Source organism: Moraxella nonliquefaciens (genome assembly GCF_001679005.1).
Taxonomy (GTDB): domain Bacteria; phylum Pseudomonadota; class Gammaproteobacteria; order Pseudomonadales; family Moraxellaceae; genus Moraxella; species Moraxella nonliquefaciens.
This window is the reverse complement of sequence record NZ_LXTW01000032.1, coordinates 461,372-519,042: the sequence shown is the minus strand read 5'-3', so window position 1 is coordinate 519,042 and position 57,671 is coordinate 461,372. Positions and strand designations below refer to the sequence as shown.

Annotated in this window: 50 protein-coding genes and 1 tRNA gene (2 of these 51 running past the window's edge); 26 read left to right on the top strand and 25 right to left on the bottom strand. The window is 43.0% G+C overall.

The annotated features are described in order from the left end of the window. A protein-coding gene (locus tag A7456_RS09345; RefSeq protein WP_067009828.1) for a hypothetical protein crosses the window boundary here: on the bottom strand, positions 1-104 show its start. It extends 853 nt beyond the left edge of the window; 104 of the gene's 957 nt are visible here — the first part of the coding sequence; it begins with the start codon at positions 102-104; the stop codon falls past the left edge of the window. A 171-nt stretch (positions 105-275) separates the two neighbouring features. On the opposite strand from A7456_RS09345, the gene A7456_RS09340 reads away from it, so the two are divergent. Both A7456_RS09340 and lolD read left to right on the top strand, forming a co-directional pair. Continuing rightward, the gene (locus A7456_RS09340) at positions 276-1,514 is read left to right on the top strand and encodes a lipoprotein-releasing ABC transporter permease subunit (RefSeq protein WP_067009825.1); all 1,239 of its coding nucleotides are present in this window, start codon (positions 276-278) and stop codon (positions 1,512-1,514) included. Positions 1,515-1,523: 9 nt separating this feature from the next. Then, positions 1,524-2,204, top strand: a complete 681-nt coding sequence (gene lolD, locus A7456_RS09335) for a lipoprotein-releasing ABC transporter ATP-binding protein LolD (protein ID WP_066888059.1) — start codon at positions 1,524-1,526, stop codon at positions 2,202-2,204. An 88-nt stretch (positions 2,205-2,292) separates the two neighbouring features. Here lolD and A7456_RS09330 read toward each other — a convergent pair whose 3' ends face one another. The 3 genes from A7456_RS09330 to A7456_RS09320 form a co-directional block, all read right to left on the bottom strand. After that, complete coding sequence (locus A7456_RS09330) at positions 2,293-3,501, bottom strand: alpha-hydroxy acid oxidase (protein WP_067009823.1); 1,209 nt, start codon at positions 3,499-3,501, stop codon at positions 2,293-2,295. A 103-nt stretch (positions 3,502-3,604) separates the two neighbouring features. After that, positions 3,605-5,365 carry an L-lactate permease gene (locus tag A7456_RS09325; protein WP_067009820.1) on the bottom strand — a complete coding sequence of 587 codons (1,761 nt, stop codon included), beginning with the start codon at positions 5,363-5,365 and terminating at the stop codon, positions 3,605-3,607. A gap of 324 nt (positions 5,366-5,689) precedes the next feature. After that, positions 5,690-6,109, bottom strand: coding sequence for a thioredoxin domain-containing protein (locus A7456_RS09320; RefSeq protein ID WP_067009816.1), 420 nt, complete (start codon positions 6,107-6,109; stop codon positions 5,690-5,692). A gap of 196 nt (positions 6,110-6,305) precedes the next feature. Between A7456_RS09320 and mtgA the strand changes: the two genes are divergently transcribed. Then, positions 6,306-6,953, top strand: a complete 648-nt coding sequence (gene mtgA, locus A7456_RS09315; RefSeq protein ID WP_067010046.1) for a monofunctional biosynthetic peptidoglycan transglycosylase — start codon at positions 6,306-6,308, stop codon at positions 6,951-6,953. 1 nt (position 6,954) lies between these two features. On the opposite strand, the gene trmB is transcribed toward mtgA, so the two are convergent. Next, positions 6,955-7,797: a tRNA (guanosine(46)-N7)-methyltransferase TrmB gene (trmB, locus tag A7456_RS09310; RefSeq protein ID WP_067009813.1), complete on the bottom strand. Its 843-nt coding sequence runs from the start codon at positions 7,795-7,797 to the stop codon at positions 6,955-6,957. A gap of 69 nt (positions 7,798-7,866) precedes the next feature. On the opposite strand from trmB, the gene A7456_RS09305 reads away from it, so the two are divergent. Continuing rightward, positions 7,867-8,805 carry a pilin gene (locus A7456_RS09305; RefSeq protein ID WP_066891356.1) on the top strand — a complete coding sequence of 313 codons (939 nt, stop codon included), beginning with the start codon at positions 7,867-7,869 and terminating at the stop codon, positions 8,803-8,805. A 134-nt stretch (positions 8,806-8,939) separates the two neighbouring features. Here the strand turns inward: A7456_RS09305 and pdxH are convergent, their stop codons facing one another. From pdxH to A7456_RS09275, 6 genes are all read right to left on the bottom strand, one after another. Then, a complete protein-coding gene (pdxH, locus tag A7456_RS09300; RefSeq protein ID WP_067009810.1) occupies positions 8,940-9,596 on the bottom strand; it encodes a pyridoxamine 5'-phosphate oxidase in 657 nt (218 codons plus the stop codon). A gap of 209 nt (positions 9,597-9,805) precedes the next feature. Then, complete coding sequence (gene uvrB, locus A7456_RS09295) at positions 9,806-11,821, bottom strand: excinuclease ABC subunit UvrB (protein ID WP_227713315.1); 2,016 nt, start codon at positions 11,819-11,821, stop codon at positions 9,806-9,808. A 134-nt stretch (positions 11,822-11,955) separates the two neighbouring features. Continuing rightward, complete coding sequence (locus A7456_RS09290; protein ID WP_067009807.1) at positions 11,956-12,471, bottom strand: DUF2059 domain-containing protein; 516 nt, start codon at positions 12,469-12,471, stop codon at positions 11,956-11,958. A gap of 170 nt (positions 12,472-12,641) precedes the next feature. Then, positions 12,642-14,009, bottom strand: coding sequence for a lytic murein transglycosylase (locus A7456_RS09285; RefSeq protein ID WP_227713244.1), 1,368 nt, complete (start codon positions 14,007-14,009; stop codon positions 12,642-12,644). A gap of 206 nt (positions 14,010-14,215) precedes the next feature. Continuing rightward, the gene (locus A7456_RS09280) at positions 14,216-15,655 is read right to left on the bottom strand and encodes an L-serine ammonia-lyase (protein ID WP_067009802.1); all 1,440 of its coding nucleotides are present in this window, start codon (positions 15,653-15,655) and stop codon (positions 14,216-14,218) included. Positions 15,656-15,817: 162 nt separating this feature from the next. Beyond that, positions 15,818-16,729, bottom strand: a complete 912-nt coding sequence (locus A7456_RS09275) for a WG repeat-containing protein (protein ID WP_067009800.1) — start codon at positions 16,727-16,729, stop codon at positions 15,818-15,820. A gap of 178 nt (positions 16,730-16,907) precedes the next feature. On the opposite strand from A7456_RS09275, the gene leuC reads away from it, so the two are divergent. From leuC to A7456_RS09240, 7 genes are all read left to right on the top strand, one after another. Further along, positions 16,908-18,329, top strand: a complete 1,422-nt coding sequence (leuC, locus tag A7456_RS09270) for a 3-isopropylmalate dehydratase large subunit (RefSeq protein ID WP_067009798.1) — start codon at positions 16,908-16,910, stop codon at positions 18,327-18,329. Between the two features lie 253 nt (positions 18,330-18,582). Beyond that, positions 18,583-19,116: a YbhB/YbcL family Raf kinase inhibitor-like protein gene (locus tag A7456_RS09265; protein WP_082995536.1), complete on the top strand. Its 534-nt coding sequence runs from the start codon at positions 18,583-18,585 to the stop codon at positions 19,114-19,116. Positions 19,117-19,152: 36 nt separating this feature from the next. After that, the gene (gene leuD / locus A7456_RS09260) at positions 19,153-19,803 is read left to right on the top strand and encodes a 3-isopropylmalate dehydratase small subunit (RefSeq protein ID WP_067009796.1); all 651 of its coding nucleotides are present in this window, start codon (positions 19,153-19,155) and stop codon (positions 19,801-19,803) included. A 21-nt stretch (positions 19,804-19,824) separates the two neighbouring features. Next, positions 19,825-20,322, top strand: a complete 498-nt coding sequence (locus A7456_RS09255) for a hypothetical protein (protein ID WP_062499277.1) — start codon at positions 19,825-19,827, stop codon at positions 20,320-20,322. Positions 20,323-20,372: 50 nt separating this feature from the next. Beyond that, complete coding sequence (gene leuB / locus A7456_RS09250; RefSeq protein WP_067009794.1) at positions 20,373-21,440, top strand: 3-isopropylmalate dehydrogenase; 1,068 nt, start codon at positions 20,373-20,375, stop codon at positions 21,438-21,440. 113 nt (positions 21,441-21,553) lie between these two features. Continuing rightward, entirely contained in the window at positions 21,554-22,537 is a 984-nt protein-coding gene (locus A7456_RS09245) for an RsiV family protein (protein ID WP_067009792.1), read from the top strand. Positions 22,538-22,653: 116 nt separating this feature from the next. Continuing rightward, positions 22,654-23,226: a YceI family protein gene (locus A7456_RS09240; protein WP_067009789.1), complete on the top strand. Its 573-nt coding sequence runs from the start codon at positions 22,654-22,656 to the stop codon at positions 23,224-23,226. Positions 23,227-23,381: 155 nt separating this feature from the next. Here A7456_RS09240 and sthA read toward each other — a convergent pair whose 3' ends face one another. From sthA to ppsR, 3 genes are all read right to left on the bottom strand, one after another. Then, complete coding sequence (gene sthA, locus A7456_RS09235; protein WP_082995553.1) at positions 23,382-24,863, bottom strand: Si-specific NAD(P)(+) transhydrogenase; 1,482 nt, start codon at positions 24,861-24,863, stop codon at positions 23,382-23,384. Between the two features lie 177 nt (positions 24,864-25,040). After that, positions 25,041-25,406 carry a DUF4377 domain-containing protein gene (locus A7456_RS09230; protein ID WP_066891322.1) on the bottom strand — a complete coding sequence of 122 codons (366 nt, stop codon included), beginning with the start codon at positions 25,404-25,406 and terminating at the stop codon, positions 25,041-25,043. Between the two features lie 39 nt (positions 25,407-25,445). Further along, positions 25,446-26,339 (bottom strand): posphoenolpyruvate synthetase regulatory kinase/phosphorylase PpsR, encoded by an 894-nt coding sequence (ppsR, locus tag A7456_RS09225; RefSeq protein WP_082995534.1) that lies wholly within the window; start codon positions 26,337-26,339, stop codon positions 25,446-25,448. Positions 26,340-26,658: 319 nt separating this feature from the next. Between ppsR and A7456_RS09220 the strand changes: the two genes are divergently transcribed. The 4 genes from A7456_RS09220 (at position 26,659) to ppsA (ending at position 33,189) form a co-directional block, all read left to right on the top strand. After that, positions 26,659-28,185 carry an MBOAT family O-acyltransferase gene (locus tag A7456_RS09220; protein ID WP_082995533.1) on the top strand — a complete coding sequence of 509 codons (1,527 nt, stop codon included), beginning with the start codon at positions 26,659-26,661 and terminating at the stop codon, positions 28,183-28,185. 42 nt (positions 28,186-28,227) lie between these two features. Beyond that, positions 28,228-29,346, top strand: a complete 1,119-nt coding sequence (locus tag A7456_RS09215) for an SGNH/GDSL hydrolase family protein (RefSeq protein WP_082995532.1) — start codon at positions 28,228-28,230, stop codon at positions 29,344-29,346. A gap of 48 nt (positions 29,347-29,394) precedes the next feature. After that, positions 29,395-30,693, top strand: a complete 1,299-nt coding sequence (locus A7456_RS09210) for a GDSL-type esterase/lipase family protein (RefSeq protein ID WP_067009786.1) — start codon at positions 29,395-29,397, stop codon at positions 30,691-30,693. Between the two features lie 135 nt (positions 30,694-30,828). After that, the gene (ppsA, locus tag A7456_RS09205; protein WP_067009784.1) at positions 30,829-33,189 is read left to right on the top strand and encodes a phosphoenolpyruvate synthase; all 2,361 of its coding nucleotides are present in this window, start codon (positions 30,829-30,831) and stop codon (positions 33,187-33,189) included. Positions 33,190-33,311: 122 nt separating this feature from the next. Here the strand turns inward: ppsA and A7456_RS11490 are convergent, their stop codons facing one another. Then, on the bottom strand, positions 33,312-33,473 hold the full coding sequence (locus tag A7456_RS11490) for a hypothetical protein (protein ID WP_158512517.1): 162 nt from the start codon (positions 33,471-33,473) through the stop codon (positions 33,312-33,314). A gap of 450 nt (positions 33,474-33,923) precedes the next feature. On the opposite strand from A7456_RS11490, the gene A7456_RS09200 reads away from it, so the two are divergent. Together A7456_RS09200 and A7456_RS09195 are read left to right on the top strand one after the other, a co-directional pair. Beyond that, positions 33,924-35,399, top strand: coding sequence for a M16 family metallopeptidase (locus A7456_RS09200; RefSeq protein ID WP_067009781.1), 1,476 nt, complete (start codon positions 33,924-33,926; stop codon positions 35,397-35,399). 82 nt (positions 35,400-35,481) lie between these two features. Beyond that, entirely contained in the window at positions 35,482-36,198 is a 717-nt protein-coding gene (locus A7456_RS09195) for a 16S rRNA (uracil(1498)-N(3))-methyltransferase (protein ID WP_067009778.1), read from the top strand. A 207-nt stretch (positions 36,199-36,405) separates the two neighbouring features. Here A7456_RS09195 and A7456_RS09190 read toward each other — a convergent pair whose 3' ends face one another. The 5 genes from A7456_RS09190 to A7456_RS09170 form a co-directional block, all read right to left on the bottom strand. Then, positions 36,406-37,266 (bottom strand): CPBP family intramembrane glutamic endopeptidase, encoded by an 861-nt coding sequence (locus tag A7456_RS09190; protein WP_067009775.1) that lies wholly within the window; start codon positions 37,264-37,266, stop codon positions 36,406-36,408. Between the two features lies 1 nt (position 37,267). Next, the gene (locus tag A7456_RS09185) at positions 37,268-38,155 is read right to left on the bottom strand and encodes an alpha/beta fold hydrolase (RefSeq protein WP_067009772.1); all 888 of its coding nucleotides are present in this window, start codon (positions 38,153-38,155) and stop codon (positions 37,268-37,270) included. 108 nt (positions 38,156-38,263) lie between these two features. Further along, a tRNA-Leu gene (locus tag A7456_RS09180) sits at positions 38,264-38,348 on the bottom strand. A 215-nt stretch (positions 38,349-38,563) separates the two neighbouring features. After that, positions 38,564-41,026 (bottom strand): TonB-dependent receptor, encoded by a 2,463-nt coding sequence (locus A7456_RS09175; protein ID WP_227713243.1) that lies wholly within the window; start codon positions 41,024-41,026, stop codon positions 38,564-38,566. Positions 41,027-41,229: 203 nt separating this feature from the next. Continuing rightward, entirely contained in the window at positions 41,230-43,917 is a 2,688-nt protein-coding gene (locus A7456_RS09170; RefSeq protein WP_067009769.1) for a TonB-dependent hemoglobin/transferrin/lactoferrin family receptor, read from the bottom strand. 318 nt (positions 43,918-44,235) lie between these two features. On the opposite strand from A7456_RS09170, the gene A7456_RS11220 reads away from it, so the two are divergent. Together A7456_RS11220 and orn are read left to right on the top strand one after the other, a co-directional pair. After that, on the top strand, positions 44,236-44,910 hold the full coding sequence (locus tag A7456_RS11220) for a hypothetical protein (RefSeq protein ID WP_145916109.1): 675 nt from the start codon (positions 44,236-44,238) through the stop codon (positions 44,908-44,910). 130 nt (positions 44,911-45,040) lie between these two features. Further along, the gene (gene orn, locus A7456_RS09160) at positions 45,041-45,625 is read left to right on the top strand and encodes an oligoribonuclease (RefSeq protein WP_066888007.1); all 585 of its coding nucleotides are present in this window, start codon (positions 45,041-45,043) and stop codon (positions 45,623-45,625) included. 5 nt (positions 45,626-45,630) lie between these two features. On the opposite strand, the gene hslO is transcribed toward orn, so the two are convergent. Next, positions 45,631-46,533: an Hsp33 family molecular chaperone HslO gene (hslO, locus tag A7456_RS09155; RefSeq protein ID WP_067009766.1), complete on the bottom strand. Its 903-nt coding sequence runs from the start codon at positions 46,531-46,533 to the stop codon at positions 45,631-45,633. Between the two features lie 181 nt (positions 46,534-46,714). On the opposite strand from hslO, the gene aat reads away from it, so the two are divergent. Next, the gene (aat, locus tag A7456_RS09150; protein ID WP_067009763.1) at positions 46,715-47,452 is read left to right on the top strand and encodes a leucyl/phenylalanyl-tRNA--protein transferase; all 738 of its coding nucleotides are present in this window, start codon (positions 46,715-46,717) and stop codon (positions 47,450-47,452) included. 25 nt (positions 47,453-47,477) lie between these two features. After that, the gene (locus A7456_RS09145) at positions 47,478-48,200 is read left to right on the top strand and encodes a rhomboid family intramembrane serine protease (protein ID WP_067009760.1); all 723 of its coding nucleotides are present in this window, start codon (positions 47,478-47,480) and stop codon (positions 48,198-48,200) included. 49 nt (positions 48,201-48,249) lie between these two features. Here the strand turns inward: A7456_RS09145 and A7456_RS09140 are convergent, their stop codons facing one another. Together A7456_RS09140 and A7456_RS09135 are read right to left on the bottom strand one after the other, a co-directional pair. Next, positions 48,250-49,416 carry an Mrp/NBP35 family ATP-binding protein gene (locus tag A7456_RS09140; protein WP_067010023.1) on the bottom strand — a complete coding sequence of 389 codons (1,167 nt, stop codon included), beginning with the start codon at positions 49,414-49,416 and terminating at the stop codon, positions 48,250-48,252. A gap of 57 nt (positions 49,417-49,473) precedes the next feature. Next, positions 49,474-50,721, bottom strand: a complete 1,248-nt coding sequence (locus tag A7456_RS09135; RefSeq protein ID WP_067010021.1) for an NnrS family protein — start codon at positions 50,719-50,721, stop codon at positions 49,474-49,476. A gap of 172 nt (positions 50,722-50,893) precedes the next feature. Here A7456_RS09135 and queA point away from each other — a divergent pair, with 172 nt between their 5' ends. Together queA and A7456_RS09125 are read left to right on the top strand one after the other, a co-directional pair. Next, the gene (queA, locus tag A7456_RS09130) at positions 50,894-51,943 is read left to right on the top strand and encodes a tRNA preQ1(34) S-adenosylmethionine ribosyltransferase-isomerase QueA (protein WP_067009758.1); all 1,050 of its coding nucleotides are present in this window, start codon (positions 50,894-50,896) and stop codon (positions 51,941-51,943) included. Between the two features lie 136 nt (positions 51,944-52,079). Then, the gene (locus tag A7456_RS09125) at positions 52,080-53,624 is read left to right on the top strand and encodes a DUF389 domain-containing protein (RefSeq protein WP_227713242.1); all 1,545 of its coding nucleotides are present in this window, start codon (positions 52,080-52,082) and stop codon (positions 53,622-53,624) included. A gap of 72 nt (positions 53,625-53,696) precedes the next feature. Here A7456_RS09125 and A7456_RS09120 read toward each other — a convergent pair whose 3' ends face one another. Beyond that, a complete protein-coding gene (locus A7456_RS09120) occupies positions 53,697-54,047 on the bottom strand; it encodes a protein tyrosine phosphatase family protein (RefSeq protein WP_067009754.1) in 351 nt (116 codons plus the stop codon). Between the two features lie 112 nt (positions 54,048-54,159). Here A7456_RS09120 and A7456_RS09115 point away from each other — a divergent pair, with 112 nt between their 5' ends. From A7456_RS09115 to tgt, 3 genes are all read left to right on the top strand, one after another. Continuing rightward, positions 54,160-54,936 carry a nucleotidyltransferase domain-containing protein gene (locus A7456_RS09115; RefSeq protein WP_082995529.1) on the top strand — a complete coding sequence of 259 codons (777 nt, stop codon included), beginning with the start codon at positions 54,160-54,162 and terminating at the stop codon, positions 54,934-54,936. Positions 54,937-55,046: 110 nt separating this feature from the next. Next, positions 55,047-56,096 (top strand): DNA polymerase beta superfamily protein, encoded by a 1,050-nt coding sequence (locus A7456_RS09110; protein WP_067009751.1) that lies wholly within the window; start codon positions 55,047-55,049, stop codon positions 56,094-56,096. A gap of 55 nt (positions 56,097-56,151) precedes the next feature. After that, entirely contained in the window at positions 56,152-57,285 is a 1,134-nt protein-coding gene (gene tgt / locus A7456_RS09105) for a tRNA guanosine(34) transglycosylase Tgt (protein ID WP_067009749.1), read from the top strand. Between the two features lie 148 nt (positions 57,286-57,433). Here the strand turns inward: tgt and dapF are convergent, their stop codons facing one another. Beyond that, positions 57,434-57,671, bottom strand: the final stretch of a protein-coding gene (gene dapF / locus A7456_RS09100) for a diaminopimelate epimerase (protein ID WP_066891263.1). The gene runs 662 nt beyond the window's last position; only the last 238 of its 900 coding nucleotides appear in the window; its start codon lies beyond the right edge, outside the window — the gene reads right to left on this strand; it ends in the stop codon at positions 57,434-57,436.

Below are 57,671 nucleotides of genomic sequence, written 5' to 3'. Positions count from 1 at the left end.
TTGGTCAAGATGGCCCAATGATCACCATGTCCTGCATTTTTGTCGCAAGGCAAATCTATCTTTTTGGGTGGTAGTTCATGCTTATAGTCGTAATGAATGCTCATGGGTGTTCCATATGGATAAATATGTCATCTTTATAAGGGAAAATTTGAAAAAATCAAGGCATATCATCTTGTTGGTTTTCATAAAATTTATCAGTATGAATGACAAAATTCCCAAAAGCGTGCCAAAATGGTGTAAACTATGGTGTCAAATTTTAAAGGCAATCCTTATCTATGTTTCGTCCCCTTGCTTTATTCATCGGACTAAGATATACCCGAGCTGAGCGTAAAAATGGCTTTATCTCTTTCATCTCGCTCATCTCCATGATTGGGTTAACCCTTGGCGTGGCGGTATTGATTACCGTACTGTCGGTGATGAATGGTTTTGATAGAGAGTTAAAAACTCGTATTTTGGGCATGGTGTCACAGGCAAATGTCAGCTCTTATGAAATCATCCCTGATTGGCAAACACTTGCCAAAAAGATTGAAGAGAATGACAAAAATGTCGTGGCAACTGCTCCGTTTATTGGACTACAAGGCATGCTGACCGCTCATGGACAGGTGGCGGGCATTATGGTAACAGGCATTGAACCTGAGCATGAGACGAAGGTCTCCATCATTGGCGAGCATATGGTGCAAGGCGACATCCATGCCCTAAAAGCGGGCGAATTTGGCATTGTGCTGGGTCAGAGTATGGTAGATTCCATGGGACTTGTGATGGGGGATAAGGTAACATTGGTATTGCCTGAGGCATCTCCATCGGCGGCGGGTGTCGTCCCTAGATTTAAGCGGTTTACCTTGGTTGGCGTGTTTAATATCAGTCAAGAGATAGACAATCATATGGCATATATTGCCATGCGTGATGCAGGCGTGTTACTGCGTCTGCCTGATGGTGCTCAGGGCATTCGCCTAAAAATGAATGATATTTTCAAAGCACCCCAAGCGGCAATAAAGGCACAGAGTATCGCCCCTGAACGTCTGGTGGCTGATGATTGGACAAGTACGCATGGTAATTTGTTTTCCGCCATTCAGATGGAAAAGGCGATGATTGGGCTTTTGCTGTTTTTGATTGTGATTATTGCATCTTTTAATATCGTGTCTAGCCTTGTCATGTTGGTAACGGACAAAAAATCCGACATTGCCATTTTAAAAACCTTTGGAGCAAGCCCTAAGCTTATCATGCAGGTCTTTATGGTGCAGGGCATGATTATTGGTGTTATTGGTACAGTGGTGGGTACGATTTTGGGTGTAACTTTTACGCTAACCATCAGTGAGTTTTTGGGATTTCTTAATCAGGTATTTGGCTTACACTTATTTGATGCCTATTTTGTCAATTATCTGCCAACGCACATCAAGATAAGCGATATTTTGTTAGTTACCTCGTCTTCATTTTTATTATCATTTATCATGACCATTTATCCTGCCCTAAAAGCAGCGAAAATCCAGCCCGCCCAAACCTTGCGTTATGAATAGGGGAATGAGATGAGTATTATTTTACAAGCAAAAAACATCAGTAAGACTTATGATGAGGGCAAAATTAAAACAACTGTACTTACAGGGCTTGATTTGACTGTTCATCAAGGCGAACGTGTTGCCATCGTTGGCAGTAGTGGTTCAGGAAAAAGTACATTACTTCACCTGTTGGGGGGGTTGGATATACCGACCACAGGCGAGGTATGGCTCAAAGGCGTGTGCCTAAATCATCTGGCAGAGGCGAGACGTGGACGTATGCGTAATGAGCATTTGGGTTTTATTTATCAATTTCATCACCTTTTGGCGGAGTTTAATGCGACCGAAAATGTTGCTATGCCCTTGCTTATGCGTGCTGATGTGAGCATTAATGAAGCAAGAAGTAGGGCGAATGAACTGCTTGACCGTGTTGGTCTATCGCACCGTACTCACCACCGCCCAAGCGAGCTGTCAGGGGGTGAGCGTCAGCGTGTGGCGATTGCTCGGGCATTGGTTACGCGTCCTAGTCTGGTGCTGGCTGATGAGCCAACGGGCAACCTAGACGATGATAATGCCTTAGCGGTATTTGAACTGCTCTCAGAGCTACAAGACACGCTTGGCATGGCACTGCTTATGGTAACACATGATAGGGCATTGGCAGCACGAGCTGATAGAGTGCTACACATGAAAAGTGGAACATGGGCAGAGTTTTGATGGGATTGTTACATAAAATATAGAAATATAGAAATATAGAATATATGTCAAAAAACCACGCCCTAAGACGTGGTTTTGTGTTCTTTTCTTACCAACGAATTGGAATGATGTGTGGATTGCTGGCTTTGAGATTTTCGTAAGTGCCTTTGATAAAGATGTCTTCATTGACCGTACTGATGTTAGTATGACCGCAAAAAGCCATGGTAATGTCGCATTCTTTGTAGATAATCTCTAAGGTACGGCGAACACCATCTTCACCATACGCCCCCAAACCATATAGGAATGAGCGACCTATCATCGTGCCTTTTGCTCCCAGTGCGATGGCTTTTAGTACGTCTTGCCCTGAACGGATGCCACTGTCTAGCCAAATTTCACATTTTGAATTTTCCGCTTGTACCGCTTGCACGCAATCAGCAAGACTGGCGATGGAGCTTGGTGCCCCATCTAACTGACGACCGCCGTGATTGGAGATGACCATGGCATCTGCCCCTGACCTAGCAGCCAAAATGGCATCTTCTGGCTCCATGATGCCTTTGATGATAAGCGGCCCGCCCCATAACTCTTTGATGCGAGCGACATCATCCCAGTTAAGACGAGGATCAAACTGCTCTGCTGTCCATGATGATAGGCTAGATAAGTCGCCCACACCCTCGGCATGACCGACAATATTACGAAATGTATGGCGTTTGGTGCCAAGCATATTAAAGCACCATTCAGGCTTAGTCATCAGATTGATGATGTTGGTCAGGGTTGGTTTGGGCGGTGCAGACAGTCCGTTTTTGATGTCTTTGTGGCGTTGTCCCAGTACTTGCAAATCAGCAGTTAGGATAAGGGCAGAGCATTTGGCTTGTTTGGCACGGTGGATGAGATTTTCCATGAATTTCTTATCACGCATGACATACAGCTGAAACCAAAACGGCTTCGTGGTATTCTCTGCCACATCTTCAATGGAGCAAATACTCATCGTTGAGAGCGAAAAAGGAATGCCAAATTTTTCAGCGGCACGAGCAGCATGAATCTCGCCATCAGCCCACATCATGCCTGTAAAGCCAGTTGGGGCGATTGCCACAGGCATATGCACATCTTGCCCTATCATCTGAGTGGCAAGCGAGCGACCTTCCATATCCACCAGTACTCGCTGGCGTAGCTTAATGCGGTCAAAGTCGGTCTCGTTGTTGCGATAAGTGGTCTGAGTCCACGAACCACTGTCCACATAGTCATAAAACATGCGTGGTACTTTACGCTCAGCAATGCGACGTAGGTCTTCAATTTCGGTGATTTTGCTTAAATCTGCCATAAAACAGCCTTAGTTTTAAAGTTTTAAAGGTGGGTATATTTTACAATACTTTATAAAAAATAACAAAAGGGATTATCAAAATCCCTTTTGTTTGTGGTGAGTATCAGACTCGCTCACTCTTTTTGCTAATAACAGTCATGATGACAAAGAAAGTCGTCGCCCATAATGCTGCTGCTATCCACCATATGGGGTTAAAGATGAACGCCATGCCTACCAAACCCCCTTGCACCACATAATAACTCATGGCGATGAGCGTCTTACGAATGACCAAACCCTCACGGTTTACCAGTCCAACCACCGCACAGGCAGCAACGACGTTATGCACACTGATCATGTTGCCAGCTGCACCGCCTACTGCTTGCAGAGAAACTACTTTGGCGGCATCCATGACATCTAAGTTGATTTGAGTGGCAGTGCTCCACTGAAAATGACTAAACATCATGTTAGAGACGGTGTTAGACCCTGCAATAAATGCCCCCAACGCCCCAATCCACGGAGCAAACAGTGGCCATGCCCCTGCAAACATGTCCGCCGCCCCTGCTGCCAGTACATTTGGCATGGATACAATTGGCTTGACAGCATCAGCAGGTGCACCAGAGTTAATAAATACTTGCACCATCGGAATGGAGAACAGTAGGGCAGGAGCGGCAGCTATCATGGTTTTGCCTGAGGCTGACCAGCTTTTTTTGATGGTATCACCTTTCATGCCAAACAAAAAGATACAGATGATAGAGACAAGCAGTAGCACCGTTGCAGGTGAGTACAAAAGCTGTGTTTTATTGGTGATGTTAGTCTCTAAGATATTACTAAACGTAATGACGGCATTGCTGCTTAACCAGTCTTTTAATGGTTTGATGGTACGAGTGGCAATCAAGATGCAGATGACCAATAAATAAGGAGAGAATGCTTTGACAATGGAAAATTTGGCTTTTTCATTCACATCAACATTGGTGGTTGCCAGTGTGCCTTTCCAATCTTCTTCCCATGTATCACGGCTTTCAAAATCAAAGGTGTTTTTTGGGGTCAAAAAACCCATTTTGGCAGCTGGTACGACGATACCAAGACCGACCACCGCCCCAACCAAAGAGGGCAGTTCTGGACCGACAAATTTGGCAGTCAAGTAATAAGGAATGACAAAACAAAGACCTGCAAATATAGCAAAAGGAGCGGCTTCAAAGCCTTGACGGAACGAGCGTTTTGCCCCAAAGAATTTGGTTAAAAAACAGCACAGAATTAATGGAATTAAAAAACCCACAACCGAGTGTACAAACGCAACATTTGCCCCAATCTGTACGATATAATCACCAAAGGCGATGCCTTGCTGACCAATGGCAGCACTTACATCATCTTTGTTTTCAAGACCTGAGTTCACACCAATGAGAATGGGTGTGCCGACCGCACCATAGGAGACAGGAGCGGATTGAATGATGAGAATCGCCATGACGCATGCCATTGCAGGAAAGCCGAGTGCCAGCAGTAAGGGAGCACCGACCGCCGATGGCGTACCCCAACCTGTTGAACCTTCAATGAGCGAACCAAACAGCCATGCCACGATAATCATTTGTACACGGCGGTCAGGCGAGATGCCCATAAAACCTTGACGAATGGCAACGATTGCTCCGCTCTCTTTTAGGGTGTTAAGCAGTAACACCGCTGTAAAGACAATAAATAGCACATTGACAGCGGTCAGTACGCCATGAATGGTTGCAGCGGCAACCTGACTGCCAGAGGTCTGCCATACAAACAATGACAGCAAGGCGGTTGCAAAATATGCCACAGGCATGGCAATTTTGGCAGGCAATCGCATGACGACCAATAAGATAAAAACAATTAAAATTGGTAATAGTGCCAAAAAGATTAGCATATACACTCCTTTGTCTAATATAAAGACCGTACGCCCATCTGTATTGTAATTTCAGTGTTTGAAATGGTATTTATTGTTGGGTCATACAAAAAATAACAATTGCTTGCAATGTCAGTTTGGCACATCACAAAGCCCTGTTTTGATAAAATTTAGCAAAAACCACAATAAAAAATGGTTATTTACAATAAATCTCATTAACAACTAATGAGTGAGATGCTATTTTACTCAAAAACTTATTAAAAATAAATAACTGATTTTTAAAAATCATAAAATTTTATTGTTTTTTGTGATTTAAAAAACTGATAAAAATGAAAATGTGTCTATTTATTTGATGTGTTTGTGGTGATGATTTGGCAAAAGATGAATGACATCCATGACACCAAACGGATAGCACAGCAGGCAGGTGGGGGTGATAAGTATGGGGATGAGCATGCCCAAATGGTCAATCAAATCATCACTGCCAGTCAGCTCTAACACGTGAACGGTGGGCATGTGTGGATATATGACCCGAACTTGGGTCAGTAGGGCATGACTGGCATGACACAGATGACAGCCGTCCGTGCCTAAAAGATACCAATCAGCGGTAGGGTTGGATGAGTGGATGATTTGTTGGCTGTCCGAATCTGTAAATGTCGCCAATAGTAGAGCATGGAACGTGTGGTATTCGTTATGGCCTAGGCAAGTCAGGGCAAAGCGGTCATCTGTTAAGTTTTGTAAGTATTTGATAAAATTAATATTATTCATAAAAAATAATGCCCTGTGGCAAAAAATCGTGTAAAATAGGGCGTTTATTATAGCAAATGCACCCAAAGTTTATCTTATTAGTTTATTTGATTTTATGTTTAAAAAATCCACAAATGCCCCATCTTGCCTACACCCTACCCCAAAAACATCACCAAAACCCAAAAGTTATGGGCTACTTTTGTGGCTATGGCGATGGATGATGGCTCCGCTCTTGGTGTTGGTCATCAGTTTTCATTTGCTCATTGTAGCCATGCTCGGTGTGTGGAGCGTCTACCCTGTTGGTAATTCTATGTTTATGGTCGCTCATCGCCTATTGGGGGGTGAGGTTACGCAAGTGTGGGTGGATTATGATGACATCGCCAAAACAGCCAAACAGGCAGCAGTGGTAAGTGAAGATGCTAAATTTACCACGCATAACGGTTTTGATGTGGATGGCATTGAGCGTGCCATTAAGGTCAATGAAGCAAGTGGGAGGGTGGGGGTAGGTGGCTCAACCATCAGCCAACAGCTTGCCAAAAATTTATTTTTAACATCGCACCGCTCTTACATTCGTAAGGGTGAGGAGGCGATTATTACGGTGATGATGGAGCAGATGTGGGACAAACAGCGGATTTTGGAGGTTTATCTGAACGTGGCGGAATTTGGCGAGGGCATTTATGGCATTGAGGCGGCGGCACAGCATTATTATGGCAAATCTGCCAAAAACCTAAGCCGTGAACAGTCGGCACTACTCATCAGCATGCTCCCCAATCCCAAATATTACCAAAAAAATCTCAATAACCGTCGCCTACAAAACAAAAAGCGGATTATCATGAAGCGTATGCCCAGTGCGGTATTGCCTTAGGTTACACCTTTTGATATAGCAAATCCCAAGACGCACGTCCATAATCCGCCCCACGTTTTTCAAACTTAGTGGCAGGGCGAAAATCAGGACGTGGCGAAAAATTGCCCTTGCCTGCTAAGTTGTCAAATGTTGCCATGTTATCTAGCACTTCTAGCATCCACAAGGCATAATGTTCCCAATCGGTTGCACTGTGAAAAACTCCGCCCGTTTTTAGTTTATCCGCCACAAGAGTCATGCGTTCTGTGGTAACAAAACGGCGTTTATAGTGTCGTTTTTTTTGCCAAGGGTCAGGAAAGTAGAGTTGTACGGTATCTAAATGTTCATCTGGTAGGTTATTGAGCAAGGCAATCGCATCGCCATTTAGCACCTTTAAATTGGTCAGTCCCAGTTCATGAGCAAGGTAAGCGGCTCGTCCAATGCCTGGTTCGTGAACTTCTATACCAACAAAATTACGTGTTCGGTCAGCTTGTGCCATCTTCACCAAACTGTCGCCCATACCAAAGCCAATTTCTAGGGTCAATGGGGCGTTTTCTTTGTTTGGTGTGTCTTTAAACAACACTTGCAAATCACGGATATTTGATACATCGCCTAATTTGCCCAAAACCTTGCCATGATTGATGATATATGGGGCAAAGCTGGGGTCGGTTAGGGCTTTTTGGGCATATTGGCTTAGGTGTGTGCGTCGTCTCATAAAAGTGGCGATGGCGTGACTGTATTTGGCAGGCGTGCAATTGAGATTTTGAATCTCTTGACTGATGGCATTCCGAGAGATATCAGGGGTTTGGCGGTCACCACCGACAGGGGCAAGAGAAGATTTTGGGGTTGGCTGTTGTGTGTTTGTCATGGTATATTAATTAAAAAAGGCGTAAAATAGTGCCTATTATAAAACATTCATCGGTTAAGTACAAAATTTATGTTTCGTTTGCCATTTTTAGAAGACACAACACCACCCCCATTTTATCAGCCGTATTTATCTGACAAAGAGCGGATGCAACTTGATAAGTGGTTTATTGGCACACGCTCGCAAGCGTATTATTTAAAGCGATTTGGACACTTTGATAAAGTGGGAAAATTATCTGCCCGTTGGAACTGGTCAGCGTTTTTAACCACTTTTGGCTGGCTTATGTACCGTAAGCGTTATTTGGATTGTGTGGTCTACTGCATTGCTGGTTGGTCGTTTATCAAACTTAACATTGTCATTATTTTGGCGGTATGTGAGTTTTTATTTATCGCTAAGTTGCCAAATGCTTATCAGATGTATACACGACTGACGATAGGCATGGGAGTATGGCTATTTTGGTCGGGCATGGTGGCACGTTGGGCGGATGCTTATTATTATCGTATGGCACGGCGTGAGATAGCAGACGCATTAGAGTTATACCCCAATGACAAAGATGCCCAAAAGGCACATTTGGCAGAACATGGCGGGGTCAGTGTGGTGGGGCTTGGTGCAGCATTTGCCATGTTTGGTGCATTACTTGCAATCATTGTGTTGCAATTTATGCCCATCATCGCCATACAACAAGAGCAAACGGTAATTTTTGAGAGTTATCGCAGTGTCAAAGCCATTACCAAGCGAGTGGAGCTTATCTATATGCAAACGGGTATCTGCCCTGTGGATTTGCCTGTTACTACTGACAAGCAAAGGGTGAGTGTCAAAGTGGTGGCAAGTCTGCCCTATGTCAAGACCGATTGTGCGGTAGTGGCAACGGTATCGGGGGCAAACTATCCTGTGCGTTATCTGAATGGGCGAAATCTGACCATGTATCATCAGATGGACAATGGCAAATCAGTGTGGCGTTGCCAAACATCGCTGAATAAAAAACAAACACCAAAACGCTGTGTGGGTTAGTTTTATTCTAAATTCACAAATAAAAACTCGGTGCATGCTCTAAGCGATGAGTTGATGGGTTTATTTATTTTTGTGGCAAATCTTAAAGGTAGGTATGCCTTATCATCGCTTTTTTGTGTCTTTTTAAACAATCATCATGGTAATAATCGCATCATCTGCCAACCATTATCGTCTTTGCGATACACAATACGGTCGTGCATGCGATTGGCTCGCCCTTGCCAAAATTCTATCTTATCTACCATCAGACAGTAGCCACCCCAAAATTCGGGTTTGGGGACATGTTCACTGAACTGTTCGGATAATTTGATAAAATCGCTTTGCATGACCTCACGGCTGTCTACTACCCCACTTTGGGGGCGACTGACCCATGCGGCAAGCTGACTGTCCTTTGGACGTGAGTGGTAGTAAGCCTCTGATTTATCATGAGATAATCTAACTACTTGTCCAGATGCTCGCACTTGACGTTCTAGGGTGTGCCAAAAAAATAAGGCTTCGGCAAAAGGGTTGTCCGCCAAATCTTGCCCCTTATCGCTGTCGTAGTTGGTATAAAAAATCATCTGTATGTTATCATCTTCTACAAGGTTAATCTCACGCATGAGTAGGGTACGTACAGATGGTCTCATGTCTGCCCCACAGGTGGCAAGACTAAACGCATAAGCCTCACCAATTTGCTCGGATGTGGCATCATCCATCCATTTTTGTAATAAAGGATAAGGGGTGTTACCAATGTTTTTTTCAATCAGTTCGTCTTTTTCGTAGGACAGACGACTGGCACTAAAATCAATAGCCATGTTTTTGCCTTTGTGAATTATTGAGTTAATTCTTAAAAATTAAAAATTGTATTTTTAAAAGGGGTCTGTGATAACAATAAAATCATAACAATAAAAACCATCCATCCAACCTGTTTTTTATGAAATGACAGCACTCAGTTTAACTCATGTTTCAGTTTAACTCATGTTTCTTGGAGACTGTCCATTAAGTGTACCACAAAAAGGCACATTTAGTGTTTATTAAACTCATCTTTTAAGGCGAGCATGGTATCACGAACTCTCATCGCCTCTTCAAATTTTAGCTCTGCTGAGAGTTTTTTCATTTGTTTTTCTAGGCGGTTAATCTCTTTTATGATAAGTTTAGGACGACGCAATATCTCCATGTCAATATCATTTAGGGCAAATGGTATGTCAATTTTTGGGGTGTCCACACTCTCAATCTCGCCTGTATCAATCTTATCGGTGATGGTGCGACTTGCTGATGTTGGTGTGATGCCATGTTCTTCATTAAATGCCAGTTGTTTGGCACGACGGCGTTCGGTCTCATCCATCGCTTTTTGCATGGATGGCGTGATGCTGTTGGCGTATAAGATTGCCTTACCGTTAATATGACGTGCTGCCCGCCCAATGGTCTGAATGAGTGAACGTTCTGAGCGTAAAAAGCCCTCTTTGTCAGCATCAAAAATTGCCACAAGCGACACCTCTGGTATGTCCAAACCCTCACGAAGCAGATTGATGCCTACAAGCACATCATGCACCCCTGTTCGCAGTTCGTGAATGATTTGCATGCGTTCTACTGTATCAATATCGCTGTGCAAATACGCCACACGCACGCCATATTCTTTTAAATAACTGGTCAAATCCTCTGCCATGCGTTTGGTGAGTGTGGTGATGAGTACACGTTCATTGAGTGCTTTACGTAGGTTTATCTCGCCTAGCACGTCATCTACCTGAGTGAGTACAGGGCGTATTTCTAATATGGGGTCAATGAGTCCTGTTGGGCGTACTACTTGTTCAGCGATTTGTTCGCTATGTTCCAACTCATAGGGGGCAGGGGTTGCTGATACAAAGATGCGAGTTGGTACGACCGCCTCCCATTCTTCAAACATCATGGGGCGGTTGTCCATGGCGGATGGTAGGCGAAAACCATGATTAACCAAATTCTCCTTGCGACTTCTATCACCCTTGTACATCGCACCAATTTGGGGGACGGTAACGTGGCTTTCATCCAAAAACACCAACGCATCAGAGGGCAGATAGTCAAACAATGTGGGCGGAGCTTCACCTGCCTTTCGTCCTGACAGATGACGAGAGTAGTTCTCAATACCATTACAATAACCAAGTTGTTGCATCATTTCAAGGTCGTATTGAGTGCGTTCTTTGATACGCTGAGCCTCCAACAGCTTATCATGCAAGCGAAAATAAGCCAACCGCTCGGCAAGCTCTTCTTTAATCGTCCCCATCGCCACCTCTAATTTTTCTCGTGGGGTAACATAGTGGGATTTGGGGTAGATGGTAATGCGTGGTACGGATTTGACATTTTTTCCTGTCAAAGGGTCAAACCAGGTGATTTTTTCAACTTCATCATCAAACATAACAATACGTACCGCCAACTGTTCACTCTCAGCAGGATAAATGTCCAATGTCTCGCCATGCAATCGATAAGTGCCACGCCCAAAATCCATCTCATTGCGTTCATACTGTAACTCAACTAAGCGTTTGATGAGTTCGGTTCTATCTACAACATCGCCTACCACCACATGCAAGAGCATTTTTAAATAACTTTCAGGGTCGCCCAAGCCATAGATGGCAGAGACGCTTGCTACGATGATGGTATCACGACGTTCTAGTAAGGCACGTGTGGCGGACAGTCGCATTTGGTCAATGTGGTCATTGATGGCAGAGTCCTTTTCAATAAAGGTATCGCTTGCCACGACATAGGCCTCAGGCTGATAATAATCATAATAACTGACAAAGTACTCTACTGCATTATGAGGGAAAAATTCCTTAAATTCACCATAAAGCTGTGCTGCCAATGTTTTGTTATGTGCCATGATGATGGCAGGTCGCCCCAAACTTTCTATCACTTTTGCCATGGTATAGGTTTTACCAGAGCCTGTAACACCAAGTAGAAGCTGGTCTTTTTTGCCTGCCTTAACCCCATCCACTAGGGATTGTATGGCAGTTGGTTGGTCGCCACTGGGGGCAAAGGGTGTTATCATTTTAAAGGGTTTATCATCATCCATCTGTTTGGCGAGCTGATTTTTGGTGATTGTGGCACGAGTGCTTTTGGATTTTTGCATGGTTTTGTTATTGTATTTATAAAAAATCCTTATCATTATGGGGTCATGATAAGGATTTGCAAGCATCGGTAAGCTGGTTATTTTTTCAAAATCTTCTTAATGTCATCTTGTAATTTATTAAGGTGCTTTTTTTCATAATCTTCTATAATTTTTTGGTTATTTTCACCTGCACTTTTCATGTAAGATTCAAAGACGGCATCTTCTTTTTTTAGGGCGCTTTGTCCATCTTTACTGCCATAAAATGCAATCATGGCGTCCATCTCAGCTTGATTGAATGATTTGGCAGCGTTTAGGTAGGATTTTTTAAGCCCATCTTTGACTGCTTTGCTATCTAAGGTTTTAATCAGTCCTTCGGCATAGGCATCAAAGGTGTTTAGTGCTTTTTTGCGTTGCTCATCGGTAAGTGTGTTGTCCTGTGCCATGCCCTGAGCGATTGCCATACGTTCCATTTCAAGTGGGGCAACGATTGCTTGATAGAAAGTGGATTCATAGGGCATGATTTTGGCAAGTTCTTCTAGTGATTGATTGCTTGGTGTGGCAAAAGCACTGGCACAGCATAGACCGCTAAGCAGTAGTAGTAATTTGATTTTCATGACAGCTCCAAAGGGTGAAAATTAAAAGGGGATAATTTAACAGATTTTTGTTAAGATGAAAAGTTATAAATTGTTATCATTTGCAACTAAAATGATAACCGAACTGTACCGACTTTTTATTGAAATGTTCTATTATCTAAAAGTCGGCACATTGTACGCTGATTTTGATGTTACCAAATCAATCCTCGTACCGAACTTTGACTGATAAAACCATCAGCAATACGCCCATTATCTGCCTGCCACCGAGCAAAGGCACGAGAGGTGTTTGCCCCTGCTACGCCATCAGCCTTGCCAGCAGAGTAGCCTTTGGCATTTAGGGTTTCTTGTAGGCGAATAATTTCAGAGCGAGACAATGGTTGTTCATGACGTGGCCAGTTGCCACGAATGCCAGCACCGCCAGCGATACGTTTGGCAAGAGTTGCAACGGCCAGAGCATAACTGGATGAGTTATTGTAGACCTTGATGACGTCAAAATTGGGGGTAAGTAGTAAGGCAGGGCCATTCACGCCCGCAGGTAGCCACAGCTCGGCTTGGGCATGACCGCCAAAGTATTCACCATTGGTCAAGACCACACCCAAAGATTTCCATGATTCTAAGGACTGTTTTTGTCCTAAGAGTTGATAGTTAAAGCCTGTGGGCAGGTGAACCTCATAAAAAGCATCCACGCCTGACACCCAACCGCTTGCTCCCAAATAATGAGCGGTAGAGTTTAGGGCGTCTGAGATTGTCCATGGGTTTTTTTGTCCATCACCGTTACCGTCCACACCATATTTTATCCATGTAGAGGGGATAAATTGAGTGTGTCCCATACCTCCCGCCCACGACCCACGCAGTTGTGAGCGACTGACATCCCCACGCTCAATCATTTGCAACATGGCACGCAGTTCACCCTCGGCAAATCCACGACGACGACCATCAAAGGCAAGACTAGATAACGCATCCACCAAATCGGTTGAGCCAGTACCTGCCCCATATGAGGATTCAATGCCCCAAATGGCAACCATAATCTCTTTGGGAACGCCATACCGACTTTCAGCCTGTGAGAGGACAGAGAGGTATTCACGCAGTTTTGTTTTACCGTTAGAGACACGTCCTAAGCTAACAGCGGATTCAACGTACGACCATGGCATTTTGGAGAACTCAGCTTGGCGACCATCTAGGCTGATGACCTGTGAGTTAAGGCTGGCAGAACCCATCAGTTCATGTACCGCATCAGGGGTGTGTCCGCTACTGATGGTGCGTGTGATAAAGTCGCTTTTCCAGTCGCCAAAATTGCCATAGTGGTGATTTGGTATTGATGGTTGTGGGGCAGGTGTGGGTGTGGTATGGGCTGTTGAAGTGGTGGGTGTTTGTGGCTTTACAATAATAACCCGAGATGGAACAGGTGTTGTCGTTGGCGTATGAACAGTGGTTGTTGGCGTATGAACAATGATGGGTCTTTGTGGTGCCTCTGGGGGAGAGGCACAGGACAAAAGCGTGATGGCGACAAAAGAGACGGCGGAGAAACGAAAGATGGGGTGGTTTGGTATGGTTTTCATGGGGTAGGTCATGATTTATGGTGAAAATTTGTTGTCATTGTACACAGATATGGGGATTTTGGCAATGATATTTGTGCATTTGGCAGGATATGTCTACCTTTTGTATTTGCGATGAAAATACCTGCTTAAAAATTTAAAAAAGCAGTCCGACCACTAAGTCATGTCAATTCTTAGATTAAATCCTTAGATTGTTTGATTGGCATGGTCTAGCATTGGCTAAACCCCACGCCCACATGACCGACCATGGCAACAGCAATGCGATTATCAGCATGGATGGCAAGCCCACCACGAGCAGTTTCTTTGTATTTGTCCATCATATCAAGCCCTGTCTCTTTCATGGTTAAGATGGCTTTGTCTAGTGAGACATGATGCGAGCCGTTACCACGCAAGGCAAGGCGAGCGGCATTGATGGCCTTGACAGATGCCATTGCATTGCGTTCAATACAAGGCACTTGTACCAGTCCTGCGATGGGGTCACAGGTTAGCCCCAGATTGTGTTCTAGTCCGATCTCGGCGGCGTTTAAGCATTGGGCAACCGTACCACCCATGACATGAGCCAACCCTGCTGCTGCCATCGCACAAGCAGAGCCAACCTCGCCTTGACAGCCAACCTCCGCCCCTGAGATGGACGCATTTTGTTTGATTAAGGCACCAATGGCGCCTGCCACAAGCAAAAATTCACGCACGCCCTGATAGCTAAATGATGAAATAAAGCCTTGATAATAGTGCAGCACCGCAGGGATGATGCCTGCTGCCCCATTAGTAGGAGCGGTAACGACACGTCCGCCTGAGGCGTTTTGTTCATTGACCGCCAAAGCGTATAGGTTGACCCAGTCCATGGCAAGCAATCCACCATCGGCCCTGCCATACTCTTTGCTTAGCTGTTCATATAGGGCTTTGGCACGACGTTTGACGCCCAGCCCACCAGGTAAAATACCATCTTTTTGGTAGCCAGTATTGACACAAGTTTGCATGGTTGCCCAAATCTCGTTGAGATAATCCTTAACCTCTTCTTCATCTCGGATGGCAGTTTCATTTTGTAGCATAAGCTCGCTGATGCTAAATCCGTGTGTGTGGCACAACCGCTCAATGTCCACCCCCAGTTCAAAGGGATAAGGGTAGGGCGACTTTTTGGGTTCGTCCATCTGCTCTTGTGAGATTTGAGCTTTGAATTCATCATCATTTACAACAAATCCACCTCCAATAGAAAAATAAGTCTCGCTAATACAAGTACCATCAGTTAAGGTAGCGATGAGCGTCATGCCATTGGGGTGTTGGGGCAGGGTAACATCGCCGTACCATAAGATGTCGGTGTTTTTATTAAAATCAATCACATGGCGACCGCCTAAGTTCATCTTGTGGTGTGTGTCAATGTCTGCCAAATACTCATCCGTGCGTTCGGTATCTATGGTGCGTGGTGCATGTCCGAGCAGTCCAAGTAAGGTAGCGGTATCGGTAGCATGTCCTTTACCAGTGGCAGCCAGCGAACCGTAGAGTTCTATACAAATGCCTGTAATGGTACTAAAATCACCGTGTAGTTGTTCATCTAAATGTGCCAAAAACCGTCCACTGGCAACCATAGGACCAACCGTATGTGAGCTTGATGGTCCGATGCCAATTTTAAACATCTCAAAGATGCTGATCATAAAAAGTCCTTATAAAGCCCTTATTTAAAAGTTGTTTGATACAGATGAATTGCCAAATGTAGCATCATTTTATCATAATTGGCAAGTATTTGAGCAAATATTAGCTCAGTTAAATTTATTTGGGTGGATTTGAGAATATTGGTGTTTAAACCCATTTGAGCCTTAACAAGAGATATTAACCCCTTGTAAATTAATACATAACTTATCACCATTATTTAAACTGCCAATCCATGCTTTTGCATTTTTAAACATCAATGGCCAAGGCAGTTCAGGATTTTTGGGGCTCTCTAAGATAAATCCATCTTTGTGAAAGCGAAAATCAATGACCAGTTGTCCACTTTTATCAATAAAACCCCAATTATCGCCCATACGTACCGCCGCCAGATTTTCACTATAAGGCTTGACATCATCAAAGGTGTAGATAATCATCGGTACGCCCTTATCATCAACAAAACCCCATTTGCCATCTTGCTGTTTTGGGATGAGTATCAGTTGCGTGTTAGGGTTTGATGGCTTGCCTTTGTCGGATGGTTGGTTTTGGATTTGGTGTGTCCGCTTGCCTTTTTTGTCAATGGCGTAGGTTTCATCCTCGGCGATGACGGTAGCAACGCCCCGAGAGAAGTTGCTGATACTTTTGATATTTTTATTAGGGCGGATGATGATGTTGCCTTGCGTATCTAACATGCCCATGCCACCGTTTTGTTTGACGATGATACGTCCATTTTGAACGCCTCTTGCCCATTGGTCGCCACTCATCGGTTCGTAATTAAAGGCGATGACGGTTTTGCCTTTGTCATTAATGTAGCCAACTTTGCCATTTTTTAGGGCAGGCAGTAGCCCATGTTTAAATTCTAAACCCAGTACGGCATCATATGCGAACAAATCCGCTGTTTTGTTACCTTTTTTATCCAGCAGTGCCACAGGCAAACCGTTATCTTTGAGAGCCAAAAACACATCCGAGCGTGCACTGCATATGACGTTTTTATAATGGCTTTTGGGTGGAGTGCAGGCATAAGCTAAGGGCGTGAGCAAGCCAAGTAGAAGTAATAGGATGCTAAGCAGGTATTTTTTCATAAAAATGACAAGTTAGAATTTGGGGTTTTTACCTATTTTATCATAGACTGTGGAGGTGGTATGGTAAAACATATATTCTAAAAAATTAGTTTAATTATAAAAATTATAAATTATTGTTATTTTAAAAGTATGCTATAATGGCAAAATTACCCAGTCCATGACAGTGTTGGAGAATAAAATGGCAGGCAAAACCTTATATGACAAACTTTGGGATGACCATTTGGTCAGACAGCGTGATGATGGTTCATCGCTCATCTACATTGACCGTCAGCTTTTACATGAGGTGACCTCGCCTCAGGCTTTTGAAGGTTTGGCACTAAACGGTCGCACGCCTTGGCGGTTGTCTGCCAATATCGCAACCCCTGACCATAATGTACCCACCTCGCTTATAGAGCGTAAGCAGGGCATGGCAGGGATAGCCGATGACACATCTCGCATTCAAGTCAAAACCCTTGATGATAATTGTAAATCTTTTAATGTCATGCAGTTTGGCATTAATGACATTCGCCAAGGCATCGTGCATGTGGTCGGGCCAGAGCAAGGCTTGACTTTGCCTGGTATGACTGTGGTGTGCGGTGATAGCCATACTGCCACGCATGGGGCATTGGGCTGTTTGGCTCATGGCATTGGCACATCAGAGGTTGAACATGTGCTTGCTACCCAATGTTTGGTTGCCAAAAAAATGAAAAACATGCTGGTGCGTGTGGATGGCAAATTGGGCAAAGGCGTTACCCCAAAAGATGTCGTGCTTGCCATCATCGCTAAAATTGGTACGGCAGGGGGGACAGGCTATGCCATAGAATTTGGTGGACAGGTGTTTTGTGATATGTCCATTGAGGGGCGTATGACTGTGTGTAATATGGCAATAGAGGGCGGTGCTAGGGTTGGTCTTGTGGCGGTGGATGATAAGACCATTGACTATGTCAAAGACCGACCTTATGCCCCAACAGGCGATGATTGGGAGCGTGCGGTAACCTATTGGAACACACTACATTCTGATGATGATGCCCATTTTGATGCGGTAGTTGTGCTAAACGGTGATGAGATTGAGCCACAAGTGTCTTGGGGAACATCTCCTGAGATGGTGATTGCAGTTTCACAAAATGTGCCAACGCTGGATATGGCACGAGACGATGTGCAGCGTAATGACTGGATGCGAGCTTATCAATACATGGGCTTGACGGCAGGACAGCCCTTGTCTGATATTGTGCTTGACCGTGTGTTTATCGGCTCTTGCACCAACTCACGCATCGAGGACATTCGTGCAGCAGCAGAAGTTGTTAAGGGTCACAAAGTTGCCCCAAGCATCAAGCAAGCGATGGTTGTGGCAGGCTCAGGACTGGTTAAAGCACAAGCCGAACAAGAAGGGCTGGATAAAATCTTTATGGATGCAGGCTTTGAATGGCGTGAACCAGGCTGTTCTATGTGCCTTGCCATGAATGCCGATAAACTACAAGCTGGCGAGCATTGTGCCAGTACATCCAACCGTAACTTTGAAGGTCGTCAAGGTAATGGTGGACGCACGCATTTGGTATCTCCTATCATGGCAGCAGCAGCGGCAATTCACGGGCATTTTGTGGATGTAAGAGCGATGGTGTAGCATGAGATGGCATGTCATGCCTTTGAGTATTAGAATTTGAGTAAAATATTGACTAAAATATTATGGCACTGCCCAAATTGTATTTGGCAGGATTTTAGTGCTAAAATGGTGTGATGATGACAGTTTATTTTAAATCCAGCAAAATCCAAAAGATTGTCAAAGTTATGTATTAAAGTTATGTATTAAGCCATGTATTAAAGCGTTTTGATGGCAAATTTAACTTTAAAATTTAACCTTAAAAAAGGAAAAAACCATGACCGACCTAACCCAAAACTCCTACCTAGATGTGCGTAACCCTACCCAGCCACAAGGTGAAATGACCCTAAAATGTAGCGACATTGCCGATGGTGGCACGCTGTCTAATGATTATGTCGCCAATATTTGGGGGTATGCAGGCAATAACATCAGCCCCAATCTTAAATGGCAAAACACTCCAAAAGATACCAAAAGTTTTGTGCTAACAATGTATGACCCAGACGCCCCAACGGGCTCGGGCTTTTGGCATTGGAATGTGTTTAATATTCCAGCCGATTGGAATGAATTACCTAAAAATGGTTCAAATAATTTTGGTAATGGCATTTTGGAATTAAAAAATGATGCTTCTCTTGACGGCTTTATTGGGGCATTTCCGCCCAAAGGCGACAAACCACACCGCTACATTTTTACGCTGTATGCCTTAAATGACACGCTGGATTTGTCAAATGATATCAGTGCTGCGGTACTCGGCTTTAATTTAAATGGCAAGGTATTGGCAGCAGCAACTTTGACGGCTTATTATGGTTGCTAAAATGACTGTTTTTGATAAGTTGTACAAGGATAATTTATGAAACCATACACCACCGAACAGGGCATCGTTGCCCCACTTGACCGCTCAAATGTGGATACCGATTTGATTATCCCCAAGCAGTTTTTAAAATCCATCAAACGCACAGGCTTTGGCGATAATTTATTTGATGAATTGCGTTATTTGGACGAAGGATTTTTGGGGCAAGACATTGCCAAGCGTCCCAAAAATCCTGATTTTGTGTTAAACCAAGCCCGCTATGCTGGGGCAAGCATTTTACTGGCTCGCAAAAACTTTGGCTGTGGTTCTAGCCGTGAACACGCTCCGTGGGCATTGGAAGAATATGGCTTTCGCACCGTGATTGCCCCAAGTTTTGCTGATATTTTTTATAATAACTGCTTTAAAAATGGCATGTTGCCTGTTGTGCTAAGCGAAAGCGATGTTGATGACTTATTTAACGAATGTTTTGCCAATATTGGCTATCAATTAACGGTTGATTTAGAAAACCAAAAAGTCATCAGCCCAAGCGGTAAAGAGTATTCTTTTGAAGTTGATGCGTTTCGTAAGCATTGTTTGTTAAATGGACTGGATGATATTGGGCTAACCTTGCAACACGCCGATGACATTAAAGCTTTTGAAGAAAAAGCCAAAGCGGACAGACCGTGGGTGTTTAAAGAATTGACGGCTTGATATTTTTGATAGGATTTTATTATGACTGATACATTTTCCCCAGAAATTTTAAAAGAGCAATATCATTTAACTAATAATGAGGCTCACGAGTTAAGTGATTTATTAAAATTCTTTGAGAATAAGAATTTTACTTATAGTAAACAATTAAGTGATTTTATTGTAAAAAATAATCTTGCGGATAGATTTCCAAATTTAACTGGTGTAGGTTTATTTAAGAAAGGTTCTGATGAGTGGAATTTAAAAGGTGCAATTTCACCTAGTGTTTATCATATTGTTTGTAGTTGTCTTAATTTACAAGGTAAAGACAGTGGTTCTACAATACACAAATTCACAAGTTACAAATCAACTAAAAATAATTCATATCCTAATCAGTCTTTATTTGAAAGTTTGGAAAGATTTTTTGTTGATAAGAAAAGTTATGATGACGAAAAATATTCTATTGAAGATTTAGTTGAGTTATATGGTGAAAACCCTTCTGAAATGACCAGTAGTGAAATGGAGTTATTTTTGGAAACCTAAGAACCTGACTTTGATTGAAACATTTTCTAATTTAAAAAGGGAAAATCTTTATGAAACACATTGCAATCTTAAAAGGCGATGGTATTGGACCTGAGATTATCGCCCAAGCCGTTAAAGTATTGGACAAACTCATTGAACAAGGCTTGGCTGTCAGCTATGAATACGCCAAATTGGGCGGTGAAGCCTATGACGCTTATGGTTTGCCATATCCAAGCCAAACCCAAGAAATCGTACAAAAAGCTGATGCGGTGTTATTGGGGGCGGTTGGTTCGCCACAATATGACAATTTAGACCGCCCATTGCGTCCTGAGCGTGGACTGCTTGCCATTCGTAAGGATTTGAATTTGTTTGCCAATTTGCGTCCTGCCATTTTGTATCAAGAGCTGGCGGGTGCGTCCACTTTAAAACCCGAGGTGGTATCGGGGCTTGATATTTTGATTGTGCGTGAGCTGACAGGGGACATTTATTTTGGTGAGCCACGGGGCATTGTAACCCTTGACAATGGCGAGCGTGAGGGCTTTAATACCATGCGTTATGGCGAAAGTGAGATTCGTCGTATTGCCAAAGTGTCCTTTGAGGCTGCCCAAAAACGCCGTGGCAAACTGTGCAGTGTGGATAAAGCCAATGTGCTAGAAACCACCGAACTTTGGCGGCAGATTTTTACCGAAGTTGGCAAAGACTATCCAGAGGTTGAGCTTAGTCATATGTATGTGGATAATGCTGCTATGCAATTGGTCAAAAATCCCAAGCAGTTTGATGTGATTGCCACAGGCAATATCTTTGGCGATATTTTGTCCGACCAAGCGTCCATGCTCACAGGCTCTATTGGCATGTTGCCATCAGCAAGCCTAAACGAGACAGGCAAAGGTTTGTACGAGCCGTCTCATGGCTCTGCCCCTGACATTGCAGGGCAGGATAAGGCAAATCCGCTAGCGACCATTTTGTCGCTTGCCATGTTGGTCAGATATAGCCTAAATGATGAACAGCGAGCGGTACAGATTGAGCAGGCGGTACAAAAAGTGTTAGAGCAAGGCTATCGTACAGCGGATATTTATGAAGATGGCACGACGCTTGTGTCTTGTGATGAGATGGGGGGCAAAGTGGTGCAGGTTTTATAAAATATAAATACAAAAAGCCCATGAATGTGGGCTTTTTTATTGACTTTTTATTTGCCAAATGATTGATTTTATTTTACAATGATTGATTGTTTTTATTAAAAAAGGGTGTGATGATGAAAAAGGTATTGCTAAAAAACATGCTGGCAAAAAAATGGTTGGCACTGAGCCTTGTGGTTTTGATGACAGCTTGCGTTCAGGATGAAACAACAAAAAATAATCAAGCACAATATCTAGATGCCCATAAAAACCTGCCCGTACCTGCCAACGAACCGATGACGCCCAGTGAGACATTAAAGGCAATTGATAACAGTCTTGCCAGAGTGAGCGGTCAAGACGGCAATAAGGTCAGTTTTACAACCCAAAAGTTAGAGTATACCCTGCCCAAAGACGTTACAGACAAATGCGTACCTGAACTGCCAGCCAATTGGGATGAAAATACCATCCAATGCCCAAGCATTGATATCACGATGGCAAAGATTGAACCGAACTGGATAAATAGTATCATGCAACGTGCCATAACCAATGATGACAATCCCAAACTTGTCAAGTTCCGTCGTGATTTGGATGATTTTGCCCGCTCACAAATCCAAGATGGCTCATCTTTGGGTTATTCGTGGAGTATTAGCCCCACATATTTGGGCATGCACAATCAGGTGGCACAATTTGCAGTAACGCATGATACTTATTTGGGAGGGGCTCACAGTATGGAGGTGATAAAACATCGTCTGTTTGACATGGATTTACAAAGCCAAATCACCTTGACAGACATCCAAACAGTTGATATGTCAGACACAAAGTTATTTGATTTGATGGCCGATGCCTACCAAAACTACCTAAAAGAACATGCAATGAATAAAAAAGAAGTGGCAGAACACATGCAGGCTTATCCACTTGATCTATTAAAGATGAGTGAAAATTTCTATTTTGGTCAAGATGGACTGGTATTTTGGTACGCACCTTATCATTTGGGTTCTTATGCCATGGGGCCTGTGGAGCTTGTCATTGCTTATGATAAATTGCAAGGCATCATCAGAGATGAATACTTGCCCAAACAGACAGCCAAGCCAGCCAGCCAAGAGATAAAACAGGCAAGTTAAACCAAGTTAAACAAATGAGATGATGTGTGTTATAATTAAGCATGACTGATGTATCTGTTGATGGCTTGATAATGATTGCATTATTCATGTTCTGTTCACCAAATTAAGGAGCTTTTATGAAAAAGTTGGTTCTATTGTCTTTTGTTGCCTTGACAGGTATGGCACATGCTGACATTTATGAGATTGACCCATTGCACACCAACGCTCGTTTTGCCATTGACCATTTTAATACCAGTACCAATGTGGGTGGCATTTATGGTCTGACAGGCGAGATGGAATTTGATAAGGTCAAACGCACTGGCAAGATTGATATTGAATTACCACTTGCAAATCTACAATCTGGCTCTGATGAATTTAGCAAACATCTGCTAAGTGCTGATTTATTTGATGCCAAAAAATATCCCACCATGCGTTTTGAATCTACCAAGTTTAATTATATTGGCACAGGTACGGCACGCAAACTAAGCTCGGTGGATGGCAAACTTAGCTTGCTGGGTCAAACACATCCTGTTCGTCTGTATGCCAATAAATTTAACTGCTATGACAGCCCAATGGCAAAAACCGAAGTGTGTGGCGGTGATTTTGGCACGACCATTGACCGTACTAAGTGGGGCATGGATTATTTGGTAGATGCTGGCATGGCAAAAAATGTCCGCATTGACATTCAGGTAGAAGCCGCCAAAAAGTAATCAATAAATAATCAATAAATTAAAATTATTGACATCAATAAAATCACCCCAAATCATGTTGGGGTGATTTTATTATGTGATTTTATTATGTGATTTTATCAAGATGATGGAAAATCATCTGCTCCTTGATGAATGCCATGCGTTTAATCAAATGCTTAAAAAATACGGTTCATGCCATTTAACGCCGCCACACGGTAAGCCTCTGCCATGGTGGGGTAGTTAAAGGTGGTATTAATGAAGTACTCTAAGGTATGTCCACATTTCATCACTGCCTGCCCAATGTGGATAATCTCGGATGCATGGTTGCCATAGCAATGAATGCCTAGGATTTGCAAGGTTTCACGGTGAAATAGGATTTTTAGCACCCCCGAACGTTCACCGATGATTTGGGAGCGAGCTAGGTGTTTGAAAAAGGCTTGTCCGACCTCATAGGGGATTTGTTCACAGGTTAGCTCTTCTTCGGTTGCCCCAATGCTTGAAATCTCAGGGATGGTGTAGATGCCTGTGGGTACGCTGTTAACAAATTCGGCATGTTCGTCACCTACCATAAAACCAGCAGCATTTCGCCCTTGATCATAGGCAGCTGATGCCAAAGATGGCCAACCGATGACATCGCCCACAGCGTAGATGTGTTCGGCTTTGGTGCGATAGGTTTTATCCACTTCAAGCTGTCCACGACTGTTGGCAGACAGACCGATCGCTTCTAGGTTTAGTCCATCGGTGTTGCCCGAACGACCATTACACCAAAGGATGGCATCGGATTTGATTTTTTTACCGCTTTTTAGGTGCAAGACCACGCAGTCATTAAAGGTTTCTAGGCGTTCAATTTCTTCGTTGTTACGAATACGTACCCCAAATTGGCGAAAGTCGTGTGATAGGGCATCTGAGATTTCATTGTCAAGATAGCTTAGCAGTTGGTCTTTATTGTTAATCAAATCAACAACATAACCCAAACCTGTAAAGATGGATGCGTATTCACACCCAATCACGCCTGCCCCATAGATGATGATTTTGCGGGCAACATAATCCATCTGTAAAATCTTATCTGAGTCAAAGACGCGAGGGTGGTCAAAGTCAAGCATGTCGGGACGATAAGGGCGAGAACCCACGGCAATCACCGCTTTTTCAAAGGTAACAGTTTTGACGCCATCTTCATGGATTTGTTCAACTTCTAGGGTATTTTTATCAATAAAACGCCCCCAGCCTTGGATGATCTCAACACGATTGCGTTCATAAAACAACTTGTGGGTATTGACTTGACTGGTAATCACTCGCCGTGCTTTACTTAATACTTTGTTAAGCGGTACTTGAAAATTGTCAGAAAATGAGCTAAAAATAGGGTCACGTCGCATGCCAATGATGTTAAAAACCGACTGGCGAAGTGCTTTGCTAGGAATGGTGCCAACATGAGCACAGTTTCCGCCCACCTGATCACGAGGGTCTATGACTGCCACTTTAAGCCCTGATTTGGCAAGTTTCATCGCTGCCGCTTCACCAGCAGGCCCTGCCCCCAGCACCACAGCATCGTATTCAAAACCATGGCGTGATTTGCGTTTTTGGGGAGCGATGGCGATACGCTGACCATCTAGGGGGCTAATCAGTAAATGGCTAGGGTCATATTCTTCATGAACTGGCATGTGTGTATCATTAGAGATTTTGGTATTTGATTTGGGCAGAAGCGAAGATTTGGATTGTTCTTTTGTCGCATGTTCTGCCTTGGTCTTGTTTGTGGTGATGTTGTGGGCGTCATCTGCTGTCTTGGGGGAATTATTTTTGGTCATGATATTGCCTTTTGTTATTTTTAATGGATTAAATCAGCGAATACTTTGCGTCAAAATCTCATCTAACTGCCACTGTCCTGTTGGTTTGCCTGTATTTTGGTCTATCTCTTGGCGTACCTTGATGGTATAGGCAGTGCCGATGGCTGGTGTAAAACCGATGATGTCATTATAACCAATACCAAACAGTTTATCATCGTCTGCCCCAATGGGTTTTACCAGTAGGCATTGCATGGGTGTGGCAGAATGACAAGCCTTGCGATAAGGCATGACCTCCAAAGTTTCGCTGGCATTTAGGGCAATATTGGGCATGTAGCGTGGTTCTGGCATGGGGGGGCGACTTTGACATGCACTCAAAGAGATGAATAAGGCTAAGGGTAAAAGTAAAGAGCGATGTTTCATGGTGTTCTCAGAGTTTGGTTTTTAAAGTATTTTAAATGATTAACCAATCCGCCGTGCCAGACCTGTGATTTGTAAAATGCGTGTGGCAATCTCTTCAACACTCATCTCAGAGACATTCAGGTTGGGAATTTTTTGGGCGGTATAGATGGCTTGGATGGCACGTTGTTCTTCTTGACATTGAGCAAGGGATGCGTAGCGAGAGCCTGCTTTACGCTCTTGACGAATGCGTACCAAGCGTTCGGTGTCAATGGTCAGACCAAAGAGTTTATGGCGATAAGGTTGTAACACTTTGGGCAGATTACTGCTGTCTAAGTCATCCTCGGTCAAAGGATAATTGGCGGCACGAATGCCAAACTGTAAGGCAAGATATAGGCTTGTGGGTGTTTTACCCGAGCGTGACAGTCCAACAAGGATGATGTCCGCTCCATCGTAATGGTTGGTTCTTGCCCCATCATCATTATCTAGGGCAAAATGTACCGCATCAATCCTTGCCTTATAGTCATCACTGTCCACTCGTCCGTGTGCCATGCCTGCATGTGGGTTTGGGGTCTCGCCAATTTCGTTGGCAATCCGAGTAATTAGCCCTTCATAGATGTCAAGATTGGTGGCATCGGCCCCATTGATGATATTGCGAATGTCGCCACTGACGATGGTGTCAAAAACCAAGGGTTTAAGTCCTGACAAGCGGTGAGCTTCATTGATGCGTTTGACCGCATCACAGGCTAACTCAACCGTATCCACATAGGGGATAATTTTGACGTCAAATTTAACATTACCAAACTGGCTAAGTAGCGACCGTCCAAGGGTTTCAGCAGTAATGGCAGTACCATCAGAGACAAAAAAAGCACTACGAAGCAGTTTAGGAGCTTTAAACTCCTTGCTTTGCCAAGTCTGTTGCTCTTGTTGGTTGGGTGTGGGGGTGTGAACGTACATGACTGTCCTTTTTGTCCTGTGTCATACAAACATACAAAATCAATGAGAGTATAGCACAAAAACACAGGGTTTTGTAGGGGAAATTATCAAGCAAACTAAGACGATAAATTAAGATGATAAAAATTAAATTAAGCCATGAAAAATTAAGACATGAACATAAAAATGTAGAGAAAATGTCATTGCATATGTATGCTAATTTTGTTAGAATTAACGGCATTTTTTAATGCAAAAATACATGCAAATCATTAGGTTAATAATAACAGTAATTTTAGCAGGGCATGTTTATGATTTTTAAGACAGTTGATGACCAAGGAATGCAATGTTTTCATTTTTATCGGTAGAATTTGCTTTATTATTCATGGCGTTTTTTACGCTTTATTGGGCATTTTATAAAAGACCAGACATTCAGAACATGTTATTGCTATTTATCAGTTATGTCATTATTTATTTGATGGCAGGCATCATAGCAATTGGCATGCTTTTTGTATTTAGTGTTATTATTTATCTCATCGCCACAAAAATCATTACCAGTTATTATAAAAAAACATGGATGACGATGGGTGTGATTATCACATTAATAAACCTATCGGTTTTTAAATATTATGAATTTTTTCGTGCTAATATTGGCCATGTCTTAGAAATATTGCAATTGGATAATACAGGACTCATGGCAAATATCATTTTTCCATTGGGCATTTCTTATTATTCATTTCAAGCAATCAGTTATTTGGTAACAATTTATCAACAAAGTGTTGATGATAAGCACAAAGAGCAAAATGAAAATGATGAAATATTGATTTCTTATTTACCTTTTTGGCAAGTGTTAACGCATTTCTCATTTTTTGCCACAATTTCAGCAGGCCCTATTACTCGTGTTAATGACGCCAAAGGGTTAAATGACATTGCAGGCAAGCCTTGTGCCATGCACCAGCAATTTAATGACCCTACGCCACGTCAATTATTATACCCAAAAGTGGCCTTTGCCCTAATTGTGCTTGCCCTTGCCAAAAAATGGTGGCTTGCAGGGTATTTGGCGGACAACTGGGTCAATCCTGTCTTTGCCAATCCCACAGGTTTTCATGGTTTAGAAGTATTGACCGCCATTTATGCTTATACATTACAACTGTTCTTGGATTTTTCAGGGTATAGCGAGATGATGGTGGCATTTGGATTGTTGCTTGGTTTTCGGTTGCCCATGAATTTTAATGCTCCTTTGCTTGCTCATAATATCAGAGATTTTTGGGATAGGTGGCATATTAGTTTATCTACATGGATACGAGATTATATTTATATTCCCTTAGGTGGTAGTAGAAAAGGCTTTTGGTTTACTCAACGAAATCTCATGATTGCGATGGTGTTATCGGGGATTTGGCATGGCTCAACTTTTAACTTTTTCTTTTGGGGATTATTACATGCTTTGGCGATTGCTTTATTAAACACCAGTGATTTGATGTGTCAAAAAATAAGCGGTAATAAAGGGCGTAATTTTTTGGCAAATACTGGTACTGTTGGTAAAATATTGGGTGTGTTGATTACCATACATTTTGTGGTATTTGCTTTTGTCTTTTTTAGGGCAACAACATTAGATGAAGCGTTATTGATTTTTAATGCCTTATTTTTTAACCACATTAATATAGCATGGACAAATAACCCAATATATCTGCTCGCGATATTGGCACTGGCATGGTTGATTTACCCATCATATCATCGTCATCAGGCAAATATCGGTCGTCTTATCAACCATATGTCAGATGTGATTTTTTATGTGTTATGTTTTATGGCATTTATGGCGGTGGTTATATTAGCACCATCTGGCATTCCTGGTTTTATTTATGCAAATTTTTAAGATTATAAAATTTTTTAAGATTATAAAATAAAGAAGATTATCATGAAAGAAAACAATAAAGACGATATCAACCATACTGACTTCCAAGAAAATATGTATTATCCTAATAATACATATGATGAATTAATGATGGTAAATAATAATAAATTCAAAAAATCCTTTATGGTTACATTGATATTTTTAATACTGTCTGCTTCTATGAGTATTTGGATAATGCAAAGGTCAATCAATGCCTATTATCTACAAACTTATCACAAGCCTAGCCCATTAAATTTAATCAACAGTCCATTGTGGCAAAAAGGGGGTAATATTGGCGATGAGTTATATACGTTTTATGATGCCATCGCTGGCAGTATTGGTAATATCAATCAATCCATGATTGATGAATTTAATAACAATCATGCCTACACCCCTGCCTATAAAGCCCAAATGGCACAAAAGGCACGCCAAGAGCAGTTATATCAAGAACAACAAAGACGATTAAAAGCCCAAACCTTAAAAGAAAATCAAACCCGAAATGAATTAGAACAATCCTTAACTTTAAATAAAAACCAAAAAGTTTTTTTTGCTGGTGATTCAATGATGCAAGGCATTGCCCCGCATATGCAAAAGCATTTACAAGATTTGGGTGTAGATTCGGTTAATCTAAGTAAGCAAAGTACTGGATTGGCATACCCTAAATTCTTTGATTGGAATAATACCATTAAAAATACCTTACAATCAGACAGTAGCATTAAAGTGCTGATTGTCATGCTTGGGGCAAATGATCCATGGGATATGCCAGATAAGCAGGGAAGATATCTTAAATTTAATAGTCAAGAATGGGCATTAGAATATCAAGCACGCATGAAAGACATATTAGACTTTGCCAAACAAAGACAAGTTGGCGTGATTTGGGTAACACCACCTAATATGAAAAAAAGCAAGCTAAATGAACAAATGATTCATCTAAGTGATGTGATGATGGATGAATTAAATCGCCATAATGTCAAAGTCATTGATGCACGTCCCATCATGGGTGGGCATGATAATATTTACAATGATTATCTTGAAAAAGATGGCAAAAACATTAAAATGCGTAGTGGTGATGGCATTCATTTTTCTGGCGATGGTCAGCGTATTCTTGCCAAAGAGGTGCAGTCTTATTTAATTATCAAATGATGATATTTTTATAAACAAACGATGAACAAATATCAAAAAAGAGCATTCATGAATTTAACACAATTTAGTTCCAAATCCACATTATTTAAACTTGCCGTATTGGTTGTGGCGTGTATGTCAGCATCAGCTCATGCCAATTTAATCAACTTTGGCGAACCCAACACCCATGCTTTGACACAAGCGATGGCAAATCATTCTGTGCATGTTGTTCAGGTGGGTGACAGCCACACCGCAGGGGATACCATGACCGACGCCCTAAGAAGTCGTTTGCAAGGGGCGATGGGCGATGGCGGTATGGGTTGGGCGATGCCCATGTATTTTAGCGGCCAGCGAATGGCACGATTTAGTTATGATAATGTGGATTTTTTACCGATTTCTAGTCGCAACAATCACAGCGAGTATTATACGTTGGGAGGATTGATTGCCAAACCCAAAGTTAATGGAGCAAGTCTGACCTTAAAACCTAAAAAAGGAGCAGAGCCTGCTCAGCGAATTTGGGTGAGTATGCGTCAGCAACCGACAGATGGTAGATTTACAGGGATGGATGCGTATGGCAGACGTTTTGTGTTGGAGGTGGCACGCAAGGATGGTACGTGGCAGATGGTGAGTGTGGATGTAAATTTGCCTTTTACCATCTATAATGATAATGCCACAGGGTCAGCCATTGGTGGTTGGTGGGCATTTAACCCAAGTGGACAGGGGGCGGTAGTGTCAGCATTAGGCATTAACGGAGCTCAGTTGTCGCATTGGGATAGGTGGAACACGCAGGCGTGGCAAAATGAACTTGCAACCATTCGCCCCACGCTCATCATACTTGCCTATGGTACCAATGAGGCCTATAATGGGGTATCAGGTGAGCGTGTGCGTGCAACCTTGACCGAAACAATCCGCCAAATCCGTACTGTCAGCCCACGTTCGGCGGTCATGGTGATGGGTTCACCTGAGGCTTTAAAAAGCACGACCACAAGTTGTGGTACACGCCCTGCCACTTTAACAGATGTGCAGACTGTCCAACGTCAAGTTGCTCAAACAGAACGTACTTTATATTGGGATTGGCAAGGGGCGATGGGCGGTTCTTGTTCTATGAAATCATGGATAAATCGTGGTCTTGCCAGTAAGGATGGTGTGCATTTTAGCCAGTCGGGTTATACTCGCTTGGGCAATGAGTTGGCAAATGAGTTGTTGGCATTATCATCGCAAATCCCAATGCGTCATTCTGATGCCATTTATCCAAACGGCACTTATCCAGCAAATCATTCTACAAATAATTCTAATGATGTGCCAAGTATCAACTCAGGGCAGGATGGTCAAGGGCGTGGTTTTATTCGTATTGAGCGAGCAAATTAAATATTGAATTTGGTGAATATTATGAGTATTGAGTGTATTTATATTATAAATGCACCCATTTTTTTATAAAATAACATTGAGTATTGGCAGATTTACCGTTATAATTTGACAAATTTTTGATTAAAAGGTGTTCTTATGGCACAAGTTATCCCCTTTAACAAACTCGGTAAAGATGATGTTGAACTTGTCGGTGGCAAAAATGCGTCTTTGGGCGAGATGATTAGCAATCTTGCCAATGTTGGCGTGTCCGTACCAAATGGCTTTGCCACGACCGCAGAGGCTTTTAACCGCTTTTTAAATGAAACAGGACTTCTTGACAAAATCAATACCGAGCTTGAAGGTTTGGATGTTCATGATGTTGAAAAACTGGCCGAGGTGGGAGCAAAAGTGCGTGGTTGGGTCATCACCCAAGAGCTGCCAAAGGATTTAGAAAGTGAGATTCGTACAGCATTTGATGTCTTGACAGACGGTCAAGATGTGGCAGTGGCGGTACGTTCATCAGCGACTGCTGAGGATTTGCCTGATGCCTCCTTTGCAGGTCAGCAAGAGACCTTTTTAAACATTCGTGGTATTGATAATGTACTCATTGCCATCAAAGAGGTCTTTGCCAGTCTTTATAATGACCGTGCAATTGCTTATCGTGTGCATAAAGGCTTTCACCATGCAGGCGTGGCATTGTCGGCAGGTGTCCAGCGTATGGTGCGTTCAGAGACTGGCACATCTGGGGTAATGTTTACCATTGATACTGAAAGCGGATTTAATGATGTGGTATTTGTTACAGCAAGTTATGGTCTGGGCGAAATGGTAGTACAAGGGGCGGTAAACCCCGATGAATTTTATTTGTCCAAAAAACTTTTGGCAGAAAATCGCCCTGCGGTGGTTCGTCGTAATTTGGGTTCAAAACACATTAAAATGGTCTATGGTGATGAAGGTACGACCAAACGTTCAACCAAAATCGTGGATGTAAACAAAAGCGACCGCCAGCAATTTGCCCTAAATACCGATGAACTGACCCGCCTTGCCAAACAAGCACTTATCATTGAAAAACATTACGGTTGTCCTATGGATATTGAATGGGCAAAAGATGGGGACACGAACGAGATTTTTATTGTGCAAGCTCGCCCTGAGACCGTAAAATCTCGCCAAGACAAAACAAGCATGGAGCGTTATGTTATCAATAGCAAAGAGGCAAAAGTGCTGTGCGAGGGACGCTCTATCGGTCAACGTGTGGGTGCAGGCAAGGTGCGTATCGTTACCAGTCTGGGTGAGATGAGTAAGGTGCAAGACGGTGATGTACTGGTATCTGATATGACAGACCCTGATTGGGAACCTGTGATGAAACGTGCCAGTGCGATTATCACCAACCGTGGTGGACGTACTTGCCATGCGGCGATTATCGCGCGTGAACTTGGTGTGCCTGCCATCGTTGGTTGTGGCAATGCTACTGAGCTTCTGACAGATGCTCAGAGAGTAACGGTGTCATGTGCTGAGGGCGATACGGGATTTATTTATGATGGCATTTTGGATTTTGAGATACAAAAAAATTCTGTTGCCAGTATGCCTAAGCTTGATTTTAAAGTCATGATGAACGTGGGTAATCCTGACCGTGCCTTTGACTTTGCCCAAATTCCAAACGAAGGCGTGGGTCTTGCTCGCTTGGAATTTATCATTAACCGTATGATTGGCGTACATCCAAAAGCTCTTTTGAATGTGGATACCTTGCCCCAAGAAACCCAAGCTCAGGTATTTGAACGTATCGCAGGGTATAACTCGCCTGTGGAATTTTATATCAATAAGCTCATCGAGGGCATCTCAACGCTTGCTGTGGCGTTTAAGGACAAGCCTGTCATCGTACGTATGAGCGACTTTAAATCCAACGAATACGCCAATCTTATCGGTGGTAAACTGTACGAGCCACACGAAGAAAATCCAATGCTCGGTTTTCGTGGAGCAAGCCGTTATATCTCGGATAACTTCCGTGATTGTTTTGAGCTTGAATGTCGTGCTTTAAAATACGTCCGTGATGACATGGGGCTAACCAATGTTAAAATCATGATTCCATTTGTGCGTACCACAGACGAGGCAAAACAAGTCATTGAATTGCTTGAAAAAAATGGCTTAAAACGTGGTGAAAACTCTCTTGAAGTTATCATGATGTGCGAATTGCCAACTAATGCCTTGCTTGCCGATGAATTCTTGCAATATTTTGACGGTTTTTCAATCGGTTCAAACGACCTAACACAGCTGACCCTTGGGCTTGACCGTGATAGTGGTATCGTATCGCACCTGTTTGATGAGCGAGACCTTGCTGTCAAAAAACTTTTGGGGATGGCGATTGACGCTTGTCGTAAACAAGGTAAATATGTCGGTATTTGTGGTCAAGGACCATCCGACCATCCAGACCTTGCCAGATGGCTCATGGAGCAGGGCATCAGTTCGGTATCACTAAACCCCGATACAGTGCTAAATACTTGGTTGTTTTTGGCGGATAAATAAAGCATAACAAAGATGGGACTAAACACAGCTGCTTGAAATCTATCTAAATCTTTATAATGCACGATTATAAATAGATGGATAAATAGATTGGCATTAACGAAGCTCAAAACGGTTGGGTGTCTCTATCTTAGCTTTGAGATGAGTGGCTTTGAGATGGGTTGTTGGATGAAACAGGCGTGCTTGTTGTAGAACGCACGCCCAAAGGTCATCGCAGAAGAATAAATTGCACCCCAGTTTTTATCACAACCTGCCAATGCCAAACCGTAAAAACGTTGCTTGTGCACGAGTTCAAGCCACGACAAAAAGACGATTTAGACCATCAAATTCAAGTGCCAGAACTGTATTGTGCCAGTCTGATTGGGTGTTTGAAATTATCAACGATTTAGGCTTTGGTATGAATTACCACAAAAAGGCTTAAAACAACTCTTAGATAAATATCAAACATTCATAGAGACTTTTTCGTAGAGACTCTTTTACAAACTTAGCCCAAATCTTGTAAAGCCTTATGATGTGATTTGTCTTGAAAACCTTAACATTAAAGGCATGGTAAAAAATCGTAAACCATCAAGCGATGAAATGGGAAGAAAACGCTAAATCTGCCTATGGGGTAGGTTTGGGTAGATTTTTTTTTGGAACGGTGCTAACATTTGATGACGACGATAAACGATAAACGCATAAAATCATTTTACATTTAACTCATTTTTAAAATTCCAACCCAGTTATCAGGAATTACCATGCAAAAACTCAGCCCCATCGCCTTAGCATTGTTATTTATCAGCCAAACCACATGGGCAGACGGTCATCATCATGCCCCTGTTGTCCCAAGTGATGAGCCTTTGCCTGTGCTTGACAGTCTAAATGACGATAAACCTCTTGATTTAAAAATACCCCACATGGAGCGGTTTGACGTGGACGGCGTGTCTGTGATTTTTACACCCATTGATGAACTACCGATTTTGGACATTAGCTTGACCTTTAAGGGCGGTTCTGCCAAAGATGATACCATACGACAAGGGGGCTATGGCATTGCTGGCATGACCGCCACCATGATGACCCAAGGCACAACCCACCTAGACGAGAACACATTTGCCGAAAAAGCCGAACTGCTGGGCGTGGTATTTGGGGCGACTGCCTACCGAGACACGTTTGTTTATGCGTTTAGAAGTTTGTCGGACGACAAAGAGCTGTATCCTGCCCTTGATTTGTTTGCCGACATGATACAAAACCCCCGTTTTGATGAAACTATCCTAAAACGCAACCAAGCCCAAGCGGACATCGGTTTTGAACGTGCCAAACAAGACCCCGCTCATGTGGCGAGTGTTGAGTTTTTAAAAACCATGTATGGCACGCATCCTTATGCCATATCCACACATGGCACACAACAGAGCGTGGCGAGCATTAGCCGAGATGACCTAATCGCCTATAAAAACAAATACTTAACCAAAGGCAACGCCCACATCGCCATCACAGGCGACATCAGTGCCGATGACGCACGCACCATCGCCAAACGCCTGATAAATGCCTTGCCCCAAGGCGAGAGAGCCACCGACTTGCCCACGCCTATCGCCCCCAAGCCACAGCACGTCCATATCCCCTATGACAGCATCCAAACGCACGTCTATATCGGACACATGGGCGAAAAAGAGACCAAAGATCCTGTGGAGCTACAAAACCGCACCAATTTTAGCCTTGCCAACAGCGTGCTGGCAGGGGGTGATTTTAATGCCCATCTTATGAAAGAGATTCGAGACAAGCACGGCTACACCTATGGCATCACAGGTGCTATGAATGTCTTTGATGAGCGTGGCTATTATCGTATCAGCTTTTCTACCCAATCGGACAAAGCAAAAGAGGCAATCATCAAAACCTTACAAGTCATTGAAAACACAAGAAAAAATGGTATAAAAGACAGTGAGTTTAACCTAGAACGCACCAGTCGTAAATACGCCTATCCCATGAGCCTTGCCACCAATACCGCCATTCACAACAAAGCATCTGAACTAAACTATGACAATTTGCCTGACAGTCATATCACTGATTATTTGGTGCGATTGGACAGAGCAACCCCAGAGGCGGTCAATCAATCGCTAAATACCTATATCCGCCCTGATGAATTTATCATCGTTACCGTTGGTAAAGAAAAACCTGATTTGTCAAGTTTGTTTAAACAGGATAAGGCAAAGGGCTTAAAAAGTGATTTGAAAAAGTGATTTGGAAATATCATGATTTTTTAAATTGGCTTGATATAGACTGCTTGATAAGAAATTATCCAAACACCCAAAAGGCGATTTCATGCGTTTTTTTGTAGATATGCCATTAGCCGTGCATGATACGATCATCCTACCTGATGATGTTTACCATCATTGGACAAAAGTATTGCGAGCAGATATTGGCGATACTGCCACATTGTTTAATGGGCAGGGGGGAGAATATATTGCCACGCTTAACCACATTGATAAAAAATCAGCAAGCGTACATATAGATGAATTTAACCCTGCCAATCGCACTCTGCCTTATCGTGTTACCTTGATTCAGGCGATGAGTAAAGGCGAACGTATGGATTATACCGTTCAAAAGGCGTGTGAAATGGGTGTATCTGTCATACAACTCATCACAACCGAACGCTCCGAACGACTGCGGTATGAGCGTGATCACAAAAAGCTCATTCATTGGCAAAAAATCGCCATTTCTGCCTGCGAGCAGTGTGGATTAAACATCATTCCCACCATTTTGCCCCCCATAACACTCACAGATGCCTTGGGTGTTTGTACTGATGAGTTAAAAATCGTCATGAGCCTATCAGATGACACACACCGCTACATCCCCAAAACTCCCCTACCATCCACAATCAGCATATTGGTAGGTGCAGAGGGTGGACTGTCCGATGATGAGATAGAGATGTGCCACAAGCATGGCTTTTTGTCATGGACGATAGGCGAGCGTGTGCTTCGCACCGAGACGGCGGGGGTTGTGGCATTGGCAGGGTTGCAAGTGATGGGGCAAAGCTAGATGTCCGCTGTTAGCACAATCTCAACCAGCCAATTTGGATTGACCAAATCCGCCTGTACCATCGCACGGATGGGCGGTATGTGCAATACGCCAAAGATGATGAATGTTTTTAGGTCTTAAACGTTCATCCTTAGGACTGTTTTGCGTATTTTTCTATGAAATTGGGAACTATAACAGACTTTTATAATAATGCAAATAATTTTTGAGTCAGCTTGCCAAATACACCGCCATCGCCATGCCATTATTGACCATGTGCATGAGTATTGCCATGACCAGTCCGTATTTGACACGGATATAGCAAAACAGCAACGCCATGGCAAAGATGATCATCATGCCAAGCAGGTCGTATTGTAGATGAACGAGTGTAAAGAGCAGACTGCTTATGAGGCTTGCCGTGAGTGTGGATTTGGCGATGCTAAAACCGACCAGACGGATGGGGGTTTGCTCGGTACGATGACGATGAAGCAGTCCGCCAAATATCAACCCCCGAAACACCAGCTCTTCGTAGATGGGGGCGACCACCACGATGGCGAATATGAGCAGGGGCAGGGACTCATCTGTGATAAGCCCATCCAAAAAATCCATGGGCGAGCTATCCAAGGCGGTCAAGATAATCTCACTTACCGCCATAAATGCTATCATGCCTATGAGACTGACGACAAAGCCCCGAACGCCCATCGCCTTTATCCCGAAAAACTGCCAAACAGCCCCCCAGTGATGAGCTGATGGGGGCTGATGGGGCGTGCCGTGGCGTGCCGTTTTGCTTTTAAATAGCACCAAACCTACGGCAAACAGCGTAAAGGCTAGGGCAGTGATGACAACCGAAATGGCGACCACCACGCCGTTATTTGAACCGAGTGTGATGAGTGTGGCGATATCTAGATTTTGTGCTTGTTCATAATAAGCCAGTGAACCGATGTATGTGCCAATGATTTGCAGGGCAAACATGCCAAATAGGCAAAATAAACACAGTCCTACCAGACCCAGTGGCGAAAATTTAATCACAGATTGATGTGATTGTTTGGTTATCTGTGTCATCTGTGGGTAAGTTCGGTTAAGATGGGGCATTTTAGCAAGTCTTTATTTGTTTGGTGATGATGTCTAGCACAAGATGGGCGGTGCTGTCTGGCTTTTCTAAGGGAAACATGTGTGAGCCGTCCACATAGATGATGGGGATGCCCCAATTGTCATGAATGGCTTGATATGAACCTATGTGGGTAAAATAACTGTCCTTACCAGCGATGAGCGTGGTAGGGCGGTAGATGGTCAGAGATTTAGCCCAGTATAAAGATGGTATGGTGCGAAAAATGCCAATCTCAACCCCCTTGTTGATGGCGAGTGTGAATTTGTCGTCTTTGGCGGTCAGTCCGTGTCTGATGTAGTCATCAAAGGCACGCCTGTCAAAGGCTCTAAATAATCCCTTTTGGCGTAGGCTGTCGTGGGCGTTCTGTCTGCTGTCAAAAGTGTCTTTGCGGTATTTGGATTTACTGGCAGGCGAGATTTTATCAACAAAATAATGTTGAGACCCTGTTAAGGGGCATAGGGCGTCATCCATGATTTTGGAGAGCTGGTAAATTAGGCTCATTTTGCCCATGAGTAAAGATGGGTCAAGGGCGATGAGCTGACTGATGTGCGTAGGGTCTTTTTCGCATGCCTGCATGGTCGTTACTGCCCCCACAGAATGCCCCACAGCAACAACATGTGGCACACTGTGTTTTTGGCAGGTCTGATGAATGTTGTCTAGTACCTGATGGGTCAGTTTTTGCCAGTGATTATCTGGCGGATAATCAGGATGCATGCCAAAGAGTTTAATATACTCAATGCTAAATACCCTCTCCCAATGCTCAAACAATGATGTATAGACTTGGGCGGGAAAGCCATTGGCATGAACGAAGTGCAAAACAGGTTTGCCTGTCAAGGTAGATTTGGGCAGAGTATCAAAGAGCGTGGTTGTCATGATGCCCCTTTCATGATATGGATGGCGTGCATTTATTGTTTTATAAGGACAAATGAAATAAATTTACACACAAAAAAACTCAACCGCATTCACGATTGAGTTAAAACATGGTGGGGACGGAGAGACTCGAACTCTCACAGGTCGCCCCGCTGGAACCTAAATCCAGTGCGTCTACCAATTTCGCCACGTCCCCAATTGGTCGCTCATTATACAGCAGTATGATAAGATGTCAAGTTTTTTATTGCAGTTTTTTAAAAATATGGCTAAAAATATGGCTAAAAATATGGCTAAAAATATGGCGAGCAAACAGCATGCCAAATTGGGCTTTGACCATCTTTGATTTGCCATCAAAAAACCATCGAGAATATGGTTTGCCACGATGGTTTTTGATTTGGATTTTATGATTTGTCAAAATTTGAAATTTGCCCCGAGCATAAAGTTTCGCCCCATCTGTGGCATGTCTGGGAAAAATGTCTCGTGAGCAAAGACTTTATCGTTTAATAGATTGTTGGCATTAAAAAACACCTGAACCGAGCCTGCTTGATGGCTTGGCTTGTGCTGATAGTTAAGCCCTAAATTCACCAAATTATGAGCGGGGGTTGGGCGTTCAAAATTCGCCAATTTATCTTGTTTAAAGGTATGGCGATATTCCAAAGACCCTGACCAATTTGCATTAACATTGGCGGTTAATTTCATGCCAAGGCGTTTTGGTGGCAGTCTTGGCGTATGGCTGTCTGGCTGTTTGATGAGAGGACGGTTGCCATACGCATCGGTTCTGCCTTGTTTGTCAGGCAAATTGGTGAGTTTGCCACGAATATAATCACCAAATAACGCCACATGATACACATCATTAATCTGATAACCGATGTTGGCATCAAATCCATAAAATTTCGCCGCTGCTTGTTCATAGCGTGCGGTTTTTAAGTCTTTATCATGACGCATGCCACGCAAACCTTGCTTGTACTGCGACAATGTTTGTAAAAACACATAGTTATCAAAATCATAATGATAGCCACCAAGACGGTAATCCCATTTATCACCTTGAAATGTCAGCCCCAAATCAATGTTGTTGGATTTTTCTTTGTTTAAAAAGCGGTTACCAATTTCAAAAGAGTTGGTGGCAAGGTGCATGCCGTGAGCATACAATTCCTGAGCATTTGGCAGGCGTTCTTGATGCGACAGATTCAGCGATAATTTATGTTTGGGCGTTAATTGTAAATGCGTCCCAACAGCATAAGAGCGTGCGGTTTGTTTTTGGGGGTTTAGAGTACCGCTGTCAAGCAATCGTTTAAAGCGTATGTCTGGTTCATGAGCGGTTGCTAAGCCTAAGTTTAAGCTCTGATAAATGGCGTCTTTGTCATAATCCATGGTGATGGTTTGTTTCTCAATGCGAGCGGCGGCGTCAACTGTCAGCTTGTCATTGGGCTTGTATTCTTCAAACCAAAACACACTGCCTGTCTTGGTTTTATTGTTGTGCAAGATGTTTTGGGTGTCTTGTTTATTGCCATCTTCATAACGAGGTGGCACAAGTCCGCTGTTTTTTGAGGTGAGATAACCGACCCCAAACACCCCGCTAAACTTACCCATCGGCGTATGAATGGGGGTATGTGAGGCTTCTAGACGCCACACATTGGCTTGATTGTCAAAAAAGCTGGTCTTCTCACCCCCATCTATCTCATCATGATGATAATCCGCTTTGCCCATGCTGGCTCGGATTTTATCAATGCCAGCAAACGGTGCATTGATTTGCCCTTGCACATCATAACGCTTCATTTTCAAATCAATCCACGGTTTGCCATGCTCGTGGTCGTGGTCATGAGCATGGTCATCATGTGTATGGCATTCAAGTCCTGCATTGTCAAACTCTAAGTCATCATTTTCCATCAAAAAAGGATACAAACGCAAATATGGCTTGTATTGTAAGGCGGACTGAGAAATGCCATGCACGCTACATTCTTCATATTCATGTGAATGGTTGGGCAAGCCATATTTGTCTCGGCGTAAGCTCACCGATGCCCCCAAAAAGCCTTGATTGCCAACCCATGATACGCCAAGCGTTCCTGCGTTTGATTTGGCATGGCTGTCTGGCAGATGCTTTAAGGTGTCTTTATAGATGAATTCTGGCTGAGTGTCATCGTATTCAGATTCTTCGTTAAAGACATGGCGGTCAAAGCGTGGTGTTTTATAGTCTGCTGCTTGTTTGGACAGCCCTGCAACACGCACCGCCACATGTTCTCCCAGTGGGGCTTCGGCACTGGCGGTGATTAATTTTTCACGGTTGGCACTGCTAAGACGCACCGCCACATCACCTTGTAATTTGCTGGGCAATTTGCTGGGTATTTTGTCATCAACGACATTGACCACACCTGCTGAGTTGCCAGAGGCGTACAACAATGCACCAGAGCCTCGCACAATCTCCACCTGTTTTGCCAGTGTGGTATCCACGGCTATGGCATGGTCTGGCGATAACCCAGACATGTCCACAACCTCTGAGCCGTTTTGTAGGATTTTCAGGCGTTTTCCTTCTTGTCCACGAATGATGGGGGCTGAGGCACCGCCCCCAAAATGGTTAGAATGAACGCCAAGCTCACCTGCCAAAGCATCGCCTAGGGTGGTTGCTCGTTGTTGTAGTGCTTCCTGTTTGATGAATATGTTGGTAACGCTTTGGTTGTTTAAGAGTGGACTTTGAAAATCATCCCCATCAACAACAATGGTCTCATGTGCCAGTTGCACAGTTGGCATGGCATTGCTGTTTGGTATTTGTATCTTTGGTATTTGTACCATGGTCTTATTAGCTGTGGTCTCATCGGCCATGGCTGCATGGTTTAAAAGTAATAAAACTGTCAAAGACAGATGTTTATAAGTGGTCATGACAACTCTCTTGTAAATAAACGTAACTGATGTGTGCGTCAGTTACGTTTTGCATTGATGTCTCACTGGATTTGTGACAAGTTTAAAGATTTATGGATATATTATAACATATCTTAATTTAAAGTTGCCATAATATTTTATTTGGCAATTGATGACCAAATAAAAAAGCCCATCATCAGATGGACTTTTTCGGTATTGGTGGTTTAAAATTCATATGTCAACGATAGGGCATAGTTACGACCTGGGGCAGTGTAGCGGTTAAAGCCATGACCTTCTTTGTCTACCATGCTATTGACACTGGTGGTGGCAAATTGTCGTAATGTTTGCCAAGGAATGTATTTTTCATTGGTGATGTTATAGATACCTGCATTTAAAGTCCAATCATTGTTTTTACCGAATTTTTTAGAGCCGAACATGTCAAATAAGATGACAGATTTACTGCGATGGATTTGGTCATAACTTCCCACATACTCATAATAGTCATATTTGGTTACGTTGCCGGCAAAATAGGGTGGGCAATGTCCATAATAATTTATGATGTCTTGGGGACAGCCATGGGTTGTGGTTGCATTTTCTCCGATCTCTAAATTTTTAACGGCATTTGGTTTTTTGCGTTGTATCCAGTTGATGCGAGTGCCTAATGACCATTTGTCATTGGCTGATGTATATGTTGAGCCCAGCAGTAAGGATGTTGGAACGGCGGCTAGGGTGTTGATTTTCATTTTGCCATTTTTATCGGTGTCAATGGTTGCACTGTCTTTGGCAGTATGAAAGTTGGCAAATACATCAAGCCTACCATTGGTGTGCAGTTTGTCAGACAGATCGGCGTTAATCCCAAACTTGATGCCATAAACCCTGGCCTGATCTAAGTTGACAGATTGCAGGCAAGTGCCTACCGTACAGCCTTTGCTATTGGGGTTGTCTCTACTTCCTTGCCAATAGCGTGTATGAATGAAATCATCATATTGGGTCAGATAACCGGCCATGGTTAAGTTGATGTCGCCATTTACTTTCCAATCTAATTCTAATTCTTGATTGAGTGATTTTTCAGGTTTTAGATTGTAGTTGGGAACTTGACTTGCCCCATTAAATGAATAATTGCTATAAATTTGAGTAACGGTGGGTGCCAAAAAACCTGTGCCAATCTTATAGCGAGTGGTTAGTTTGCTAGGAATTGCTTGATAATCAATAGCACCACCGAAGGTGATGTGGTCAAATTTGCTCTTTTGTAGCCCTGTGTATTTTTCATAATTATCATCTCGCCATTTTTTGAGCTTCTCCTCACCGTCACGCCAATGGGCAAAAGCAGACAAGTCGTCTGATGTTAGCCCTGCCTGTTTGCGATAGGTGTTGCAATATAAGCTGTTATTTAGCCAGTCTCGCCCTAAGGTATTGGTACAAGAGTCGGTATTGGATTTGTGTTCATCGGCATTTTGAAAGTAGGGTGAATATTTATAATTATCATAACGCACGCCAATCATGGCTTTTAAGCGTTCGTGAAAATGAATGCTGTCTGTTAGGCTCATGCTATGAATGTCTTTTTTGGCATCAGCGAATGCGTATTTTAGATATTGTCCATGTTTTTCTTGTTTGTCCACGGCGGTGCTGGTGTAGTCTTGTTTTTTGTAAGTTGCATTCAAGGTAAAACGATGCTCTCCAAACTTATGCAGTGAGATGGGTAAAAAGTCTGTGCTAAGTTCAAGCTGGTCTGTGATCGTTTTTGTGGGGCGGTATTCTCTATTGTTTAGGATTGATGATGATACGGTTTCATTGTCAATTTCTCTGTTGTATATCCAGGTATGTGCCAGCCCAAAAGCCTTATTATGAGCATAATTTAGGTGTAACTTGTCCAACCACTGACTGTTGTTTGGTGTGTAGCGATGGTTTATGCCATAGCTCTCTAATTTTTCAATATCATGAGCTCGTCTAATACCACCACCCAAACGAGAGCCATTTGTGATGTTTTTGCTGTCAATGTTCATGTGGTTTTTGCGTTCTTGAAACATGCCATATATGCCCACACGATGTTCATCGCTTAGATGGCGATAAAATTTTGCCAATACGCTGTTGGTTTTGTAGTCAAGTGCATCTGGGTATATTAAGCTTGATGTGCTGCCATTGTGTTTATAGGCTTTTAAGCTGTCAGGCATGTACTCTTTTGGAAATAAATACATGGGGTCTAGCTGTGAGCTGTCATGACCTTTCATGTCATGATTTTTTAGTTCATGCCCTGTGCGATGAGCGTAATTTAACAAAAATTCTGTTTTGTCATAGACCCCCGCCAGACCAAATGCCGATAGCCATTCTTCGTTTTTGTTGGCATAACCTACTTTGGCATAACCGCCAAAGTTACCTGTTTTGACCAAACCGATAGGCTCTTTGGTATGATAGGATACCGAACCACCAACCGCTCCTGAACCCAAAAGCAGACTGTCAGAACCTGCCATGATGCGAACACGCCCCATCATCTCCAAATCGGGATTAAATCGTCCTTCGTATTGATAGCCATAAGGGGAGAAAATTTCATTGACCTCCACCTCAGGCAATGCCACCCCATCAATGTTCATGTTGATGCGGTTGCCATCCACACCACGAATGGCAAAGCCTTTATTACCATAACGCCCCACCTCTGCTACATCCACCTCGGTATTATAACGCACCAAATCATGGTTATTTTGTACCATTTGCTCATTAAGTTCACGGCGTGTTGTGGTCTGTTCACCAACCTCTTTTTGGGGCGTGCCACTGACGGTAATCGTCTCATGACCAAGATGAACTTTGAGTTCGTTGTCATTGGCATGTGCCTGTATGGCGTGGCACATTATGGCAGGGATGAGTAGGGCGAGCAATGAGTTTTTGGGCAAGTTGTTGGGAAAATTGTATTGGCACATGGCGTGGTACTTATAAAAATGAATGATTTTGGTGATTACCAAATTTGTTTCAGACTGTAAGAATACATACAAAATGACAACAAATGAGCCATTTTATCTTAAAAAATTACATTTGTAAATAATAATGGTTATTATATTTATTTATAAAATAAGGAGCGTGCCTGTTTACATTCTCATGCCCATCTTTGGTGTGTGCGATGAAAAAGAAGTAAAATCACTGGCAATAACTTGAAATTTGGCAAAATAATCACCATAATAATGCTGATTCATATCAGTGATAAAAAGCACACCAAAAGCACGCTAATAGTAGGCAATATTATGGTAAAACAATCCGACAAACAGACAGAGCAGGGCATGACGACAGATAATACGTCTGTATCTACACAAAACACCAAGCAAAACAGACCCAAATGCACTCATAAAAAAACTGACCCAGCGACTGCTGTTCTTGATGTGCAAGCAGATAATGACATTGATAATAATCAAGCAGTAAGCGACACTCAAAACCAACCAAGCACCACAAAAGCAAAAGCCAAATCAGACCAAAACAAGCCAAAAAAAACCAGAACCAGTCAAGCCAAAAACACCGAAGATACTGACAATCAAGCCAAAAGCCAAACCGACAATCAAACTGCCAAGCCAAAACACACCCGCAAAAAAGCGGTTAAGGCAGACATCAGTGAAGAAGCTCATGCACAGCAGGGCGATGAGTCAGCCACAGATGAGCGGGGCAGACCACGTTTTGGTGCCAAAGAAGCCATTTTGGAATTTATTGAGACAGAAAATGGTTCACTGGTGCTCCAAGAAGTGGGAACTGATGAGATACTGGTGAGCATTGCTTTTTCTGATAAGGTCAAGCAAATGGTTGGGGCAGAGCATATCCACAGCATCGGTCAAAGCATGATTTCAGCAGCCATAGCCACGGTTATGGAACGTCAAATGCGACAATATCATGCTCATGTGTATGACGAGACCCCCAAGCGATTTAGCTGATGTTTATTTTGGCTAATAAAGTAGATGAGAGTGGGGCGGTTGTCCCATTTTTATCTTTTTATATTGCCCTTTTATTGCTTTTATTGGTAATTACCCTCTTAAAAATCATTCAATTATGATGGAAACACTCATGTCCAAAATTCATATCACACACCCCAAGCCTACCCAAAAACCCAAAAAAGCACTCATCTGGATTGACCTAGAAATGACAGGGCTTGATACCCAAACAGATGAGATTATTGAGATTGCAACCATTGTTACCGATGATGACCTGAACATTCTTGCCGAAGGTCCTGTATTTGCCATCAAAGTTCCTGATACAGCACTAAATGCCATGGACGAGTGGTGTACTCGCCAGCACCGAGAATCAGGTTTAACCGACCGTGTCCGCCGTAGTACGGTAACATTGGCAGATGCCGAGCAAGCGACCATTGAATTTTTGTCAAAATGGGCAGATGAGGGCATCTCCCCAATGTGTGGTAATTCTATCTGTCAAGACAGGCGTTTTTTGGCAAGACAAATGCCCAAATTGGAAGCGTTTTTTCATTATCGTAACCTAGATGTGTCTAGCATCAAAGAGTTGTGCTATCGTTGGCGACCTGATATCGTCCATGGCTACCAAAAAGACGGTACGCATGTGGCATTGGATGATATTCGAGACTCCATTCGTGAGTTGCGTCATTATCGTGAGCATTTTTTTAAGCTACTAGATTGATGGCATCAGCCAAACAGTCTTTTGATGCTGTTCTTATCAAAGCGGTATTGTCTACCACAAAAACCACAATCTAGCACCAGTGTACCGCCATGGGCATCCACAACTTCCAAAGCTTCATCGTAACCCAGTTGTAAAATTGCCCCTTGGCTTTTTTCAGACGAGCAAGTACAAGCAAAGCTAAGTGGGACTGATTCGGGCAGTACCACATCTTCTTCGTGATATAGGCGATATAGGATTTCATCGGCAGGCAGTTCGGTCAGCTCATCCGCTTTTAGGGTGCCAGTTAGCATGCTTAGCCTATCCCATAGGTCAGGGTCGTTCTCTTTATCAGTATCTGACCTGGGCAACAGTTGCACAAGCAATCCGCCCGCTGTCGTCTCATCAGTGGCAAGTTTGATGATGGTTGGGATTTGGGCGGATTGTTTTTGGTAGTGGGCTAAGCACTCGCCTAGGTTATCGCTGATACGTTCAACAATGCTTTGATAGCTCTCGCCAAAGTTGGGATGAATGCTGATAAATAGCACGCCTGTTTTGATGGCACCAAACGCATCATCGCTGGTGGGGCGTGATTGCCAAAAGGCTTGTTTGTCATCGCTGTTGTCAAAACTTGCCAACGCACGCACTGCCCCAAATCCTTGCCCTAATGAATGATCACACTCTGCCATGGCAAAACGTAGGGGTGAGTTGGTCTCTGATGATTGTAATTGAATGGATAATTTACCATCAATTTTGAGTGTGCCAATCAGTAGGCTTGCCGAAACCAACATCTCACCCAATAACGCTTTGATGGCAGGGGGATAGTCTTTTTGACCAACAACAGTGCTAAAACTGTCAGACAGTTGTACCACATCACCACGCACGGGCGAATGCTCAATAAAAAAGCGTTGGCGATAATCTTTATTTAACATAATATTCTCTGCTTGGCTGAATCTAAATTTTAAATAACACTTGCCATTAATGGGGGTGTGTTTTAAAATTTAAAGCACTTTGGAGTGCTTGATTGATGGGGTGGTTTTTGATTGTCAAAACTAATTAACTGACCGCAAAATATAAGATTTTAAACACCATTTTTTATGATGAACATTTTTTATGACAAACATTCACCAAATCCACGCCTTAGCCGATGACTGCCCTTATGATTTTGGGCAAAGGGTGAAGCTCTTACTTCCTGATGAGGCATGTTTGGGTGTGGGCGCTGATTTGTCGGTAACAACGCTTTTGCACGCCTATCGCTGTGGGGTGTTTCCGTGGTTTCATGATGAGCCGATAGCGTGGTGGTCGCCCAACCCCAGATGTGTACTCACACCAAGCGAGTTTGTGCCAAAAAAATCACTCGTTCGTAAAGCCCGCCAATCAACATGGACATTGACAACCAACCACGCTTTTACCGACGTGATACAAGCATGTAGCGAGCCACGAGCTTATGCCGATGCAACGTGGATAGGACATGAGATGATACAGGCGTATACTAAATTACATGAGCTGGGCGTGGCGGTCAGTGTGGAGATATGGCAAGATGAACCGATGGCAAGTGCCTTGATAGGCGGTTTGTATGGGTTAAATATCGGTGCGATGTTTTGTGGCGAGAGTATGTTTCATCGTGCAACCGACAGCTCAAAGGTGGCATTTTGGGGGCTGATGCAACTGTGCCAAAGGCAAGGTGTGGCACTGGTAGACTGCCAACTTGAAAATGCACACTTGATGAGTTTGGGGGCAAGGCTGATGCACAGAGATGAGTTCTTGGTTGAGGTGAATGCACTCATGCAGACTGATGTGGCAGGGCTGGGCGGTTGGCAGTTTGTTATGGCTGTGCGTCAGCTGTGCTGATGGGTTTATTGATGGTTGTATCATAATGAATTTTACGCAATTATTTAAAATTGCTCCGATGACCTTGCTCTTTATCATAAGTTTTGTGGTTGTGATGGGCATTCAACTCATTCAAGGTGTGAACATTGATGAGCAGACAGGGCAAGAGCTGATTGACTATGGGGCGAATTTTTTGCCATTGACACTCACTGATGAACCGTGGCGACTGGTTACGGCGGGTTTTTTACATATTGGGGTGATTCATTTGTTATTTAACAGCTTTGCCATATATTATTTTGGCATGGCAAGTGAGCAAATATTGGGGTGGTGGCGGTTTTTGGCGGTATTTTTGCTGTCAGTGGTGGCAGGCAATCTGTTAAATCTCTACACAACTCTAAGGCACATAAAAGAGCAGGGCGTGCAAGGGATTGGACTGTCAGCAGGAGCATCAGGCGGCATCATGGGTTTGGGCATGTTACTGCTGACCTTATCCATGTTTAACTTAAACAAAAAGTGGCGACTAAATACCAAAAATTTGGCATCTGTCATGGGCATTAACTTTGTCATGACTTTTGCCATACCAGGCATTGATGTGGCAGGGCATATCGGAGGTATGATGATGGGGATGGTTTTGGGGCTGTGCCATGTGATGAGTTGCAGATTGAACAAAAACGCTCATCGGGGCATGTTTGCCTTATGTATTTTGGTCAGTGTGATTGTTATGATGGGGGCATGGCAGATGATGCACGGCATGGTGATGCGGTGGTAATCAATTATCTGTCATTAGTCATCCATTAGTCATCTGTCATTATGGTTATTTAAAAAATCCGTCCGCTTGCTCCTTTGTCAAATTTGCCAATTTGCCCATCAATGTTTTTGGCGATATTTTCATAATACACCGCAAATTCATCATTTGCCATGACAGAGGGTTTACCCTTGTCCATTTGGGTGCGAATGCCTGTGGCAAGGGGCAGCTGCCCAAGTAGGGGAACGTGGTATGTTTCCGCCAAATTTGCTCCGCCATCTGCCCCAAAAATGGCATCCACATGACCGCAGTTTGTACAAGTGTATAAAGCCATGTTTTCAACCACGCCAATGACAGCAATGTCAGTTTTAAAAAACATTTCCATGCCTTTTTGGGCATCAAGCAAGGCGATGTGCTGGGGTGTGGTAACAATGATTGCTCCTGTAACAGGAATACGCTGAGCAAGCGTAAGCTGAATGTCGCCTGTGCCTGGGGGCATGTCAATGACAAGATAGTCAAGTACTGGCCAGTTGGTCTGACCATACAGCTGCATTAATGCCCCTGTTGCTTTAATTCCACGCCACGCCACAGGGGTGTTGTTGCTTTCAATGAGATTACCGATTGAGAGCATGGCGATACCATGAGCTTCTATTGGTACGAATTGGTCGTTTTCAATGACAGGTTTGACCCCTGCTACCCCAAGCATTTCAGGGATGGATGGCCCATAGATGTCAGCATCTAAAATACCGACTTTTTTGCCAAGTTTTTGTAAGGCAAGAGCGATATTAACAGTGGTGGTAGATTTGCCAACACCACCTTTACCGCTGGCTATCACGATGATGTGGCGAATGCGTGGATGGGGAGCGATGTCTGTTTGTTTGGGAGCGGATTTGGTAGGGATATTTTCTTGATTGTCCGTGGGAATTTGTTTTGATGTGTGGATTTGTACCGCATTGGGGGTGTTGGTAGTTGGAGCGACTTTATCGGATAACACGACATTTAAGTTCACCTCTGCCACACCCAAAAGATGAGCTTTGGCACGCAGGTTGTGATAAACTTGTTCAAGTTCACTTTGGTCGGCGTTTTTATGCACTTTTAGGATGATATCTAGCGTATCATCATGCAAGGATTTGTCATCAATAAAAGCTGGCAAGGCTTGACCATACAGACGAAAATCTTGTAAGAGCTTGTCAATATCGCTCATGCTGATGTGAATTTTCTTTTTAAAAGGATTGAACATGGTTGCCTCGCTACTCATATTACCATTATTTATCATAAAACCAACTTAACTGACTTATCAGCCAAACAGACCATCGGTGCGTTGTTTTGCCAAAATGCCCACGTACGACAGACAAAACAGCCCAAAGCAGAGTATCCACGCCACTTGTGAGATGAGTATCCACATCATATAATCACCACCAAGCATTGGCATGAGTACACGACACAGGGCGGAGAGTATCATTAGGATAAATATCGCACTCACAGTCTTTGGGGGCTGATGAATGTTTCGCCCAGTATGTCCAAGCGACACCCGAGCCATCATGGCAACGGTCATGAGTCCCACACCAAACAGGGCAAGCCCATGCAAGCCGAGCGAATGCACATTGACGTCTGTCTCAATAAAAGGCAATACAACAAACAATAATAAACTTGCCGTCATGCCCCCAAAGGCGATGACCAAAGACCACAGCAGGGGTTTTTGCCAAATGGCAGGGTGATACCAGTTTTTTAGGCGACAAATGTTGGCAATCACACAAATAAAAGCAAAGATGCCAGCGATTGTGGGAAACTTCATAAACAAATCAAATACGATAAAACCAAAAAATCCGATCAAATTCATTCTGTCTAAGAGTGCCGAATTTTTTTGTTCTATATTTAAGCCATTGGGTTTGCCATCGTTGTCCACGCTGACCCCTTTGACGATAAAAAAAGGTAAGACACGTCTTGCGATGGTAAACACCACGCCAATAACCAAATATAATGCTCCATATAGAGCAATTTGTTGTACGTTGGTATTATCCAAAAACACACCGATATAAAAGGCGATGCTGGCAAGCATAAGCAGGGTAAGTTTGGCAACGATACCAATTTGGCGTTTTTGGCGAGCGACCCACACCGCCTTGATGACCGAGTATGTTACCATGATCCAAAATAATAAATCAAACACAAAAGCCACAATAAGCATGGCAGAGCTTGATGTGGCATGCAATCCAAGCCACAGCAGGCGAGCGGTTGCCCATGCCCCAAATATCGCCCCTAAATGCCAACCAAAAGGCATCATCTGTCCTGTCCATGTCTTGACCGCTGTTAATAAAAAGCCTGCAATCACCGCCAACGCATAGCCAAAAATCATCTCATGGGCGTGCCAATAAAAGGGGTTGAATGTGCCTTTAAAGGGGGCAAACCCTTGTAAGATGGCAAGCCATAGCAACATAGATAAGATGGCAAAAACTGCCGAGCCCACAAAAAATATGCGAAAACCTAAGTTTAAAATGGGGTGTGGTGATTTGGGACGTGGGGCGGTGTTTTGGATGTTCATTAGCATGATAAAACAGTCATCAAAAAATAATGGTTGGTGATATGATACGCCTTTTTTGTCTACTTTGCAATTTAGCCAAAAGGTGTATCTTAGAACATTAACAACATAAAACAAATTGATGGGTTTTTTGATAAAATTTTTGATAAAATAGACCATTTTATCTTATTGCACTTATATCATGAACACACCTTTACTTACCGCCGATTTTGATTATCATCTGCCCGATGAGTTGATTGCTCGCTATCCACTTGCTGTACGTTCAAGCTCCCGCCTGTTGCACGTTAAGGGCAATACATTGGGCGACCGACATTTTTCCGATTTGCCAGAGTTATTAAATAAAGGCGATTTACTGGTGCTAAACGATACCAAAGTGATGAGGGCCCGTCTATTTGGTGTTAAAGATACAGGTGGTGCGGTGGAGGTATTAATAGAACGCATCATTGACCATGAGCATAACATCGCCCATTGTCATGTACGCTCTGGGCGTGCGTTAAAAATCGGACAAACAGTCAGTCTGGCTGATGGTAACATGAGTGCAACCATGTGCGGGCGTGTGCAAAATTTATTTATTTTACAATTTAATGCACCGATTTTGGCGGATTTGGAGAATCATGGACACATGCCCATTCCACCCTATTTTGAACGCACCGCCGATGACACCGATGATGCTCGTTATCAGACGGTGTTTTATGACCCAGCCAAGCAGGCAAGCGTTGCTGCACCGACTGCCAGTTTACATTTTGATGATGACACCTTGCAAAGACTTACCGATAAAGGCGTGCAAATGGCATTTATCACCTTGCACGTTGGTGCAGGTACGTTCGCCCCTGTCAAAGCGGATGATTTATCTGACCATGTCATGCACGCCGAATACGCTCACCTACCACAGGCAACCGCCGACAAAATCAACGCCACAAAAGCACAAAACGGAAAAATCATCGCTGTGGGTACAACCGTAGCTCGCACACTAGAAACCGCCCATTTGCACCGTGTGGATGGACAGCTTACCGAATTTTGTGGTGATACGCAGATTTTTATCTATCCACCTTATGAATTTGGTGTGGTAGATAGACTCATCACCAATTTTCATTTGCCAAAATCAACGCTGCTTATGCTTGTCTGTGCCTTTGCAGGTACAAATAACATCAAGCATGCTTATGCCCATGCCATCAGTGAGCAATACCGTTTTTTTAGTTATGGCGATGCCATGATTTTAGATGGTGCTTAATTTGTCATGTTATTAATTTCCTACAAAACCGATAAACCCAATGAACCCAATAAAATTGGGGTTTTGCAGGCAGTTTATTTTTAAAGTCTCTTACCGACATCACAATTTTAACCGATTTTAACAAATAAGGTTTTTTATGAGCGACAATAAAGATACTCAAAATGATGACGTTGAATTTAGTCAAGACGAACTTGAAGAGCTTAAAAAACAAGGCATTGATGATGCTGAGCTTGATAAGATTGTCAAAACGGTTCATGATGAATTGTCTGATAATGCCAATGAGAAAAGTGATGACAAAGACAAAAATAATGACAAAGACAAAGAAGCAAAAGTAGACAACCATGACACGCCTAACAAAGACAACCAAGAAGATGCCATTGCCCAAACAGATAATAACACCAAAGTCATCACATCAAAGACATCAAAAGAGGCGTCAAATCCACAAAAAAATGATACAAAACCAGACAATCTTAGACAAGACAGACCGACAAACATTCCCATAAGTTATCAATCTACCAATAAAAAAACAGATGATGAGCTAAAAAATAATGCCCCAGCAGCCGATGAAGAGGCACAAAAAATAGAGCAACAACAAGCTGATATTGTCCGTATGCTCATCGCCAAAAAGCACAGCCAAAAAACCATAGACCACAAAGAGGTTCGTATTAACATTGAAGCGGGGGCATTGCCAACCAAAATTTTCTTTATGATGAATGGTCTGTCAGCGGTGATTGCAGGTTATGGATTGCTTGCCAACTCACCTGCGGTGGTCATCGGAGCCATGCTTGTGGCGATGATGCTCTCGCCCATCACCAGTGCCGCTCTTGCTGTTATTGATGCCCGCTTATCATTGCTTAAAACATCGCTCATCACACTCATTGGTGGGGTGTTTGTGATTTATGTCATTGGCATGGGGCTTGGGTTTTTGCATGGTGATAACGTCATGACGGCTGAAATTTTGGCACGCACATCGCCGACGACCATGGATTTGATGGTGGCGTTGGCAGGCGGTGCGGCAGGAGCTTATGCCATGGTGTCACCAAACCTATCGGTGGCGGTGGTTGGCGTGGCGGTAGCAACTGCTCTTGTTCCGCCTTTGGTAGCCAGTGGCATTTTGCTGGCATCTGGTCATCTGTTATTGGCTTGGGGAGCATTTTTGTTGGCCTTGACCAACATGCTTGCCATTCAGTTTACCAACGCTTTGGTGCTGTGGTTTGCAGGGTTTCGCAGAATTCTTAATGATGATGAGGTGGGCAAATTGGGGCAAATTGGACTGTTTTTAAAAAGAAACAGTGCTGTATTGATTGCTTTGATTGTCGTTGGTGGTTATTTGACGGTCAATTTTAGTAAAAACTTAAATGAACAAAAATTTGAACGCCAAAGTATTGCATTGGTTGAAAAAAGCATTCAAAATCAAGCCAATTATTTGGTATCACACAGTTTTACGCATGAAGGGAAAAAAGCCCACACGCTAAGGGTGGTCATTCAAGGGCTCATCACACCAAATCAGGCACAAGCGGTTGAATTAGAAAGACAAATTCAAAAGCTCGCCAAAGACACACTTGATGATAGGGTCATCAAATTACAAATCCGCTTTGTGCCAGAGGTGGTCATACAGTCCACACCCACCGATGAAAGCGAGCTAAAACTTAGCCCTAATGACATCAAAAACTTGCAATAACGTGAACGTGGCGAGAATTTATCTCTTTTGAGTGTGTAGGTTTTGAGTGTTTAGAGCGTGCCTACTCTAAAATCACTCTTCATCAAGCAAATCCTGTTCTCTGGCAGCATTTAAAAGGTTGTTTGAGCGGTTGCCTGTACGACAAAAAATGTGCAATGGGCGTTCGGTCTTATTAAAAAAATCAGCAAAGGCTTGGACGTGGTTCATGTCCATCATACCACCTGCAAAGGCGATTTGCTGATAGACGATACCATGAGCTTGACACGCCTGCTCAATCTCAGCGGAGGTTGGCTGTCCTGCTTCTTCGCCATCTGGACGGTTGTTTACCACGGTTTTTACGCCCATGCAAGCCAGCTCTTCAACGTCGGCAGGGCTAATCTGACCTGATAGGGTAATGCGAAATTCGGGGGCGATGTCATTCATAAGTTTTCCTATTAATAAAAATAAAAGGCATATTACCTGTTTTTGGAGCGTTTGGCAAATGGATTTTTGGGATAATTTTGTTATAATGATACCTATTTTTTTGGGGTAAAACATGACTTGCACCGACCATCACAACCAAATCACTCACACCCTACACGCCACTTGCCACGCCCACGCCATTAAGCCGTTACACTCCATAGAGAGCGGTAGTCGGGCTTGGGGTTTTGCCAGTTTTGATAGTGATTTTGATGTACGGCTCATTTATCATCATACGCCCGATTGGTATTTGCAGATTTATGATGACAAAGACACTTTTGAATTTATCAATCATGAGTTATTTGATGTGCCATTTGATATTGGCGGTTGGGATATTAAAAAGACTTTGATACATACTCATAAATCCAATGCCGTGATTTTTGAATGGTTAAATTCGCCCATTATTTATCACAGCGATGATGAATTTATCAAAGATATTAAACATATCCAATCAGACTTTTTTAATCCCCAAGCAGTTTATCATCATTATCAAGGCATGGCAAAAAAGGCAAATGGCGAGCTAGACATATCACGCCCCATAAAACTTAAAAAATGGTGCTATCTGATTCGTGCGTTACTTGCAAGCCTATGGATAAAAGAACATCAAACCATGCCCCCTGTGTGTATGAATGAAATGTTTGACTTATTAAATCCTGATAATATTGATGAATTAAATCATATTATCCATTTAAAACAATCGCATGATGAAAAATATTTGTATCAACTGCCCCTATCCATGAAAATATTCACCCAACATCTTTGGCAAATAACCCAGAATTTAAATTTTGATAAAAAACAAAAAGGCGATGCTGGTGTATTAAATGAGTTGTTTAGAAAAATTGTTTTTAAATAAATTTATCAAGTCTATATTTTAAAAATTGACAGATTGAAATACATTTGTAGAGGGCAAATTGCAATTTGCCCTTCTATATTAAAAATCACATAAAATTAACGAGAATCCCCATGATAACCATTGATTACCTAAAAGCCAACAACCTGATTTTATTAGAATGTATCTCAGGTAGTCGTACCCATGGATTAGACACACCGTCATCGGATATTGACATTAAAGGCGTGTTTTATTTGCCCAAGCCCTATTATTATGGTCTGCATGATGATTATGTGCCACAGGTCAGCAACGAAACCAATGACGTGGTTTATTATGAGCTAGGACGGTTTGTGGATTTATTATTACAAAATAATCCTAACATCATGGAACTGCTTGCCACGCCAAGCGATAAGATATTATACAAACACCCCATTATGGATAAATTTAATCCTGATTGGTTTATTTCAAAATTATGCCAAAAAACCTTTGCAGGATTTGCTCTTAGCCAAATTAAAAAATCTCGTGGCTTAAATAAAAAAATTGTCAATCCGATGAGTAAAGACAAAAAGAGCCTATTGGAATTTTGTGTGGTATTTGACAATCAAAAAAGCGTGGATTTGATAGACTGGCTAAATAAAAATAATCTTACCCAATCGCAAATCGGCTTATCCAAAATGCCCCACGCCAGCCATATGTATGCGATGTTTGTTGGCGATTATCGGGGGATTATTCATGATGATAGCCAAGATGTATTATTAAGCTCCATTCCCAAAGACATATCGCCCATTGCTTATTTGTCATTTAATCAAATGGGATATAGCAAATATTGCCAAGATTATAAAGAGTATTGGAAATGGGTAGAAAAACGTAATCATGAACGTTATGAATCCACCGTCAATCACGGCAAAGGCTATGACGCCAAAAATATCATGCACACCTTTCGGCTGTTATATACCGCCTTAGATATTGCCAAATTAGGCAAAGTGATTATCAAGCGTGATAATCGTGGTGAGCTTTTGGCAATTAAATCAGGGCAATTTGATTATGATGACTTATTACAAAAGGTAGATGAGTTAATAAAAGACGTGGAATTAGCATTTGACCAAAGCGATTTACCAGAAATCCCCGAGCATTATTTGGCAATAAAAACCTTAATTAAAATACGAGAACAATTATATGGCTAATTTGCTAAAATTGGTAAATATGCTATAATACGCCACTTTTTTATTTGATGATTGTATGAAATTTACCCTACATAAAACCGACAAAAACACTCATGCCCGTCGTGGCACGGTACACCTAGCTCATGGCGATGTTGCCACACCTGCTTTTATGCCTGTGGGGACGTATGGCACGGTCAAGGGCATGCTTCCACGAGACATTCACGCCACAGGGGCGGATATCATTTTGGGCAACACTTTTCATCTGTGGCTGCGTCCGACGACAAGCGTGATTGATGAGTTTGGTGGATTGCATGATTTTATCGGTTGGGATAAACCGATTTTGACCGATTCGGGTGGTTTTCAGGTGTTTAGTCTTGGGGCGATGAGAAAAATCACCGAAGAGGGCGTACATTTTCGTTCGCCTGTGGACGGAAGGGGGGTATTTTTATCGCCTGAGATTTCCATGCAAATCCAAAAATCACTAAATTCTGACATCGTCATGCAGTTTGATGAATGCACGCCTTATCCTGCCACACATACAGAATCCCAAAAGTCACTTGAACTGTCAATTCGTTGGGGTCAGCGTTGCCTTGATGAACATCATAAATTGGGCAATAAAAATGCTTTGTTTGGTATCGTGCAAGGCAGCATGTACGAAGATTTGCGTATGCAGTCCTTGACGGATTTGATGCAAATGCCCTTTGACGGTTATGCTATTGGAGGTCTGTCAGTTGGCGAGCCAAAAGATGAGATGATGAAGGTATTAAACTATCTGCCAAATCGCATGCCATCTGACAAGCCACGTTATCTGATGGGTGTGGGTACTCCGTCCGATATCGTGGAAGCGGTGAAGCGAGGCGTGGACATGTTTGATTGTGTCATGCCAACTCGTAATGCTCGTAATGGACACCTGTTTACAAGTACCGGAGTGGTTAAGATAAAAAATGCAGCTCATCGCCATGACAAAAATCCACCAGATGGCGAATGTGATTGCCATACTTGTCAGAATTTTAGCCGTGCCTATCTACATCATTTACACAAATGTGGCGAGATGCTCTCAGCACAATTAAACACCATTCACAATTTGCATTATTATCAAAATCTCATGAAAGGCATTCGCAAAAGTCTAGAAAATGACACCTTTGATGAATTTGTGGCGACATTTTACGCCAAGCAGGGGCTGGACGTGCCTAAGTTTGGGGCATGTTAAATATTGATGATATTTCCATAAAGCATGATATTACCAATGATACATGTTGGCTTAAATGCAACCCAAAACAAAGCCCTGTATGACAAGGGCTTGATAATTTTGGATTTTGGCGGATTAACTTTAATTAATGATGGCTCATTGATGATGATTAGGCGTCATTCTCTTCGGTAGGTGTCAGATTAATGCCTGCCTGTGCTGCCAGACCATCAGGGCTAAACACCCCTTCATAGACAAAGGAGGCCGGGCCTGTCATCATTACCGAATACCCCTCTTGATAACGCACAGCAAGGCTACCACCATAGAGCTGAACTCGCACATCAACCCCTTCGTCAATCCAGCCCTCACGCACGCCCACAGCAACCGCCGCACACGCACCTGTGCCACAT

Excerpts from the sequence above, each read along its gene's own strand:
- A7456_RS09340 (WP_067009825.1), top strand. The coding sequence starts at position 276 with ATGTTTCGTCCCCTTGCTTTATTCATCGGACTAAGATATACCCGAGCT.
- lolD (WP_066888059.1), top strand. The coding sequence starts at position 1,524 with ATGAGTATTATTTTACAAGCAAAAAACATCAGTAAGACTTATGATGAG.
- A7456_RS09330 (WP_067009823.1), bottom strand. The coding sequence starts at position 3,501 with ATGGCAGATTTAAGCAAAATCACCGAAATTGAAGACCTACGTCGCATT.
- A7456_RS09325 (WP_067009820.1), bottom strand. The coding sequence starts at position 5,365 with ATGCTAATCTTTTTGGCACTATTACCAATTTTAATTGTTTTTATCTTA.
- A7456_RS09320 (WP_067009816.1), bottom strand. The coding sequence starts at position 6,109 with ATGAATAATATTAATTTTATCAAATACTTACAAAACTTAACAGATGAC.
- mtgA (WP_067010046.1), top strand. The coding sequence starts at position 6,306 with ATGATGGCTCCGCTCTTGGTGTTGGTCATCAGTTTTCATTTGCTCATT.
- trmB (WP_067009813.1), bottom strand. The coding sequence starts at position 7,797 with ATGACAAACACACAACAGCCAACCCCAAAATCTTCTCTTGCCCCTGTC.
- A7456_RS09305 (WP_066891356.1), top strand. The coding sequence starts at position 7,867 with ATGTTTCGTTTGCCATTTTTAGAAGACACAACACCACCCCCATTTTAT.
- pdxH (WP_067009810.1), bottom strand. The coding sequence starts at position 9,596 with ATGGCTATTGATTTTAGTGCCAGTCGTCTGTCCTACGAAAAAGACGAA.
- uvrB (WP_227713315.1), bottom strand. The coding sequence starts at position 11,821 with ATGGATGATGATAAACCCTTTAAAATGATAACACCCTTTGCCCCCAGT.
- A7456_RS09290 (WP_067009807.1), bottom strand. The coding sequence starts at position 12,471 with ATGAAAATCAAATTACTACTACTGCTTAGCGGTCTATGCTGTGCCAGT.
- A7456_RS09285 (WP_227713244.1), bottom strand. The coding sequence starts at position 14,009 with ATGAAAACCATACCAAACCACCCCATCTTTCGTTTCTCCGCCGTCTCT.
- A7456_RS09280 (WP_067009802.1), bottom strand. The coding sequence starts at position 15,655 with ATGATCAGCATCTTTGAGATGTTTAAAATTGGCATCGGACCATCAAGC.
- A7456_RS09275 (WP_067009800.1), bottom strand. The coding sequence starts at position 16,729 with ATGAAAAAATACCTGCTTAGCATCCTATTACTTCTACTTGGCTTGCTC.
- leuC (WP_067009798.1), top strand. The coding sequence starts at position 16,908 with ATGGCAGGCAAAACCTTATATGACAAACTTTGGGATGACCATTTGGTC.
- A7456_RS09265 (WP_082995536.1), top strand. The coding sequence starts at position 18,583 with ATGACCGACCTAACCCAAAACTCCTACCTAGATGTGCGTAACCCTACC.
- leuD (WP_067009796.1), top strand. The coding sequence starts at position 19,153 with ATGAAACCATACACCACCGAACAGGGCATCGTTGCCCCACTTGACCGC.
- A7456_RS09255 (WP_062499277.1), top strand. The coding sequence starts at position 19,825 with ATGACTGATACATTTTCCCCAGAAATTTTAAAAGAGCAATATCATTTA.
- leuB (WP_067009794.1), top strand. The coding sequence starts at position 20,373 with ATGAAACACATTGCAATCTTAAAAGGCGATGGTATTGGACCTGAGATT.
- A7456_RS09245 (WP_067009792.1), top strand. The coding sequence starts at position 21,554 with ATGAAAAAGGTATTGCTAAAAAACATGCTGGCAAAAAAATGGTTGGCA.
- A7456_RS09240 (WP_067009789.1), top strand. The coding sequence starts at position 22,654 with ATGAAAAAGTTGGTTCTATTGTCTTTTGTTGCCTTGACAGGTATGGCA.
- sthA (WP_082995553.1), bottom strand. The coding sequence starts at position 24,863 with ATGCCAGTTCATGAAGAATATGACCCTAGCCATTTACTGATTAGCCCC.
- A7456_RS09230 (WP_066891322.1), bottom strand. The coding sequence starts at position 25,406 with ATGAAACATCGCTCTTTACTTTTACCCTTAGCCTTATTCATCTCTTTG.
- ppsR (WP_082995534.1), bottom strand. The coding sequence starts at position 26,339 with ATGTACGTTCACACCCCCACACCCAACCAACAAGAGCAACAGACTTGG.
- A7456_RS09220 (WP_082995533.1), top strand. The coding sequence starts at position 26,659 with ATGTTTTCATTTTTATCGGTAGAATTTGCTTTATTATTCATGGCGTTT.
- A7456_RS09215 (WP_082995532.1), top strand. The coding sequence starts at position 28,228 with ATGAAAGAAAACAATAAAGACGATATCAACCATACTGACTTCCAAGAA.
- A7456_RS09210 (WP_067009786.1), top strand. The coding sequence starts at position 29,395 with ATGAATTTAACACAATTTAGTTCCAAATCCACATTATTTAAACTTGCC.
- ppsA (WP_067009784.1), top strand. The coding sequence starts at position 30,829 with ATGGCACAAGTTATCCCCTTTAACAAACTCGGTAAAGATGATGTTGAA.
- A7456_RS09200 (WP_067009781.1), top strand. The coding sequence starts at position 33,924 with ATGCAAAAACTCAGCCCCATCGCCTTAGCATTGTTATTTATCAGCCAA.
- A7456_RS09195 (WP_067009778.1), top strand. The coding sequence starts at position 35,482 with ATGCGTTTTTTTGTAGATATGCCATTAGCCGTGCATGATACGATCATC.
- A7456_RS09190 (WP_067009775.1), bottom strand. The coding sequence starts at position 37,266 with ATGCCCCATCTTAACCGAACTTACCCACAGATGACACAGATAACCAAA.
- A7456_RS09185 (WP_067009772.1), bottom strand. The coding sequence starts at position 38,155 with ATGACAACCACGCTCTTTGATACTCTGCCCAAATCTACCTTGACAGGC.
- A7456_RS09175 (WP_227713243.1), bottom strand. The coding sequence starts at position 41,026 with ATGACCACTTATAAACATCTGTCTTTGACAGTTTTATTACTTTTAAAC.
- A7456_RS09170 (WP_067009769.1), bottom strand. The coding sequence starts at position 43,917 with ATGTGCCAATACAATTTTCCCAACAACTTGCCCAAAAACTCATTGCTC.
- A7456_RS11220 (WP_145916109.1), top strand. The coding sequence starts at position 44,236 with ATGGTAAAACAATCCGACAAACAGACAGAGCAGGGCATGACGACAGAT.
- orn (WP_066888007.1), top strand. The coding sequence starts at position 45,041 with ATGTCCAAAATTCATATCACACACCCCAAGCCTACCCAAAAACCCAAA.
- hslO (WP_067009766.1), bottom strand. The coding sequence starts at position 46,533 with ATGTTAAATAAAGATTATCGCCAACGCTTTTTTATTGAGCATTCGCCC.
- aat (WP_067009763.1), top strand. The coding sequence starts at position 46,715 with ATGACAAACATTCACCAAATCCACGCCTTAGCCGATGACTGCCCTTAT.
- A7456_RS09145 (WP_067009760.1), top strand. The coding sequence starts at position 47,478 with ATGAATTTTACGCAATTATTTAAAATTGCTCCGATGACCTTGCTCTTT.
- A7456_RS09140 (WP_067010023.1), bottom strand. The coding sequence starts at position 49,416 with ATGTTCAATCCTTTTAAAAAGAAAATTCACATCAGCATGAGCGATATT.
- A7456_RS09135 (WP_067010021.1), bottom strand. The coding sequence starts at position 50,721 with ATGCTAATGAACATCCAAAACACCGCCCCACGTCCCAAATCACCACAC.
- queA (WP_067009758.1), top strand. The coding sequence starts at position 50,894 with ATGAACACACCTTTACTTACCGCCGATTTTGATTATCATCTGCCCGAT.
- A7456_RS09125 (WP_227713242.1), top strand. The coding sequence starts at position 52,080 with ATGAGCGACAATAAAGATACTCAAAATGATGACGTTGAATTTAGTCAA.
- A7456_RS09120 (WP_067009754.1), bottom strand. The coding sequence starts at position 54,047 with ATGAATGACATCGCCCCCGAATTTCGCATTACCCTATCAGGTCAGATT.
- A7456_RS09115 (WP_082995529.1), top strand. The coding sequence starts at position 54,160 with ATGACTTGCACCGACCATCACAACCAAATCACTCACACCCTACACGCC.
- A7456_RS09110 (WP_067009751.1), top strand. The coding sequence starts at position 55,047 with ATGATAACCATTGATTACCTAAAAGCCAACAACCTGATTTTATTAGAA.
- tgt (WP_067009749.1), top strand. The coding sequence starts at position 56,152 with ATGAAATTTACCCTACATAAAACCGACAAAAACACTCATGCCCGTCGT.